We start from the raw sequence: 57,671 nt of genomic DNA, 5'->3' as shown, positions 1-57,671 counted from the left end.
TGAAACCGCTTCATGCTGACAAGCGATTGAATCTCCCTATATTTGACAAACTAGTTGAAGACGTGCCAAAGCGAGGACGGAAGAGTGCAGCAGAGCCAATCGGTGAGTGGCAAACTCAGGTGATTGCATTGCCAACCCATAATTTCGTTCCACTTTTATCGGCGTCCGAGCTTGCGTCTGCCGATATTACTCTGCATCCTTGGCGGGTTAAGGGGCTGTGCTTAACGCCAATAGAAGCGTTTCAATTTTTGAATTCGCTGCCGTTAGGATTGCCGAGCGGAGAGGATACGTTTTTGGGTGACGAGTTGCGCTATTGGTCACACATCGCGCGATGGGCATTGGATTTATTAGCGCGATCGAAGTTTTTGCCGGGATTAATGATTGAGGACGATCGTGCGATCGCGCGGTGGGAAGTGTTGCTCGACAGCTCGACCGATCAGGCGCGACTGAGACAATTTGTCCGGCAGATGCCGTCTGTCTGTCGCACCTATCAGCCGGAGCGGGAAGACCTGTCGATTCAGTTACCCCTTGAGCCGAAGTCGCTACTGCTTGATTTTCTCAACCACATGATCGATGAGCAGATCCGAGGAACTGCCACAGCCTCCCCCTTACCCACCGGGATAGGTTCGATTAAATCTTGGCTGCAAGGACTAAGAGGCCCAATCCCTGACGTTGATCGCTCTGCTGTTGATTCGTTAGCCCCCGTACTGGCGATTTGGAAAGCTCCGATCGCGGACTATCAAACCGATCAGTTTCGGGTGTGTTTTGCGCTCGTTCCACCTGCCCCGGGTCAACGAGATTGGATTCTAGAGTATTACTTGCAAGCAGTCGATGATGCTGACTTGATCATTCGTGCCCCTGTGATTTGGCAAAATCCGGTGGAGCGTTTTATTTATGCAGGTCGCGTGATCGAGCATCCTCAAGAGACGTTGTTGATGGGGCTGGGCTTAGCCTCACGGTTATATCCTTTAATCGAATCGAGCCTAGAAGATGTGCGTCCGCAGCGCTGCCTGCTTGAGCCAACGCAAGCCTATGACTTCATTATGAATGTAGCGTGGCGGCTGCAAGATAGCGGACTTGGCGTAATTTTGCCGCCGAGTTTGGCAGAGCGCGGCGGCTGGGCAAATCGGTTGGGGCTAAAGATTCGAGCTTCGACTTCGACTCGGCGCAAGCAAGACCGATTAGGATTGCAGAGTTTGCTCAATTTTGAGTGGGAGTTGTCGATTGGCGGACACAGTTTGTCAAAGGCGCAGTTCGATCGCTTGGTGGCGCAGAATATGCCATTGGTAGAGATTAACGGCGAATGGGTAGAACTGCGATCGCAAGACATTCGCGCTGCTCAATCCTTTTTTGCGGCTCGCAAAGATCAAACTACGCTATCGCTAGAAGATGCCTTGCGGATTAGTACGGGTGATACGCAAACCATGGAGAAGCTTCCCGTAGTGAGCTTTGAAGCCTCTGGAGGCTTGCAAGAGCTAGTCACTGCGTTGACGGGAAATCAAACCCTAGCTGAAATCGAGACACCGAAGGAGTTTCGAGGAGAATTGAGAGCCTATCAATCACGCGGGGTGGCGTGGTTAGCTTTTCTGGAGAAGTGGGGGCTGGGTGCTTGTCTTGCAGACGATATGGGACTCGGTAAAACGATTCAGTTCATTGCGTTCTTGCTGCACCTGAAGCAACAAAACCTCTTAGAGCGCCCGGTTCTGTTAGTCTGCCCAACCTCTGTTTTGGGCAACTGGGAACGGGAAGTGAAAAAGTTTGCACCAACCCTCAGCGCGATCGTGCATCACGGCGACAAGCGGCTTCAGGGACAAGCGTTTGCGAAAGCCGCACAGCAGCATGCACTAATTATCACAAGTTATGCCCTGCTGAATCGGGATCTCAAATCCTTGACCACTGTGGCATGGCAAGGCGTTGTGTTAGACGAAGCGCAAAATATTAAAAATCCAGAGGCAAAGCAGTCGCAAGCGGTGAGACAGCTTGAAGCAGATTTTCGGATCGCGTTGACTGGAACGCCGGTTGAGAATCGGCTGTCGGAATTGTGGTCGATCTTAGATTTTCTTAATCCAGGGTATTTGGGTCCAAGGAATTTCTTTCAGCGTCGATTTGCAATTCCGATTGAGCGCTACGGCGATTCGACCTCGTTGCAGACCCTACGATCGTTGGTTCAGCCCTTTATTTTGCGACGGCTCAAGAGCGATCGCACGATCATCCAAGATTTGCCCGAAAAGCAAGAAATGACCGTCTTTTGTGGATTATCTGCTGAGCAAGCAGCGTTGTATCAAGCCATTGTCGATCGATCACTAGAAGAAATTGAATCGGCTCAAGGAATTCAACGCAAAGGAATTATTTTGGCACTGCTAACGAAGTTAAAGCAAGTTTGTAATCATCCCGTGTTAGTCAATGCTGAAGGAAATGCTTCGACCCGACCGTTTCGGAGTCAATCTGCAAAGTTGCAGCGCTTAGACGAGATGTTAGACGAAGCGGTAGCCGAGGGCGATCGCGCAATTGTCTTCACACAATTTGCAGAATGGGGCAAACTGCTCAAATCGCATTTAGAAGGGCAGCTAGAGCGGGAAGTGCTGTTCTTATATGGCGGAACATCGAAGAAACAGCGAGAAGCGATGATCGATCGTTTTCAGCATGACCCGCAAGGCCCGCGCATTTTTCTGTTGTCGCTCAAAGCGGGCGGCGTCGGATTGAATTTAACTCGAGCCAATCATGTGTTTCATTTCGATCGGTGGTGGAATCCGGCGGTCGAAAATCAGGCCAGCGATCGCGTCTTTCGGATCGGACAAACTCGCAATGTGCAAATTCACAAATTTGTCTGTACTGGAACACTAGAGGAGCGGATTCACGAGATGATTGAGAGCAAAAAGGCGTTAGCTGAACAAGTGGTCGGAACAGGTGAGAATTGGCTAACCGAACTGAACACCGACCAACTGCGAAACTTACTATTACTCGATCGCAGCGCTGTCATCGAAGAATAAATTCAGAGTTTGCACTATCATCTACACCCTGATTCACAATTCAATTAATTCATGTTCTTTTAAAGTTAACCCTGCTGTTTGTTCCCAATTATTTTTCGCAAACCATTATTTTTCACAAGCTACATTCTCACTCCTTATCCCTCATCCTTGTCATCATGACTGACTCCTACTCTCAACCAAGCCGCGAATGGTGGGCACAGCGTTGGATCGATGTTCTCGAATCTTTCGGCTGGATTCGTCGCTTAGCCAGAGCGCGAACCTACGCTAGAGAAGGAAATGTGTTGAGTCTTGAGTTTGAAGGCGCAAAGGTAACCGCCGCCGTTCAAGGCACGGCTCCCGAACCTTACCAAGTCTCTCTATCGCTCGATCCGTTTAGCGATGAGCAGTGGAGTTATGTTGTTGAATCGATGGCAGAACGCGCGATCTTCTCCGCAAAACTTTTAGCGGGAGAAATGCCGCAAAATATTGAAGATGTCTTTACGGCAAACGGATTGAGCCTGTTTCCCTTCAATAAATTTGATATTCATAGTCGCTGTTCGTGTCCTGATCCAGCGAATCCGTGTAAACACATTGGCGCAGTCTATTACTTACTCGGTGATCGCTTTAGTGAAGATCCGTTTGTGTTATTTCAACTGAGAGGACGAACGAAAGAACAAATCATTGCCGACCTGCGCCAAATTCGGGGAGCGGGAGACGCGATTAGCGCAGAGCGCAACTCCGATGGAACCGCAGCACCGTCGTCAGATCAAAATGTGTCTGTCTCAAAGACGCCTCGACCTACGCCCTTGAACTGCGATCGCTTTTGGGAGTACCAAGAGCAACTCGAACCATCACTCATTGTCATCACGCCTCCACCAACCAGTGAGACAATTTTGGATGTGTTAGGTTCCATTCCGTTGAAAGCGGATGCAGCGGAAACTCAAGCGGTAATGGAATACTTTAAAGCCGTTTACCAAGTGGCGAGCATGAAAGCTGTACAAACTGCAATGTCAACCGAATCGTAAACACGGCTTGTTCGCTGCAACACATCCAAGACTTTTGTGCAGGTTTCTCATTGCCAACCGACAGAACTACGGGAAGGCAGGCCAATTGCTAATGAGCTTTGCCCGCTCCTAAATATAGTTCACCGACTTTTGGATTATTCAGTAAGTCCGAGCCTGCGCCTTCAAAGCGATCGCGCCCTGCTTCTAAAACATAGCCTCGATCTGCCATCTCTAACGCTTTACGGGCGTTTTGCTCAACCAGTACGATCGCTGTCCCATCCTGATTAATCTGCTTGATTTGCTCGAATACCGTGCTCACCAGAATGGGAGACAAAGCGGCAGATGGTTCATCGAGCAACAACAGACTTGGTTTAAGCATCAGCGCCTTGCCCAAAGCCAACATCTGGCGCTCTCCTCCTGAAAGCGTTCCAGCTCGCTGCTTGCGCCGCTCTGCCAGTCTCGGAAACCGAGCAAAAATATCATCCTTGAGCGGTTGGAGAGCAACATCTCGCACAAATGCGCCCATCTCTAAATTTTCTTCCACACTCAGCGACGGAAATACATTCGCCAGTTGCGGAACGTAGCACATACCTCGCCGCACAATCTGATCCGACTTCAGCCCCCCGATCGCTTGTCCCTTGAACTGAATGCTACCCGTGTTTGGAGTCAGTAGTCCGAAGATTGTTTTGGCAAGGGTTGATTTACCCGCTCCGTTAGGACCAATAATGGCAACTAACTCGCCAGGATACACCCGCATATTGATGCCTTGCAGAATGTTCAAATCTTTGATGTAGCCAGCGTGAACATTTTGAACGTCAAGCAGGGCAGTCGTGGTTGTCATAGCGGTTAGAGGTCATAGCGGTTTAGAGAAGTAAGGAGCAACCGATCAATGATTCCTACACTGAACGTCACTCCTGCATTAGTGTTTACGGATAAATTTACTGCGGTGTGCTTTGCAAATCGGGGCGTTCTTCGGGCACGATCGCGCCTTCAACCGGACAAACTTGCAAACAAATTCCACAATCGATACAGGTTGAGAAGTCAATCCAGTACCAGTCTGTTCCTTTGGTATTTTTGCTAGGGCCTGGATGGATGCACGCAACAGGACAGGCATCGACACAATCGGCGACGCCTTCGCAGATGTTAGTAACAATCGTATGAGACACAGGGGTTCGTTAGGGATGAAGGAGGAGGGAGGAGGTAGGGCGATGCCCCGCTTCGCGAGGAAAGAAGAGAATCTTCTAACAGCGGGTAGCCCAAAGATTTATTGTATCGTTCCTGTTCCTTAATTCACCCGCTCGATCGCGGCGGAACCATCAGACTCGATCCAGGCAATTTGAGGAATGCGACGACCCCGGGCATACTCTCGAATCTGATCGTGATCCTGGCCGCTTAGATCCATCTCGACCCGAACGAGATCGGATGAGTCTCGCAGCTTTTGAGCGTGAGTAAAGGCGATCGCATGAGTCTGTGGTGTCTCCGAAACGACAAGCCAATCACTCGTAGGCCCTTTGGTTGGCAGTTGTCCTGATGACAGCAAAATTTGATGCAGGGCTTCAAGCTGAAGCGAAAATCCGATTCCCGGTAGCGATTCGCCTTGGGGATGGTATAGCCCGAGAAGCTGATCGTAGCGTCCGCCCTGCCCGATTAAGGTTTGACCTGACGTTGACCCACCCACGACTTCAAACACGATTCCGGTGTAGTAGTCGAACGTGCGAATCAGGCTGAGATCTAGCACAATCGGCACTTCCGCTTGGCTGTCTTGCAACAGATTGATTAACGATTTTAGGTTGCGAACGGTCTCTTGTTGCGATGAATTGAGTGGCAGTTGACTCACTTTTTGCAAGACATTAGCAGGAGCGCCACGCAAATCGAGGAGTGTCAGGGCACGATCGCGCAAATCCTCAGGCATCGGCATTGTCTCTAAGGCGATCCGATCTAAATTGGCGATCGCATAGCGAACGGTGTCGCGTAGCGTGTCTGGAAAAATAGACAGCAGCGATCGCGTTAGCCCTGCTTCGCCTAACACCAAATGTCCCGATAAATTCAGATTCTTTAGGCAATCCATCAGCAGCATCAAGACTTCTGCATCTGCCAACAGCCCGCCCATACCCAGCAACTCGACACCTGCTTGATAGAACTCCTGCTGCCGTGTGTGATCGCCTTCTTGCGATCGACGGAACACATTAGCATTGTAGTAGAGCCGCTGTGGATAGGTGCTGCCTGCCATCCGCGTGATGGCCGCTCGTGCGATCGACGCGGTGAACTCTGGACGCAAACCCAAAGGTTCATCGTCAAGGTGCTGGAGTTGGATCACTGTTGAGCGTGCGATCGCGCCTCCGGCCATGAGAGTATCTAACCGTTCTAATGTGGAGGTGATAATGCGGTGATAGCCCCAGCGATGAAACACCTGCTGCAAGCGTTCTTCAAGCCAGTGTTTTTGGGCAACATCGAGGGGTAATAAATCGCGTGCGCCTGCTGGGGGCTGATAAACCATTATTTTTTCTTTCCACTAAATAGACTGCTAAACAGTCCGCTATTAGACTTGGGGTTACGATCGTTCTTACCAGGTTTTGCCGCACTTTGGGAAGTCGGTGGAGCAGGATCAACTTTTTGCTTTCCCTCGATCGCGATCGGATCGTCAGGATTGAGCGCTAAGGCTTTGTTGAAATGGATTTTTGCCATTGTCGCTTGATTTTGCCGCAAATACACCATTCCCATTAGACTATGGCACCGGCTATTGTTGGGTTCAAGTTTTAGGGCGTCGCGCAATTCTAGTGTGGCTTGAGCAAAATTTCCTTTAGCCATGAAATTTTCTGCCCGACGATAATATTGATCGGCAACCGACTCTGAAGGCTTTGCAGGCACTACTGTTGTAGACGTTCCTGTCGATGCTCCAGTGGGTGAAGACGTGGCAGACGCTCCGGTATAGGTTGTTTTGGTTCCACTCGTTGTCTCATCTAAACCCGTTCGGCGCATCAGATATGCCATGTTCAATTCACTCAATTGCGCCACCATTTCTGGGACTTGGTCGAGGTGCTGAAACTGACGTTCTGCTAAATCTTGCAAAGCAGACCGATAAAATTGGTCAGGATTGCCAGCTTTGAGCATTTGTTGTGCCACGCTGCTCATTAGCTCAATTTCATGACGCTTGCGAACCGCCGCCTGTCCTTTGAGCTTAAGCAATAACTCGTGTTCGGTGCGGTTCTTCTCTTGAGAAAGCTTTTCCCACGCCGGATTCACTAGCTTTGAAAGCAGTTGAGCAGCAAGCTGTTTGGCGTTTTCGGTGTCGGCAGTGCAGCTATCTGGATGGAGACGCCGGGCGATTTTTAAGTAGTTCTTCCGAATGTCTTTCACGTCGGACTCGACGGACACGCCCAAAATCGCGTGGTAGTCACTCATGTCCAGCGTGAATAAACCCCGATTAATTTGAAAGCTCATGTTCGTGTTGTCTACCTGTTCTGCTGTGGACTCTACTGTAGGTGGGGGAAAGAGGTGAGGGGAAAGACCCTTTCCCGCCGCTCCTCACTCTTTATAGTTCCTTAAAAATCAGTAGGGATAACGCATTTTAGGACAGTTGTTTGACGTGCATCAGTTCGCGGCTAAGGGCTTCGTGGATCTCTCCGTTGGTTGCTAAGATGCGACCAGAAGCGAGGTCAAAGGGAGTGCGATCGTACGCGGTGACTTCTCCCCCAGCTTCTCTCACTAACACTACCCCCGCCGCGCTATCCCAGGTCGAGAGCCCACGTTCCCAGTAGCCGTCTAACCGTCCACACGCGATATACGCCAAATCAAGCGCCGCCGCTCCGTCTCGTCGAACGCCCTGAGTTAAATGCGTGAGGTGACAGAACTCAGGGTAGTTTGTATCCGACGTTTGGCGGCGATCGTAGGCGAATCCTGTCACAAGCAAACTCCGCTCCAGATCTGCCGTTTGTGACACGCGGATCGGCTGACGGTTGCAAGTCGCCCCTAATCCTTTAGCCGCGCGAAATAGATCATTGTGAATTGGATCGAAGACGACGCCCACTTGAGGTACGCCGTTAATCAGCAGTCCAACTGATACTGCGAAGAAGGGATATTGATGAGCGTAGTTGGTGGTTCCGTCAAGCGGATCAATTGCCCATAGGTATTCACTTTGAGCATTATCAAATTGCCCAGACTCTTCCGCTAGGATGGAATGCTCTGGAACATGTCGACGCAGCACGTCTAAAATTGCTGTCTCTGCCGCTTTGTCGGCTTCGGTGACTAAATCTCCCGGACGCCCTTTCTCCCGAACGTGTTCTAGCTTGCCCCAGTGAGTTTGCAGAACGGCACCAGCGCACGACGCTGCCTCGGTCGCGATGTCGAGAAAGACTTGAAGTTGACCCGGAGAAGGTTGAACCATTGAATTTAGAGAACACAGGATCGAAAGCAAGTCTACCATTTTGGTAGTGGATTGCCTGTATCTCTAGGCTACAGAGATGACTTGCGATCTCTAGAGTTTTCCTTAATCCTCATCGAGCGGCAGCCCTCGCGTTACTTTTCCCTTGCCGAAAAATCGCCCAAACTGAAGCTCGTACACTTCATCTTCATCCTGAGTTTCTACCTCCAGGTCGGAACGGGCATAGCTGACGCACAATAGCGCATAGCCTTGACGTTGCAAGTCCGGAGACAGTCCTACTGCTTCGGGTTGATACAGGTCACCGGATAGAACTCTAACTGCACATGTGGTGCAGGCTCCGTTGCGACAAGAGAACGGTAGCTCGACGCCTTGCTGCTCACCAGAGTGCAAAATGTAGCGATCGCTGGGCACGCGAAAGCTAAAGTTGGTTCCGGTTTGATGATGAACGCGGACAGTATAAAACTCGGTCATAAGGATAGAATTTTTTCGTTCTTTATTCAGTATGAGGCAACTTCTGCTAATATTGATTCTTAATGACTGTAAATACAGTTCCATCTGGAGAGATGGCCGAGTGGTTGAAGGCGCAGCACTGGAAATGCTGTGATGGGGTAACTTATCCGAGGGTTCGAATCCCTCTCTCTCCGTTCTAAAAGGGAACAGTGACAAATTAGTTGTCATTCTTGCTTGTTGTCGTCGAATTACTAGTGACAAATTAGTGTCATTGTTGCTCGTTGTTGTTAACTCTAATCATCACTTGTTATTGAAACTCCATTTGGCGTTAAAGTTGCCCTTATTTTCAACCCTGCAAAATTGTACAAAGTTCGGCAAGTGAGAATCACTTAACTTCGGCAGTTCGCCAATCAGTTAGACAAAGTTTTTCCCTCCTACAATGAAACAGCTCTGCTGGCTTCTTCGGTTGATGGCCTACGGCCATCAACCGAAGAAGCCAGCAGAGCTGCAATTGGAGCCCGCTTTACCGCAATGGGCTTAACCGAAACTGACGTGATCTTAGAATTAGCGTTAGATTTAGGCTAATCAGAAGCACAAAAAACCGCCAAAAACCCTTCAGAATCAAGGTTCTAGCGGTTATCGATACAAAGGCTTAAAAGCCCGTGGCGAGGATTGAACTCGCGACCTCACCCTTACCAAGGGTGTGCTCTACCACTGAGCCACACGGGCAGTGAAGATTATGTTAGGCAGAAGAAAAATTGCTTTTTTGCTTTTGCTTAACATAATTTACTGTGGATGGGCCGAGCTGGATTTGAACCAGCGTAGGCGTAGCCAGCGGATTTACAGTCCGCCCCCATTAACCACTCGGGCATCGACCCTTGCTCTCCACAGATGCTAATAGTAGCACAACAGGTAAATGAAAGTAAAAGGGTAAACGGCAAAACTTTTATTTTTCCTCAACTTCCATCTGTTGTGCTAGAGCGGGGATGAGAAAGTCGGTCAGTGTATGGGCGTCAACGCCAAGTACTGTACGCGTTTGAGTGGCTAAGCGACCTGCTTGCGCGTGCCACCAAACCGCACTCTGAACGATGTCAAGCAAAGATGTAGAGGCGGAAGCCGCAACTTTTTGAGCGACCAACCCGCCCAGCAAGCCCGTTAGTACATCGCCGCTTCCACCTCGTGCTAAAGCAGGCGTACTCTCTGAATTAATGCAAACCCTACCCTGCGGATCTGAAATGTTCACTCGTGCCCCCTTCAACAGCACGATCGCGCTCGTCTGTTTTGCGGCTCGTCGAACAGCAGTGATGCGACAGATCATTCCTTCAGCAATGTCTGGAAAGAGCCTTTTAAATTCGCCTAAGTGAGGCGTCAGAATTGTCGGGGCTTGACGCTTTTGTAGCGTAGGGATAGTTTCTTGTTGCGCCAAAATATTCAATCCGTCTGCATCTAGAACGAGGAAAGATTCGCTGTCTAAAATTTGCTGGACAATGGAAGATGCTTCCGTTGTTAGACCAGGGCCACAGGCGATCGCATGAAATGAGGACAGCCCCAAGGATGCAGGAAGCTCTGCGATCGCGCCCGCTTCGGTTTCAGGACAGCCGATGATCAGTGCCTCTGGCAATTGAGCAGAAAGGGTAGATTTGAGCGATTCGGGAACTGCGATCGACAGCATACCGACGCCACTTGCTCGCGCCCCTAATCCGGTTAGCAATGCGCCACCCGCATAGCGACGAGATCCACAAACCACGAGCAAATGACCCATTTCGTATTTATGAGTCGAAGCGGGACGCACGAGTGGCAGCGATGCGATCGCCCATTGAGGCGTGACGCGCTGCACGTCTGGGATTTCTCCTAACACGGCAGAAACGTCTGCGATCGGCACATCAAAATCAATCAATTCTGCTTGTCCGACATAGTCTAATGCCTCATCTTGCAGCAATCCGAGCTTCCACAGTCCCAAACAGAGGGTATGGGTTGCCCGAATTGCCCTGCCTAACACTTCTCCGGTATCCGCGTGCAGTCCTGAAGGAAGATCGATGCTTAAGCGGGGAATGTCCCACGTATTCACGAGATCTATCAGTGTCGAAATGGGTTTTGTGAGCGCTCGATCTAAGCCAAAGCCAAACAGTCCATCGAGCAAAAGATCACACTCTTGCAAGGGTTCAGCAGACTGATGGCAAGAAATGCCTAGATTTTCGAGGTAGTGCAAGTGGGCTGCCGTCAAATCCTTGAGGCGCAAAACCGGACAGCATAGCCTGATTTCATATCCCTTGAAGTAGAGTTCACGAGCAACAACTAAGGCATCTCCGCCGTTGTGACCTGGTCCAATCAGAACTCCAATTTTGCGAACTGAGGATTGCGGATAAAGCACTTGAATTCTTTGTGCAATGCGTCCAGATACTTTCTCCATTAATGCGGCGACTGGCATTCCTGCATCAAAAATGCGTTGCTCTATCAATCGCATCTGTGTCGCTGTTACGACAATGCGTTGCAGTTGCTCTAGCCTATCTTGAGGAGATATGTTCATAATGGCAGTCTGCATTTAGTGTTTAGGCTAGAGTACACCTTTGTTTCTAGCATCTTTCCCCTAGTAGAGGCAGAAATTTGAGAGCTAGCACTTCGCCTAGCTGTCAAATGCTATTTCTCATAGCATTTTGCTTTGTATTTGCTTAAGCGCTATTTCTTCTATTCGTAGACAGTGATCTTATTTACCCGCAGAATTTTTATTCATAGCTCGATAGCGCCGCGAAGCAGTTCCCCCGGCGGGGTAATCGCGCATATTGAGCTTGGCGCGTAGCTCATCTTTAATCCGAATTAAAATAGAGTCTTCATCTAGCGAAGCTAAGATGTTTGTTACAACAGCTTTTGGTCCGTCCGGTCCCCAAGATGCACCGTTGGCTAGATATGCTTTGGTGACCTGTCCGATTCCGTAAGACGAGATGCCTGCCACGCCTGCTTGGGTCAGTGCCACCGAAAGATAGGGGCCCAACGATAGCCCACCCGTAGCCGGGGCTGATAAACCGAGTAAACCTTTAAGAGAACTGAGTCCGAGATTGGCGAGAAGTTCGCTGGCAGTGATGCCTCCCATCGCGATCGCAATCTTTTGTAGCAGCGCGATCGCGCCTTGCTGGGTCATTTGAATCCCGTAGAGCTTTGAGAGCGCCAAAATCATTGCCACATCGATTGCCGCACTGCTCAAAATGTCTAACACTGTTATAGGATTTACGGCAGTGGCAACAGCTTTGGTAATCACGGCATTCCACACAACCCGATCGGCATTTTGCTCACGGATTGTCATTTTTCGCTCAACGACGCGATCGTTAATGTCATCGGCATACAGCATTGTGTTGAGCGCAACGAGAGATTTGCCTTCCCGATGCAACACTTCTAGAATCTTGAGCTTCAGTTCATCAACTTGAGGAACCCCTAAAGTTCGCTGAATGGTGGTGCGACCATCAGGGCGTTTGACGGCTCTACCGATCAGGGGAGAAGCCGCCACCATGACAATCTCATCAGGAGATAATAAATCTTTGACGCGCTCATCACGGATCTTATGGTAGATACTCATGCGATCGGCGTCGGGGTATTGATCAATCTTGTTAAACACCAGAATGATCGGTTTGCCGACATTCCGCAGTTCTGACAAAGCTTGATATTCTACATTGGTCATGTCGCCGGAGACAATGAAGAGCAGCAAATCTGCTTGCTGAGCCACTTGGCGTGCCAAGGCTTCTCGCGCTTCTCCATCGACTTCATCAATGCCGGGAGTGTCAATTAGTTCAATTTGCGATTGAGACATTCCGGGCAGAGTGACTCGCTCGATCGTATGATCGCTGTCTGCCACTGCTTCGGTGGAAACACTCCAATTCGCCGTTTGACGCACTTGAGTAACTCCGTGAATCGGACCTGTCTCGAACACGGTTTGCCCCAACAGCGCGTTGAGAACAGACGATTTTCCTCGCCCCACCATGCCAAACGCTGCAATGTGAACCACAAGCCGATCAAGCTTTCCCAGCATCGTCTCTAGCCCGTGAATTTCAGAGTCAAGACCAGCACGTTCTGAAGCCGTGAGATCAAGATTCTCAACCAAGGTGCGTAGAGTAGTTTGGGCTTGACGGTAATTTAGCTCTGCCTGAATTTCGTCAAACCCAAGAATGGCTTCTTCAAGTTCTTGATCAAAGGTTTTTGCAGAATCGGCAATGGGATCAGATAGAGGTTCAGGCATAAGGTCGGACGTGGGCGATGAGGAGAAATTAGTTTACCCAAGATAGCTATTTCTTCTCAATCCTAACAATCTCTGTCTGAACCGTTCGGCACAATCCTTCTGAAGAATCGATTCTTCTGCAAGACATCGACCTCAGCAGAACATTAACGGTAGCGACGATTACGGCGAGCGAGCGTCTCTTTGCGCTTTCGCCTTTCGAGCGGTGTTTCAAAGTGACGGTGCGATCGCAAGTCCGCCAAAATGCCTGCCTTAGATACCTGACGCTTGAACCGGCGTAGCGCAGAATCAATACCTTCGTTTTCGCCTAAAACCACTTGGGTCATTCTTAAGAGTCTCCTGTTGAGTACAGTTGAGTACAAAAGATAGGTTGAAAGACCTGAAGCATTCTACGCTTTGGAGAAGTCTGTTAGGGGACTCAATCCAATTGCTGAACGTCAGCCGCTCCTGTCTACATTCCAAAAGTATGCATAGGTAGCCCAGCATTTATAACCTACCATTGGCAGATTAGCATAAAACACTGAAACTGTTTACAGAAGGTCATTTTTGAAGACCAGCGAGGCTGATATCAGCCTCGCTGGTCTTCAAAACCCTGCTTAAAACTTTCACCTTACACGTGGCTCCTCAATATCTTGGTACTTATGCCTTGGCACTCGTCGCGCATGCCTTAGCTGATTAATGACCGTTGGCAATGCACCTTACTTAACTATGTCTCTTGATGGAGTTTCCTTGTGCTTGGCAATCGTTTTGATTGAGTCTTAGTTCCTAACTACCAACTTCCATCCCTCTATTGATCAGTTGATCAATAGAGGGATGAGACAATAAGCCAATAATACTTGTCTGAAATCTAGTACTGAACTCTGTTAATGGGAAGCTGTGTTCTGCCCAACTCTGTAAAGGATGATATAGCCAGTCGTCTAGCTTCGCTTCGAGAAGGGTCGGCTGCTGACACCCGTGGAGTAGTCGTCTCGTTAGAAGGTTCACCCAGTTTGCTCGGCGACTTTAGCTTCATCGTCATATATCCCTCTTTCATCACTCTCGCTGAAGTGAACTCTGAAACCTAGCTCCAGTGCGAGTTTCCTATTTTGACGGCTCGAAGATGACAAAAGAGCAAAACGCAGGTGCAGCAAAGCTTTCAGCTTTTGCTCCTACCGAAGTGATGAAAGAGGGATATTGGGTTTAGCTTATTTTCCCCTAATTAAAGTCTGAATTTTTTCCTCAATGCCACTAAAAATTAGGACGCATTTGCCCTGTTCTTCATCCCTCATCCCTAGTTTCTCTTCCTCGTTTTCTGCTTCTGAATTTTTTCCTCAATGCCACTAAAAATTAGGACGCATTTGCCCTGTTCTTCATCCCTCATCCCTAGTTTCTCTTCCTCGTTTTCTGCTACTGTTAGCAGAACATTCACCGTCTACTAGTGAAGCGGCACATTTCCGTTTATTCTAGAGAACTTGTGAACCTAGAGTTCCATCAACGCTCAACGCTCATCTTCAGAAGCGGATAAGGTCAATGGCTCGGATCATCGTCATCACGTCTGGTAAGGGCGGAGTGGGTAAAACTACCACAACCGCAAATCTTGGTATGGCACTAGCCAAGCGACGTCGCAAAGTTGTTGTGGTGGATGCCGATTTTGGACTAAGAAATCTCGATCTGCTCTTGGGGTTAGAAAATCGAGTGGTCTACACCGCCGTTGAGGTGCTGGCGGGTCAGTGTCGCTTAGAGCAAGCGCTGGTTAAAGATAAACGGTTTAACAATTTGGCATTACTCCCGGCGGCGCAAAATCGCACCAAAGATGCCGTGTCGCCCGATCAGATGAAGCAATTGGTGAATGCTCTGGCGCGAGTTTATGAGTACATTCTGATCGATTGTCCGGCGGGAATTGAGATGGGGTTTCAAAACGCGATCGCGGCGGCGAAAGAAGCGATTATTGTCACCACGCCCGAAATTTCTGCGGTTAGAGATGCCGATCGCGTCATTGGATTGCTAGAAGCAAATAACATTAAGCGGATTAATTTGATCATCAATCGAATTAAACCTGCGATGGTACAAGCGAACGATATGATGTCCGTTGCCGATGTACAAGAGATCCTGGCCGTAGAATTGTTGGGTGTTATTCCTGACGATGAAAAAGTGATCGTTTCGACGAACAAAGGTGAGCCACTAGTTCTGTCAGAAACACCATCGCAAGCCGGAACCGGGTTTGATAATGTGGTTCGTCGTTTAGAAGGTGAGCACGTGCCGTTTATGGATCTTACGGTGCGGGATGAAGGGTTTTTCTCTCGTCTGCGCCGTATGCTCTCGAACCGAGCTTAAGACTTTTTCGGATGGATCATTCGGCGATATCGCCCGTCGCTCTCTACCCGCCTCTTCTCATCACCCATCATGCTCATTGAACTTCTAGAACGTCTTTTCCCGCGAGCGGCAGACAATAGCCGTAACGATGTCAAACGGCGTCTTCAGCTTGTGTTAGCCCACGATCGCACCGATCTACCGCCCAATCTGCTCGAAGACATGCGAAAGGAAATTCTAGAGGTCGTGTTGCGCTACGTTGAACTCGATGATACGGGCATGGAATTTTCGTTGGAAAATCATCATCGCACAACGGCCTTGATCGCGAATTTGCCGATTCGCCGGATTCGCTCACGCGCGGAAGCAGAACCTGAAAAGCCGGTCACTGCACCCGATCTGACGCTACCCGATGAACTTGAAAAGCCGGTCGTCGCGCCCGATCTCACGCTACCCGATGAACCCGCTACGCCCAAACCAACCGCCCCGTCCGAATAAATGAGAATTACGGGTAGAACGAAACTTCTGGGGGTGATTGGATATCCGATTGAGCATTCGTTGTCTCCAATCATGCACAACGCTGCCTTACTGGAGATGGGCTTAGAGTATGTTTACTTACCCTTTAGAATTGCACCCGAAACGTTAGAAGCCGCTGTCTCGGGATTTGCTGCGATCGCGCTTCAAGGGTTCAACATCACGATTCCCCACAAACAAGCGATCGTGCCCTTCTTAACCAGCGTGACCGATGTTGCTGCCGCGATCGGATCTGTAAATACCGTTTGGAGAACCGAAGTTGGTTGGAGTGGCACAAACACAGACGTAATTGGTTTTTTAGCACCCCTACAGGCATTACAGAAAGACTGGAGATCAACCCGTGCCGTGATTCTCGGCAACGGTGGAGCCGCAAGAGCCGTAGTCGCTGGATGTTCTCAGTTAGGATGTGCAGATATTCAAGTCGTCGGACGAAATCCAGAAAAGGTAAACGCTTTTCTGCAAAGCTGGAATGGTTCACCGTTTGCTGAAAATCTTCAGGTGCGGTCTTGGGATGCTCTACCCGATCTGCTAAGCGATGCAGATTTGATAGTCAATACTACGCCCATCGGCATGACGCCGCAGATCGATCAATCGCCTCTGACTTCCACTGATGTGCAGCAGCTAAAAAAAGGTGCGATCGCCTACGACCTGATTTATGTACCAAATCCAACTCTGTTTTTACAGCAGGCGCGATCGCAGGGCTGCATGACGATCGATGGTCTAGAAATGTTGATTGGGCAAGGAGCTGCCGCGCTGGAAATTTGGACGGAGCGCGCCGTTCCAGTTGAAACAATGCGCCAATCATTACGCCAGCACTTAGGTCTGTAGAGTGGGTTATAGAATGGAATGCCCGAGCTAAAGCTAAACTTGAGTTTGAAAGCGAGGGCAACCCTTGAGGTATAACTAGTAAATCTGGAGTTCCAGACAGTAGTTGGGTTAACAGTTGGGTTAACCTAATGCTCGATCTCTAGATTCCTGAAGAAGTGATTCCTGGATCAATCCAGTGATTGTCCTGTACAGTGTGAGCGACAGAATCGACCATGCAGCCAGCTATCTCCGTCGGAACCATCTTACAAAACCGCTACCGCATTCTCAACATCCTGGGGCATGGCGGCTTTGGTCGAACGTATTTAGCAGAAGATCAAGGGCGGTTTAATGAACTGTGTGCATTAAAAGAACTGACGCCACCGCAGGACAATCCTTACGCCCTGAATAAATCGAAAGAACTGTTTCAGCGAGAAGCACAGATTCTCTATCAGATTGAGCATCCTCAGATCCCTCAGTTTCGAGCCACCTTTGAGGAAGATCAGCGCTTATTTTTAGTGCAGGATTACGTTGAAGGCAAGACCTATCAGACGCTGCTCGACGAACGCAAACATCAAGGATTTGTGTTTTCTGAAAATGAAGTGTTGCAGCTTGTCAAGCAGGTCTTGCCCGTGTTGGCCTACATTCACGGTAAAGGGATCATTCACCGAGATATTGCGCCTGATAATGTGATATTGCGCGATCGCGACCAACTCCCTGTGTTAATTGATTTTGGGGTGGTGAAAGAGATTGCAACTCGGATGCAAGGCCCCGAAACCTTTAAGCAGCAAACGACGGTCGGTAAGCTTGGCTACGCTCCGAGTGAGCAGATGCAGACCGGACGCGCCTATCCCAACAGCGATCTTTATGCGTTAGCGGTCACAGCCCTCGTTCTGCTGACCGGACGAGACCCGCAAGAACTGTTCGACGAAAACACGATGACGTGGCAGTGGCAGCGCTACGTAAATGTGAATCCAACCTTTGCGCAAGTTTTGAATCGGATGTTGAGTTATCGCGTGGGCGATCGCTTTCAGTCTGCTAACGAAGTGATGCAGATGCTGCAAACACCTGGAACCCCTGCGCCTTATCCGCCTTCTATTGCTCCGCCCCCCGTCGCGCCGCCGCCTTCTGCGGTTCGTCCCGCTCAGCCTGATATGTCGCAAATGGCAACGCAAGCGATCGGACGACGCTCGACGCCAACCGCTACCCCCACCGAATTTGGGAATCGGGCACAACCGACGGTTCCAACGCGGAGTTCTATGTGGGATGATCCGTGGGCAGTCTTTGCGATCGGGACAGGACTCGTGCTGCTGGTTGGTCTCGGAGCCTGGGCAATTACGCGCGGCATTCTCACCGCTAATCAGCCGAGTCCCACTCCCACAACCACGATTTCGCCCTCGCCCCGTCCGAGTACGCCGAGTCCTCGTCCAAGTACGCCGAGTCCATCGCCTAGCGCTGAACCTGTAACGTACAGTCAAACGTTAGATCTCGCGCAAGGCAGCGCCTCGCGAGACGGCACGCTTCGAGCGAATCAGACGCTAAACTTGATCGTGCCAGCCCAAGAAGGGCAGGAACTCAGTGCCTCGGTGCAAGGGGAAGAGGTGTTGATGACCGTATTAGCCCCAGACGATCAGCCAGTTGACGCCCAAGCTAGTCGGACTCCGCGTTGGTCAGGAACGCTGCCCTACACCGGCAAATATGTGATTCAATTAAAGCCTGTGAAAGGTCTGCAAAAGGGTGCATATAAGCTCAACGTTGAGCTTGCATCGCCGCCTCCACCTCCTAGTCCTTCCCCAACCACTCCACCTCCAACGACCAATCCAACGGTGCAAACCGAGCGAATTAGCTTCCCTCCGGGACAAAAGGGCACTCAAGTCACTGGAAAAGCCAGTCCAACGCTGATTCAGCGCTATATTTTGAATGCCAGAGAAGGACAGTTGGCCACTGTACGCATTAGTCAGGGCGCTACGCTGGTGGTTCGCTATCCCGACGGACGAGTTGAAAATACAGGCGGTGCCGTGTGGCAGCAGAACCTAAGCGCATCGGGCGATTATGAGATTGATGTGATTGCGAATCAGGACACTAACTTTACCCTAGACGTGAATGTTCAGTAAACCAATTAATGCCCTTTTGATTGCTGGAACCGATACCAATGTGGGTAAGACGGTGTTGACCTCTGCGTTAGCCGCTTATTGGCAAACTTACTGCGCTCCGCACACGCTAGGGATGATGAAACCCTTTCAGACGGGAATGGGCGATCGCGAACACTATTTGCGATTGTTCAACTTAGACCAATCCCTAGAGGAACTAAATCCTGTTCATTTTGCAGCGCCGTTAGCGCCCCCGCTGGCTGCCGATCGCGAGGGAAAACGAGTCCAACCTGAACTGGCGTGGCAAGCGTTTGAAGCACTGCGATCGCGGCGAGACTTTGTTTTAGTAGAAGCTTTGGGCGGGCTGGGATCGCCGATTACTCACGAAACAACCGTCGCAGATTTAGCTTGGGATTGGCAGTTGCCTGTGGTGCTGGTTGTTCCGGTAAAATTAGGCGCGATCGGGCAAGCAGTAGCAAACGTAGCGCTGGCGCGTCAGTCTCGCCTGCATCTTAAAGGGATTGTACTCAGTTGCGTTCAGCCTTGCTCAGACGAGGAGGTAGAACAGTGGGCATCGGCAAGTTTGATTCAGTCGTTGACTGGCATTCCGGTGCTAGGATTGATTCCTCACTTGGCAGATGGGTGGGATTCAGTTGAGATTCCGCCCAGCGATGCTCGTACCAAATTGGCTCAGGTTGCATCTCATTTAGAATTAGAACGGCTGATGCCGCTTGTGTATGAATCGCTGTAGTAGAGCTTTGTTCTTGAGAGGTTGCCTTTATGAAGCCTGCGCTTAGCCAATTTGGAGTCGAAATGTCTCGCCTCTCTGGGGTGCGGGCAATCATGAAAGACATCATCGAAACGTTGAGAGCGGGCGCAGGACAAAATTTTATTAACCTTAGCGCGGGCAATCCTGTGATCCTTCCAGAGGTAGAGCAACTCTGGCGTGATTGCACCTTTGACCTGCTCGCTAGCCCTGACTATGGTGACGTAGTTTGTCGGTACGGCGCAAGTCAAGGATATCAACCGCTTGTTGATGCCGTAGTCCAAGATTTCAATCGACGCTATGGGCTAAGGTTGACCGATCGCAATGTTCTCATTACCCCAGGTAGCCAGAATCTTTATTTTCTGGCGGCAAATGCGTTTGGCGGTTATGCCGCGAATGGTGATCTGCGTAAGATTGTGTTGCCGCTTAGTCCAGACTACACCGGGTATGGTGGTGTCACTCTCACGCCCGAAGCGCTGATCGCCTACAAACCAGAATTAGACATTGATGAAGGTTCACATCGCTTTAAGTATCGCCCTGATTTCAGTAGGCTCACCATCAACGAACATACTGGATGCGTAATTTTCTCCCGTCCTTGCAACCCAACGGGCAATGTTCTGACTAACGATGAAGTGAATAAAATTACAACACTAGCAGCAGCGCATGACGTTCCGGTGCTAATTGATTCTGCTTATGCGCCGCCCTATCCAGCGCTTAATTTTACAGAAATGACTCCGACCTTTGGGGAGAATGTGCTGCACTGCATGAGTTTATCCAAAGCGGGATTGCCAGGAGAACGCATTGGCATTGCGATCGGGGATGCGGATATTATTGGCGTTCTCGAAGCATTTCAGACGAATTTGTGCATTCATTCGCCCCGATATGGACAAGCGATCGCGGCGCGTGCGATTCGGTCGGGAGCGCTGGGCGAGATTGCGGTCAACGTGATTCGACCGTTCTATCAGCAAAAGATCGCGGTTGTTGAAGAAGCGCTGAATCAAGCCATGCCGTCTGATTTGCCGTGGTTTTTGCATCGCGGCGAAGGGGCGATCTTCGCTTGGCTGTGGCTCAACAATCTGCCGGTCACAGACTGGGAGTTTTACCAGCAGCTTAAGTCCGTGGGCGTGATTGTGGTTCCGGGCAGTACTTTTTTCCCTGGGCTGCATGACGCGTGGGATCACAAGCAGCAATGCCTGCGCATTAGCCTGACCGGAACCGATGAAGAATTGCGAACGGCAATGCAACGATTGGCTGAGGTCTATGTGAAGACGATGAAAGCAACTCAGACACGTTAGGGTAGAAGAGGAATGATAGCTGATCTGTCCTCACCCCCAACCCCTCTCCTTAGGGAGAGGAAATTGATCCAATTATTTTTTCTTCTCAGGAGAGAAAGCTAGGGTGAGAGCGATTCAGACCCGAAGAATAATGTTCTAACTTTGACTTATGCAAGTTCAATTTCGAGAGTTTGATGCTTTTAACGTTTGGATGTGGATTGAGTTTGTCACCATTCCGTCTGAAATGGAGAAACAGTATGTTGAGGAGTTATTTAGCTCCTGGTTTTTCCTCGGTAAATTAGGCGGGTTTAATGCCGAAAATTTGCAGGTGCAAGATAGTGGACTCGATCTCAGCTACATGGTCTATGACGACGATACAGCTGAAGATTCGCTAATGTCGGTCATGCACAACATGGGCGACTTTGAGTACGACGCAAACTGGGGTCGCTGTTGGTTTGACTTGGGCACGAGCGATGCGATCGCACTAGATGTATTAATCAATTCGCTGAAGCAACTGAACAAAGATTACGTCACTATCGATCGCATCATCATTGGTGGTGAGAATGATGATTGGCGCGTTCCGGGCAGCAATAATCCAGATTTTGTTATGGATAACCAACTGAATTAGTTGCTGTGTTCGTAATCTTGAAACTTCCTTTTGAATTACGATCTACATCGCTGTAGATCAATTCGTGTGGGTAAGTTCATGAAATCAAACATTCGCGTGATTGTTCTGGGTTTGATTATCCACAACAATCGTCTGTTTGTATCAGAAGGGTTCGACTCGATCAAACAAGAAACCTTCTACCGCGCCTTGGGCGGCGGCGTGGAGTTTGGGGAGACAAGCCAAGCCGCCCTCCAACGAGAATTTCAGGAAGAGCTTCAGGCAGAATTAACCAACATTCGGTATTTGGGCTGTCTCGAAAGCTTCTTTACCTTTGAAGGCGAACCCGGACACGAATTAGTTCAGCTTTATCAATGCGATTTTGTGGACGCTCGTTTCTACCAAGAGCAGTCCTTCACGTTTATCGAAGGTGACGATCAAGGAGTTGCTCACTGGATTGATTTGGATCTGCTCAAGTCCAACTCGCTTCGCTTATGTCCTGACAATTGTTTGACCTATTTGCTTGTCTGACCTATTTACTTTGACGTGTCTGCTTTAGTGGCGTTGGTTCAGCAAAACTTGAATTGCGTTCATCATTTCGTTAGGAGGACAAGGCTTTGTGACGTAAGCATCTGCGCCTTGCTTGATGCCCCAATAGCGATCGAACTCTTCTGACTTAATCGAACACATCATGACCGGAATGCTATGAGTTCTGGGATCGCTTTTAATCCAGCGACACAGTTCATATCCATTCATGCGCGGCATGATGATGTCAGTGATCACAAGATCCGGCAGTGACGTTTGAAGTTGCGCGATCGCATCGACCCCATCGGCAGCGACCGCGACTTCAAACCCAATTTGGCGCAGTTGATCAGCAATCATCTCCCGCACGGTTACACTATCATCGACAATCAACACTGAGTTCATAGGCGCCTCATCATCGCAGGTTTAGACTGCTCTCTAGGTCATTTATTCATACAAAGAGTAATGGCTTCGTCCGGGTTTTGTGCAGAGAGCGTGAAGAGAACAGTCGGCTTTGTGAGGATGAGAGAGCAAGTCTAGTTCGCGGTTCCTCTGGAGTTTGCGCTTTGCGCTGATCGCGCACTTTGGGTAGCAGCGGATTGGATAGTGGATGTCACAGATGAATTGAAGTAGGGGCACGGTATGCTCTGCGGCAGAGGTTCTACCGTACCTTCAGCAGTTTCGTGATGAATTGCAATGTTTAGTCAGGACATCCTTGCGTTATTGTGATCACTAGTGACCTGAACAACCATCGCTGAGTATGACCCTGGCTCCTCACAAAAAGGCAAAAGCGCTTAAACCTTCCAGCCGCCGCCCTGCAAAAGAACTCTGTAGCGAATGTGGGCTGTGTGACACTCACTATATTCATTACGTGAAAGAGGCTTGCGCCTTTATCCATCAGCAAATTCCAGCACTCGAAGAACAAACTCATGGCAGGAGCCGTGACTTAGACAACTCCGATGATGTCTACTTTGGGGTCAATCAAGGCATGACGGCAGCCCGTAAGATCGAGCCGATTGCGGGCGCACAGTGGACAGGAATTGTCAGCTCGATTGCCATTCAAATGCTAGAAAGCGGCAAGGTTGAAGGCGTCGTGTGCGTTCAAAATACCGAAGAAGACCGATTTCAGCCAAAGCCAATTATTGCGCGATCGCGAGAAGAAATCTTAGCGGCAAGAGTGAATAAGCCAACTCTTTCGCCAAATCTATCGGTACTAGAGCAAATTGAGCAGTCTGGCATGAAGCGACTGCTCGTGATTGGAGTCGGGTGTCAAATTCAAGCTCTGCGAGCCGTAGAGAAGCAGTTGGGGCTAGAAAAGCTGTACGTGCTAGGGACGCCTTGTACCGATAATGTCACCCGCGCTGGATTGCAGACGTTTTTAGAAACAACGAGCCGCTCGCCGGAAACCGTGGTCTACTACGAATTCATGCAAGACTTTCAGGTTCATTTCAAGCACGAAGATGGCTCGACAGAGCTAGTCCCATTTTTCGGACTCAAAACCAACAAACTAAAAGATGTGTTTGCGCCCTCGTGTCTCAGTTGCTTTGACTACGTGAATTCGCTGGCAGATTTGGTCGTCGGCTATATGGGTGCACCTTTTGGCTGGCAGTGGATTGTAGTGAGAAACGATCGCGGTCAAGAAATGCTGGACTTGGTGGACGAGCAGATCGAAACGCAGCCTGTGATGTCGGCGGGCGATCGCAAAAATGCGGTGCAACAAAGCATCCCCGCCTACGATAAGGCTGTGACGCTGCCGATGTGGGCCGCTAAACTGATGGGCGTTGTGATCGAAAAGATTGGTCCAAAAGGCTTGGAGTATGCGCGGTTCTCAATTGATTCTCACTTTACCCGCAACTATTTGTACGTCAAACGTAACCATCCAGAAAAATTAGACCAACACGTTCCCCCCTACGCTCAACAGATTGTGTCGCAATACAAACTGCCGGACTAACAGGAAATGCGATTAGCGCAACGCGCAACTTCAAAGAACATGGCTTTGCCAAGCTCCGAAGGATTGTGCTTCCACAGCACTTCTTGAAACTGTGCCCTCACAGCACTTCTTGAAACGCGGTCTTCTCCGCGACCTGCTTTCCTTCATTCAATAAATAGTCGAAGAAGGCTTTTGCGATCGCGGAGAGTTGTTTTCCGGAGGGATGCACGACGTACCAATACCGCTCGATCGGGAACCCTTCCACATCCAGGACAACGAGTTGATTGTTTAACCCTTCTAACGCCAAGGTATGTTTTGAAAGAACTGATAATCCCATTCCACCTACGATCGCTTGCTTAATCGCTTCATTACTGCCCAAATCTAGTTTGACCTTCAACGGCATCCCATGCTCATCAAACAGTTTCTGTACGGCTTTGCGCGTCCCTGATCCGGGTTCTCGCATGATGAATGGCTCTTCTGCAATACGAGCGAGCGGGATATCTTTCTCGAACGCTAAAGGATGACTGCGAGGAGCCAGAACGACTAAGGGATTCTCCATAAAGGGATGCACTTCGGCATCGCTCTCATCCGGCAGTTGGCTCAGAATGTAGAGATCATCGCGATTGCCTGCCAAACTATCTAAGACGTACTGATGATTAGTGACGGTCAGAGAAATGTCGATACCAGGATAGCGTTGGCAAAACGGACCTAAAATGCGAGGAATCACATACTTTGCTGTCGTCACTACAGCTAGGCGTAATGTGCCTTGCTTGAGTCCTTTGAGATCGGCGATCGCAATTTCAAACTCGGTCATTCGTTGAAAAACATCTTGGCACGTTGCGTACAACTCTTTGCCAGCGGAGGTTAAGAACAGTTTTTTGCCAACTTGCTCAAACAATGGCAACCCGACGGTCTTCGATAGCTGCTTGACCTGCATTGACACGGTTGGTTGGGTCAAAAACAACTCTTCCGCCGCACGAGTGAAACTGCTGTGACGGGCGACAGCTTCAAAAACCTTTAGTTGATGGAGTGTTGCGTTTTGCACAATAACCTCTCCTTAAGGATTGATGATAACTTGGTGAACCAGCGATCGCAGAAAAACACCACCTATAGAGCAAAATCTATTTATTCTATTGATAGCAGTGATTTTGATTTATGGGTTTTGTAGTTATCATAATCCATAAGAGCATATGCTCCCTTCCAATCTAGCGTTGCACGGATCAAGATTTTGTTGGACAGGTTTTAGGCTGCGGTATTCACTTGTTTACAAGGGTTTTTGGCAGGTGATTTGCTTACAGTAGTCTCCTGGCTCCTTCGTATCAGACGTGCAACGCCTTTCTTAATCATTCATTCTTTGTGAAAGAAGCTTTGTAAAATTGGCGATCGCTAGATCAAACCATCTTTTGAGAATGTTCTAAATCACTTGAATAGGCTATTGAATGAAGGCTTTTCTTATGTTAGACGTCGTGTTCAAATAGCAAGTTGGTGAGTTTGTATGTCAAGTATTGTTGACATTTAGCGCGTTGGTGGCAGCCGTCTAAGCGGTTAATCTAGTCCATATGCTAAAGCAGCAAGTACCATTTACGGTATCTGATCGTAACGATCAGGCATCCTCAAAGCTGTCACCCGGAACGGTACAAACATCAGTTCAAATGCTCTTCAATCAACATGAATTCTGACGCTTCATGTCGTTCTTGGGAAATATATAAAATCTAATATAGAAGCTGATTTAGAGAAGTTAAACAGCATTACTTCTCTAAATCAGCTTCGCTAATTAAGCTCAACTTCACTGGAGTAGTTAAAGTAAAAAAAGCAACAGTTGTAGCGGCACAAATATGATTATTTTAATGAATTAACGATTAGGTTAGTAATAATGATAGGTTATTATTAACTAGATTAAATGATCTGGTTAAGTTTTAGATTTATCTTTCAAAGCTATTTCTATCTTCGAAGGTGCGATCGCACCTCTAGACTAGATGCGATTACTTACTATAGATGCGATCGCAGACCTGCTTAATTACTGTGCAGCTTCTGACTTTGTACTTGCCGTCTTGGAATTAAATCCCCCCGTGGAATCAAATCCCATCGGAGAGACAAAATCTCTAAACAAAGCAATTTGATCCTCGAATGAAAGTTGCTTAATCTGCTCTAGTACATCCTGAGAGTCAGAGGGAAGCTCGTATCCGGCAGGCATGGGAATGATGGTTCCATTGTTCATGCCTTGTGCCAGTAAATACCAAAACAGAAGCTTGGTTGTATCGCTGAGTGCAGCATACTCGCGAGAAATTTGCGTATCTTTCTGAGTAATGAGTGCTCGCTGTAGTTCTAACTGTTCGTCCTGAGATAGTTCTTTGACTTGAGCAAATAAGCCTTCTGCAATTTCTGGAGCCGCCGTACTTGCTCCTGGAGCCGCAGGCGTAATCGACTCTCCCATTTCCGTATAGACAAACCAAAATACAGCTAGTTGTTGGTCAACCTCTAGAGCTCGAAGCGCCTGAAGAATATCATCAGCGACATGAGAAGTTGTCATAAAACTTTTACCAAATTCAACTCCTGCACCTTACCAATGGTAAATTTTCTTTTCCCCTAGCATTGGGCAGACATTGCTTACCTGACTCTAGACAGAGGTGACGATCTCACAAGTGCATGACCCTTGAGGGTGAATTAGGTAAGGGTAAATATGCAACGACTGGAAGGGAAAGTCGCGATCGTTACGGGCGGGGGCGCAGGAATTGGGGAAGCAATTTGTCACAAATTTGCGAAAGAAGGCGCAAAAGTTGTCGTGAGCGGTTTGCCGAGTGATCCGATCGACGCGGTTGCAACAGCAATCACCCACTATGGCGGCACTGCGATCGCGTATCCGGGCGATGTATCTGAAGAAGCGTTTGCGAAAGGTTGCGTTGAAGCCGCGATCGCGGCGTATGGCAAGCTCGACATTCTAATCAACAACGCAGGTGTATTTCTAGCAACAGCAGAGATTGATCAATACCCAATCGAAGACTTTGACGCGACCATTCGCAACAATCTAAGGTCGGCATTCTTGATGACAAAATATGCCATTCCTTACCTCCAAAAAACCAACGGTAATATTGTCAGCGCTGGATCTGAAGCAGGGTTCAACGGCTTAGCGATGAACGCTCCTTACGGCGGTACAAAAGGCTGGATGCACTCCTTTATGATGGGCGTGGCGGTGGAACAGGCAAAGTATGGCATTCGAGCAAACTGTGTGTGCCCAGGCGCGACCGACACCGCTTGGACACACAAAGAAACGGGACCAATGACCCAGAAAATGGAGAAGATGCTGGTTGAAGCGACTCCGATGGCACGGCGTGGAACGCCCGAAGAGATGGCGAATATCTATGCCTTTCTTGCCTCGGATGAAGCGAGCTATGTCACGGGTGCGCTGTGGTTAGCCGATGGCGGCGTCACACCTGCGAAAGGATCAGTCGGAAAAGATACGCCGTTTTGGAAGCGCAGTACACCCGATGGAGAGCTGCGCCTTGAGCATGAGCGGGATGGTTTGCAGAACAAAGATACTCATCAAATCCAATAGCGAACCCAGGAATGAGAGGTTCTTGCTCGTTCCTTATTTGTGTGGAGGATTTGTGTGGAGGTTTACTATGCAGTTATTGGGCAAAGTTGCTGTCATTACAGGCGCAGGGTCAGGCATTGGGCAAGCGGCAGCGTCTTTGCTTGCCCAACAAGGCGCGATCGTGGCCAGCATTGATCGCTCCGCAGAAGAGGGAGAGGACACCGCGAAGCAGATTCAGCAGATGGGAGGGCAGGCGATGAGTGCGATCGCGGATGTCTCTCAGCCTGAGCAAGTGAAAGCGGCAATTGATGCGATCGCTCAACAATACGGTCGAATCGATATTGTTTTTGCAAACGCTGGAATCAACGGAGTTTGGGCACCGATTGATGAACTTTCTTCAGAAGATTGGAACCAAACAATTAACATTAACCTCAATGGAACGTTCTACACTGTGAAGTATGCTGTTCCCTATCTAAAACAACAAGGCGGTTCTATTATTGTGACTGCTTCGATTAACGGGACTCGCGTCTTCAGCAATACTGGAGCAACAGCTTATGCCTCTACTAAAGCGGCCCAGGTTGCCTTCACTAAAATGATTGCATTGGAATTAGCAAAACATCGGATTCGTGCCAATGTGATTTGTCCAGGTGCAATTGAAACTAATATAAAAGATAATACCGAGAGCAGACATCTCGATGCGATCAAAGAACCGGTCGAATTTCCTGAAGGCGATATTCCTCTGACCGATGGGGGTCTTGGTGCTGCCGAACAAGTGGCTCAACTCGTGCTTTTTCTTGCCTCTGATACGTCTAGCCACATCACCGGAACAGAGGTCTGGATTGATGGCGGTCAATCTCTACTATTGGGCTAGTCTTTTCTAGACCTAAATTCGTTCTCTCTCCGTTTTATACTTTTTATACTGTTGCCACTATGCCTCAAGTTTTTGGAAAACTGCCCACCAGCCAGCAGCCTTGGTCTAGTCTTGAATCGGTTCAAACTATTGCGATCGAAGGACAAGACATTCACCTCGACTGTGGCACTCCTCAAGTAAAGCTCAGCATTCTGGCGGCAAATTTGATTCGAGTTCGATTAGCGCCCAAAGGTGAGTTTTTGCCACGACGATCGTGGGCCGTGACCAAACCCGATGAAGACTGGGAAGCCGTTTCCTTTCAAACTGAGGAAGAAGAAGGCGTACTGTCGATCCGCACCGAACAACTCCAGATCAAAATCGAGCGCAACCCGTGTCGAATCCAATGTTTTGACTCCAAGGGACAGCCATTTGCTCGTGATACAGAATTGGGTATGGGCTGGCGACTAGGCCAAATCGCAGCTTGGAAACAGATTGAGCCGGACGAACACTTCTATGGATTTGGTGAACGATCAGGACTGCTGGATAAGCGATCGGAGATTAAAACGAACTGGACAGTAGACGCTTTAGACTACTCATCGATTAGTGATGAGATGTACCAAGCGATTCCATTTTTCATCACTTTACGTCCGGGTCTTGTCTACGGAATTTTTCTCAACAGCACGCACTGGAGCCGATTTGATCTTGGAGCCACAACTCCGGGCGTTCTACAAATGCAAGCACATGGTACTGAACTCGACTACTACATCATTCACGGTTCAACCCCGGCAGATATTCTCAACACCTATACCGAACTCACCGGACGAATGCCCTTACCGCCGAAGTGGGCGCTCGGCTATCATCAATGCCGTTGGAGTTATGAATCAGAAGACGTGGTGCGGCAGCTTGCTCACGAGTTCCGATCGCGGCAGATTCCCTGCGATGTGATTCATCTCGATATTGACTACATGCGCGGCTACCGCGTGTTCACCTGGAGCCCAAAACGGTTTCCTGATCCGGCAAAACTGATTGGAGATCTCAAGCAAGATGGCTTTCAAACAGTAACGATCGTCGATCCGGGCGTGAAGTATGAACCCGATGGTGAGTATGAGGTGTATCACGAAGGCTTAGAAAAGGACTGCTTTGTTCGTAATGCAGACGGCAGTTTAGTTTACGGTTACGTGTGGCCTGATAAATCGGTGTTTCCAGATTTTCTCCGTCCAGAGGTGCGCCAGTGGTGGGGGGACTGGCAGCGCACTCTCACTGATGTAGGCGTTGCCGGAATCTGGAACGACATGAACGAGCCGACGCTAGACGAGCGTCCGTTTGGAGACAATGGCGATAAAGTTCCGTTTCCCCTCGATGCACCTCAAGGACCGATGGACGAAGGCGGAACCCATGCCGAAACTCACAATCTCTACGGTTACAACATGGCGCGATCGGCGGCGGAAGGACTAGAACGCCTCAGACCAAATCAGCGATCGTTTGTCCTAACGCGCTCTGGTTTCGCCGGAATTCAGCGCTGGTCGTCGGTGTGGATGGGCGACAATCAATCGCTGTGGGAACACCTGGAAATATCGATTCCGATGTTATGCAACATGGGGCTTTCAGGCGTCGGATTTGTCGGCGCAGATATTGGTGGATTTGCAGGCAATGCTACGGCAGAGCTATTCGCCCGATGGATGCAAGTCGGACTGCTCTATCCATTTATGCGTGGGCATTCCGCACTCCTAAGCGCTCAACACGAACCTTGGGTGTTTGGAGAACGCACGGAACAAATTTGCCGCGAATACATTGAGCTACGCTATAAGCTGCTGCCATATCTCTACTCGTTTTTCTGGCAAGCTAGCACCACAGGCGCACCAATTTTACGCCCCTTGCTTTACGACTATCCCAACGATCCTAAAACCTATGAACTCCACGATCAGGTCTTGCTAGGCTCAGATATTATGGCGGCTCCAGTGTACCGTCCGGGTGTAGAATATCGAGCTGTTTATCTGCCAGAGGGCACATGGTATGACTGGTGGACGGGAGAGCGCTACAACGGCAATTCACACATTCTCGCTCACGCACCGTTAGAACGAATGCCAATGTATATCCGATCAGGTGCGATCGTACCAATGCAACCTGTGATGCAATATGTTGACCAACATCCTGTCGATCAGTTAAGAGTACGCATTTGGCAAGGTGACGGAGAATTTACGCTCTACGAAGACGATGGCACGTCCTACGAGTATCAATCCGGTGCATGGGCAACTACAACCTTTCGCGTTCAACAGCAGAACGACGCAACGCTGGTTGAGGTCGAGGCACGTCAAGGAAATTGGCAGCCAACAGAGCGCACCATCATTATCGAACTTGTGGGAGTGGATGAACAGACCTTCACAGACGATGGAGAAGTACATCAACTCCGCTTTTCATGAAAACTCTCTTACCTGAGCCAACTGCTAAATCGCACCCAGACGTGATATAAAGGTCAAGGATTTGTTACATAAACTCATGTGACAGAATCATTGAGCTTTTTGCCGATCGGTGCGGCTTCCTGGAGGTGCGCGATCGCTAAACCAGCTCGACGATGGCTTGGCAAGTTTTAGCACGCCGTTTAACCGGGTTGAACAGTCTGCTAGTTGCCTAGAGAGGCTTTCGCGTGCATTTTCATCCATACCTGAAGAGAAAAATATTCATGACGGCATCCCTCACGCCCGAAAATTTAGCCCTTCCTTCACCTAGTGACCTTCAAATCAAAGATATTTTGGCAACCCTGCCCCGCGAGTGCTTTCAAAAAGACAGGCGAAAAGCTTGGTCGATGGTCGTTGCCAGCATTGCGATGGTAGGTTTGGGCTATTGGGCGATCGCGGCTTCTCCGTGGTTTTTATTACCCATCGCTTGGATTTTTACCGGAACCGCACTGACGGGCTTTTTCGTCATCGGTCACGACTGCGGACACCGCTCGTTTGCCAAGCGCAAATGGGTAAATGATTGGGTCGGGCATCTGTTCATGGCTCCGTTGATCTACCCATTTCACTGCTGGCGGTTGCTGCACGATAAGCACCACAATCACACCAACAAAATGGATGTCGATAATGCTTGGCAACCCTTTCGCACCGAGTTTTATGAAAGCATGAATGCGGGTCAACAGGTGGGATATCGCCTCATGCGCGGTTACTTCTGGTGGATCGGCTCGATTCTGCATTGGGCGCTGATTCACTTCAAGCTAGAGAACTACAACCCTAGAGATCACCAAAAAGTGAAAGTGTCGATCGGGGTGGTGGTAGCATTTGCCGCGATCGCATTTCCAACGTTGATTCTTACTACTGGAGTGTGGGGCTTTGTGAAATTCTGGCTCATGCCGTGGCTGGTGTATCACTTCTGGATGAGCACCTTCACGATCGTGCATCACACCTTACCCGACATTCAATTCCGCGAACCGGAAGACTGGAATGCGGCAGAGGCTCAGCTATTTGGAACGGTACACTGTGAATATCCGGGCTGGGTCGAGTTTCTCTGCCACCACATCAATGTCCATATTCCGCACCACCTCTCAACGGCAATCCCGTCCTACAATCTGCGCTTGGCGCACGAAAGCTTGCAAAAGACGTGGGGAAGTCAGCTACAAGAGCATCGTTTCTCCTGGAAGTTAATGCGACAGATTGCTGAGCTTTGTCACTTGTATCACCCAGAGTATGCGTATCAATCGTTCAAAGATTACGATCAAAGCAAAGTGATGCGTTAATCGTTCGACTAAATAGTTTCTAAGCAAGGAATAAAGGTTTCGTTTCCCAAAGGGGAAGAACACTTAAAATTCCTTGCTTTTTTGTTGAGCAATGATCGACCAATGATGAAAACCACTTACTTGGGAAGCTGGGGAGGTGGTAAAGGCGTCTGCGATCGCAAGATCTCCGGTGATTGGGCAGGAGTTACCACTGGCAGAGAAGGTGCTGATTTTCTAGCCGTAGATTTGGGTGGAGCTACGTTCGGAACAGAGAGAGGTAATGGAGGACTAGCTGCCGGACTCGACATCCCCCCGCCCACTGTTCCACCGACTGTGCCGAGATTAAGCGTGCCAAAATCAAGCAGTAGTTTTGCCGACTTGTAGTAAGTGGCCCATCGACGCGAATCAGGCTGAGTGCGCCACTGCTCACGACTGACGTTGATCGACAGAATTGGGGCTTCTAAGCCACTGGCTTGACCTGTGACAATTACTGAAGTATTACTCGTCAAAATGTCTTTATCGAAACTTCGCTGCACAGCAGCCCGTGCCGCTAGTTCTGCCCGTCGCGCTAGAGACTCAAAGCTCTCGCTAGGCAAGCGAACGAGCGCTAGATCAACCCGTGCTACAGAGGCTTGAGCCGCTCTTGGCGAAACGATCGTAGTATCGATTCCCCACAGTAGTCCAGACAGACCGAACGCTAGCGTAACCCTGAACGCAAATTTTGAGTGTGAAGCCATGAATTTAGAAGTAACAAAAGAATCAAACTCAGAATGGACAGCAAATCGTCTGATTGATCAGAGTTTGATGTTTCAAAAAAGCCTTTTTTTTCTATCATGTGTTTGTTTGCACGTTATTTTTGAAGCGTGGATCACAAATGTACTTCCGAGGTGTCTGCGATGGCCAACTATTGGGCAATTACAGTAGGTATTAATCACTATCGTTCTCTTCAGCCGCTTAATTTTGCCCAACAAGATGCACAGTCCCTCTGTGAAGCCTTGGTTAGTGAAGCCGGTTTTTTACCCGATCACTGTATTCTCATGACTGACACTTCTCCAGAAGTAGTAGGTCGCTCAACGTATCCCAGTCGAGACAACTTGCAGCACTGGATTAGCTTTTTTAAGCAAGAATTGGCCCGTCCCGAAGATTGGGTATGGGTGTTTTTCAGTGGCTATGGCGTCTGCCTCGACGGACAAGATTATTTATTAGGCATTGAAGGCAATCCTGCCGACGTCGCTTCAACAGGCGTCACGATGCGATCGCTGTTTGAGCAACTCAGCACTCTGCCGACCGAGCGCTTGCTGCTGCTGCTCGACATCAACCATAGTCAAGGCATCTTAGCCGGAGAGAATCTTGGCGCTCAAACTGCGGCGTTAGCCAAAGAATTTGGCGTTCCCACACTGCTGTCGTGTCGCCCGGACGAGTTTTCTCACGAAGTCATGGCGCTCAATCAGGGATTATTTACAACCGCGCTGGTAGAAGGACTGCGATCGCATCAATGCTCGACGCTCTCTGGGCTAGAAGAGTTTATGACCGCCCGTCTTCCTGAACTATGCAATCACCACGATCGCCCAGTGCAGCATCCAGTTCTCGTGGTCTCGAATCCAGAACAGGTCTATCAGGTCATCACTCCGGTCAATTGGGCAGAAACCGAGCCGTGGAAACCAGCTATTCCCAATCCGTTTACGGTTGAAGACGACTTTTTTGACACCTCCATTATGGATGCCGCTCCTGTCGCTATAGAAGCACCTCCTGCATCTTATATTCAGGAAACCCCGAATGTCATGGAACTAGATTCCCAACCCGATCCGGTATTTCTACCTCTAAAACCCGTTGCTCCTCCAAAGTTAGAGCCTAAGCCCGCAAAGGTAGCAGTCAGCAATGCCCCGGACGAATCTCTGTGGGAGAAAGTTTTGTTTGGGGGTAGCGCCCTGCTGCTAGTCTTGCTGCTCGGTGTGCTGTGGCGACAGCGTGATAATTTCTTTGGGCAACAAACCGCAACCCCGCCCGCTGTCAATAGTTCCAATGGCGCTCAATCTGCTTCAGCCCCAGTTGATGGCGTTTCGTCTCAAGGTTCAAAACCTGCCGCGCAACAGAACTCATCTGGCGCAACTCCAAAAGCAGTTGCTCCGCCAGCAACCGCTAGTCAGCAAGTTTTAGAGAATGCGCGATCGCTGATCAAGCCAGTTAACGCTTCCGATGCCAACAAAGCGATCTTACTTGCGCTGAAAATTCCTCCATCTGATCCTCTTTATAATCAAGCTCAGCAAGATATTAAGCGCTGGAGCAGCGATATTTTAGAGATATCGCAGAAACGCGCTCAGCAAAAGAACTATAAGCAAGCGATCGCTGCCGCGCAACTAGTTCCAAGAGAGAGCCCTCAAATTTACGCTGAAGCCCAAAAGTCGATCAAACAGTGGCAGAAGGCACGCTAATGTCCGACTTTAAAGCGACACGGATTAAGCAGAACTGGCACAGGCTTAGCGCTCCAATTTTGGAGCGCTAAGCCTGTGCGAATCGAGATGGCAAAAGCGTTGATCGAGTTTGGGTTTCGGGAGATGGGGTTAAGAGAGATTCGAGGCATTTCTGTCAGTGCAAATTTGCGCGTTGCCTGATTAGCACAGCGATATGGATTTGTGGTCATTGGCACACCTCCTAGCTCAGACTGGATGCGATCGCGAGGATGGAACCAAGTTGAATGGCAGCTTACCCGGAAGTCGTGGGAGAGGTTGTTAGCCGCTGCTGATTTAGGTTGAACTCAATTCAACGTTTTCTTTTTCATTCTGATCCGCGCTCAAACAAGCTAAGCGATGTTCTGCTGTTATGATTGGCTGCGTATCCTGTAAACGTTGCGCTTTCGCGAATAGTGTGTAAGTCATTATGCCTGGTCAGCCATTTTTGAAACCTCTAAGCTTGCTCATGGTGAGCGGGCTGCTTTCCCTCAGTCCTCTAGTGTTACCCCCTCAATTGCCCTTTGTAGTGGCCCAAACGCCAGAAAAATCGGCTGAAGCGATCGTCAATCAGGGCTTGCAGTTTGTACAACAAAGACGACTGAATGACGCGATCGCATCATTTCGCGAAGCCGCTCGCCTCAATCCAAGATTAACCGCAGCACACTACAACTTAGGACTCGCGCTCCGGCAACAAGGACAACTCCAGGGCGCTGCCGACGCGTTTTATCTCGCGACGCAATCGAGTCCCAATTTCGCCTTGGCCTACGCCAACTTGGGAGCCGCACTGCTAGAAGGCAGTAATCTACCGCAAGCAAAACAGTATTTACAGCGGTCGCTCGATCTTGACCCAAAATTAGGATTGTCCCACTACAATCTTGGACTGCTTTTGGCACAATCCGGCGACCAGCAGGGCGCAATCAAGGCGTTTCAGCAAGCGGCAAAACTAAGCGAGAATGCCTCAGAACCGCTCTACCATTTGGGATTAGTCTATCAGCGTCAAGGTAAATCAGCTGATGCGATCGCCGCATTTAAACAAGCAATTAGGCGCAATCCAAGTTATGCAGTCGCCCACTATAGTTTGGGATCAATTCTCTATACCCAAAACGATTTAGAGGGCGCACTATCTGCCTTTCGGCAAGCCACTAAAGCCAATCCAAAATTTGCTAATGCTTACTACGCGGCGGGTCTAGCGTTTGTGCGAAAAGGAAATTTGCAAGAAGCCAAACGAATACTTGCCTATGCCAAAGATCTTTATTCTGCTCAAGGCAATTCGCCGTGGGCAACGAAAACGCAACAGCAGCTTCAACGGTTGAGCAATCGCTAAGGGAAATTGGAACTGATGCCAACTTCCCCCGACCTGTTAGCGGAAAGAATCTAAATCTAGGGCGGCAGATCCGCCTTCTTCGATTTGAGCTAAGATCTTGCCCAGTTGCGACCACACCAGCCAACTGGTAAAAATCGTCATCGGAACCGCGATCGCATAGGCAAGTTTCGTCGGAAATCCAAAAATCTCAACGCCCGCCGCAAGAAAGAAGCACGCGCCGCCTGCCATGCCTAAAAACGGCAGGAAAAGATTGAATCCACGCATATTCGCGAGGCTACGAGTCGAGCGATTTTGAGACCAGTCTCGAACCGATTGTGTCAGCACGGCCTGAAACGCTAATCCCGAGGCAAGACTAGCAAGCAGACCTGCACACAACAGAAGATAGGGAGGCTGAGGAAAAAAGTAATTCACGGTGTGTTGGGAGGGGTTATAGATCAGACCAGGAATCGTTACCTTTCGTCATCTGTAATCCTATAACGATTCGTCCTCAGGTTAGGGTCTCGAATTTGTGAGAGGCATCATTGACGGAATCAGAGCGGCAGCGCGAGTAGTCGAGAAGCTTGCTAACGCGCCCCATGCTGCACCCAAGATGCGAGCGGGTTGAATGTCATCTTTGATCAGGTTCCACAACTGTTGAACTTCTTCGGTATGGAGGCGATCATCTTCGGTAAGGGCTAAGAGTAGCTGCTGACGAAGATATCGTCCTTCATCTGAAAGCAGATAGCTTAAGCCGAGCTGAGCGGTTGGTAAAAGGTCAAAGCTACTGTCTGACCGCGCGATCGCAATCATGTTTTCCAAGCGCTGCCACTGGAATTTTCCATCCTTGAACAGAACTTCGATCAGGCGACGACGCAATCGCGGCGATTCTCCGGTGAGCAATCGACGGGCGACATAGGGGTAGGCCACCTCGACGATTTTGAAATTAGGATTGAGAGTCAGCGCCAAGCCTTCTTGAGTGACGAGTGATCGGATAATCAGCGCAAATTTCGCAGGTACTCGGAAGGGATAGTCGTACATCAACTCGCTAAAACGATCGGTAATCGTTTTGAAGTTGAAATCTCGGACGCTCTCGCCCATGATGTCACCGAGAACCGATTCGAGCGCAGGTACGATCGGGTAGATGTCGGTTCCGGGAGCCAAAAACCCAAGCTTGACGAAATCGTGGGCTAAGTCTGTGTAATCTTTATTAATTAGGTGTACAACGGCATCAACGAGCGTTTCTTTCGCTTCTTCTTCAAGCTGATCCATCATGCCAAAGTCGATAAACGCCATTTGAGCGCCGCGATCTCCAGCAACAGCAAACAGGTTGCCAGGATGCGGATCGGCATGAAAGAAGCCATACTCCAATAGTTGACGCAGCCCTGCTGTGACGCCGATGCGGATCAGCGCATCGGAATTCATGCCAGCTTGCTGAATTGACACCGTATCGGTCAACTTGAAGCCGTGAATCCACTCCAGAACTAAAACTCGCTGCGTGCAGTGCCGCCAGTAGATTTTGGGCACTTTCACGGTTGGATCGTTGCGGAAGTTGTTCGCGAATTTCTCAGCATTGCGTCCTTCGTTGAGATAGTCAATCTCCTCAAACAGCTTGGTTCCAAATTCATCCACAATCAACGTCAGATCGTGTCCCAAATTCAACGGCAACCAAGGAGACAGCCATCCCGCCGCCCACCGCATAAGATACAAATCAAGCGTCAATGTGGGTAGCAGATTTGGACGCTGAACCTTGATTGCAACCTCTTCTCCAGTTTTGAGGCGTGCTTTATAAACCTGTGCCAGACTCGCTGCCGCGATCGGGTCTGGAGAGAAGTCATCAAAAACCTCATCGATTTCTGCGTCTAGATCTAGACGCAGAATGCGAAACGCAATGTCGTTAGGAAACGGCGGTAGCCGATCTTGCAGTTTAATTAGTTCATCTAGAAAATCTCGCCGAATCAGATCAGGACGTGTAGAGAGTGCCTGTCCGACTTTAATGAATGCTGGGCCTAACGCCGTCAGAAGGTGCCGCAATTGCGCGGCGCGATGAGGTTTTTCCCGCTCTGATTGGTCAAACCACTGATCAAACTTGAGTCCAAGAATGAAACCAGCGAAGTACCAAATGATTCGCAGCGATCGCCAAATGGCTCGCCACGGGCGGAGACTGTAGTATCGTGCGATCGCGGCAGCGTCATACTGTCTTAGGTGAGAAAGGGAAATTCGACCCACGGGTTTTTAATACCTCTTGAAACGAAGGATGCGGACAACCATCACCAGCAGTTGAGCCTTGCAACCGTATTTTCCACTTCTACTAACTCCTTTCATCACAAGTTTAATGATCAAAGGCTCAGCGAATCTCTTGATGCCCGACTGCCGCTTGAAGGATTACCATTTGTTGCTTTACATATCATTCTAGTATATAAAACTACAACTTCTGAAACGGAAAAGAGCCAAACCAAAATGCGGCTCAAATTGAGACCAGGCAAGAATGGCAAGCTTTTTGCCAACGAAAATTAGGCTCGCTTCAAGCTAACGAATCTTTCAAACTGTAAACAACTTGGTCTTGTTGCAGTTCAGACAGTTCGGGAAACATTGGCAAGGACAGCACTTCGCGGGCAGCGCGATCGGCTTCTGGCAATTGACCGAGTTGATAGCCCAACGACTGGTAAATCGGCTGTTGATGCAGCGGATAGGGGTAGTAAATCATCGATGTGACCCCTCTTTCTTGCAAGGCACGTTTGACCGCATCGCGGCGTTCGGCTTCGGTTTCAGTCACTCGAATTGTGTACTGATTCCAAACGCAGCGCCCGCCTGCAATTTCATGAGGCAGAACAAGGTCAGAAAGCGGTGATAAAAGCTGATGGTAGCGATCAGCAACGCGGCGACGCTGCTCGTTCCAAGTGTCTAGATAGCGAAGCTTGATTTGCAGAATAGCCGCTTGAATCGCATCGAGTCGGCTGTTGACGCCATGTTCTTCGTGATAGTAGCCACTGCGCCGCCCGTGGTCGCGTAGCATTTTGACCGTAGCGGCAAGTTCAGGATCGTTCGTGATGATCGCGCCGCCGTCACCACATGCGCCGAGATTTTTGGTTGGATAAAAGCTAAAACAGCCAACATGTCCGATGCTGCCCACCTTTTGACCTGCCCATTCAGCTCCCGTAGCTTGAGCGCAGTCTTCGATCACGGCTAAATTGTGAGCGGTCGCGATCGCCATCAACCGCGTCATATCGACGGGTTGCCCGAACAGATGGATGGGAACGATCGCTTTCGTTTGGGGGGTAATGGCAGCTTCAACTTGATCTAAATTGAAGTTAAACGTGCGCGGATCGATGTCAACAAACACAGGCGTTGCCCCGACCGCGCTAATCGTTTCTGCGGTGGCAATGAAGGTAAAGGGCGAGGTGATGACGTGATCTCCTGCCCCGATCTTGAGCGATCGCAAGGCAAGGTAGAGAGCGTCTGTTCCCGAATTGCAGGTTACGCATTCGGAGGCTCCAATGTAGGTGGCAAACTGGTTTTCAAAATTTTCAATCGTTGCGCCGCCGATATAACGACCGGAGGCAAGCACCTCTAAAACGGCTTGATTGATATCGGAACCAATGAGCTTGAACTGTTCTGAAAGGTCAAAAGGGGGAATGGTAGTCACTCAGTTTCACCACGTACCTTGAAGGGGATCTAATAAAGCTTTAGACCGTGAAGTGACTACATTGTTTCAATAAACTTACAATCTGGCAAGATGAGGGACGGAGTAGTAGAGAAGGGACAGAGTATTGAACGCTGAAGCCGTAGATTCGTTCGGTCAGATTTTTTGGGCGTTGGGATTAGTCGTTGCTGCGATCGCTCTCTCTCTCTGGCAGCGCCTCGGACTCGAAGGCAATCTTCTCATCGCGACCGGACGAGCGATTCTTCAACTCGTCGTCGTGGGCTACGTCCTCACGGTTGTATTCGCTCCGCCGCAGAGTCCATTCTTAATTCTGTTTGTCGCCATCATTCTGCTGCTGGTCGCCGCGATCGTCACTCGCAATCGCATCAGTCAAAAGCTGCCGCGCTTAATGCCTTGGGTCATTGGGTCGTTGGGCGTCAGTACAGCCCTGACGGTTGGCTATGCTCAACTGCTCATTGTGCAGGCGCAGCCCTGGTATAACCCACAGTTTCTGATTCCGTTGGTTGCGATCGTCCTCAGTAATGCGATGAATGGAGCCGCGATCGCCGGAGAGCGATTGGTCAGTACCCTCACGTCAAATCGGGCGGAAATCGAGACGCATCTGAGTTTAGGTGCAACCCCGACTCAAGCGATCGCGACCTATCGCCGAGATGCCATTCGGGCGGGAGTGCTGCCAACGCTGAACACGATGACGATTGTTGGATTAGCAACTCTTCCTAGTATTTTGAGCGGTCAGTTGCTCGGCGGCGCAAATCCGATTCAAGCGATCGCGCTGCAAATTGTGGTGTTGATCCTGCTGGCGGTTGCGTCATTGATTTGCGCGATCGCCTTGACGACGGGAATTTGTCGGCAATTTTTTAACTCAGCGTCACAACTCGTTCAGCTATGACCTGATCATGACCTGATTAGAGTGACGAACGGTGCCCATCACAAATTACGAATAATCGATTACAAACTACTGTCTTGTTGTATAAGAGAGGTACATTCCAGCATATTTTTTCCTGGCGGTGTCTTAATTCTGTCCTTGAACACTATTCTTAAACGATCGGTTCCCTCGTTTTTCAAGGGCATTGCGCTTTTTACACCAGGCGGCGATTTAGTCTATTGCATCGATCCTAGTAAGCGGGGGCGATGGCATCTCAATTTGTGTACTGCGCTGCAAGATATTTTAGAACTGCCGGAACCGCCTCATTTTCTCGTGCCGTGCTATACAGCCACCCTCGATCGCTGGTTTGACACCAAGGTGCAGCAGACGCGAATTTTTGCTGAGGCGTACCCTCCCGTTTTTCGCTATCGATCGCTGCTCAACGCCGTTTTTGAAACCGATGTCCATTGGCAGATGGCTCCATTGCCTGAAGGCTTATGCGATCCAGTAGTGATTGATCAGTATCGCCATCAGTTTCCTCAGCTTTGGGAAAATCACGATTTAGTCTTTCGTCTAGAATCGCACCCCAGTCCACCACCGACGTTTGCTCAAACGAGTCCGCCGCAAATTTCGGCCTCTCCCTATCCCCAAGGCTATGTGCTGCGACTGTTTGTGTCGGGCTACAGCGCGGCGACTCAACGCATTTTGCAGAATTTGCACGAACTGTTAGAGCAATCTCTCGAATCTCCTTATACCCTGAAGATAATTGACATTTTTAAGCATCCAGAACAAGCAGAATTAGATCAGATCACCGCAACGCCGACCTTGGTTAAGGTTTACCCGAAGCCAGTACGTCGGATTGCCGGAAATTTAGAAGATGGCGATCGCATTCTACACATGCTCGGTGCGCTAGAAGAAAGGGAATGAATCATGGTGGATGAGATTTTAGAACGGGCATTGGCTGGAGAAGATATTGCACCAGAGGATGGCGTTGCGCTGCTGCACCAAACGGATGTCAAAGCCATTGAACGGATTCGCGAGACTGCCGATCACTTGCGGCAACGACAAGCGGGCGAAACCGTGACTTATGTGATCAATCGCAATATCAATTTCACAAATATTTGTGAGCAGCACTGTAGCTTCTGTGCCTTTCGTCGAGATAGTGGTGACGAAGGAGCCTACTGGCTAAATGAAGTACAGATTTTAGAAAAAACGACGGATGCGGTTAAGCGAAACGCAACTGAAATCTGTATGCAAGGCGGATTGAATCTAGACGCAAAGCTCAAGGGTTCATCGCTGTCTTTTTATGTGCAACTGATTCAAACCATCAAGTCAGCATTTCCGCAGTTACATCTTCATGCGTTCTCTCCGCAAGAAGTCCAATTTATCGCGCGAGAAGATAACCTCTCGTTTGCCGAGGTGATTGCAGCCCTGCGAGAGGCAGGCGTTGATTCGATGCCTGGAACGGCTGCCGAAGTGCTGGATGATGGGGTGCGAAAAATTCTTTGCCCAGAAAAGTTAAACAGCACAACCTGGTTGGAGGTTGTTCAGACGGCGCATCAGCAAGGCATTCCAACCACCAGCACCATGCTATCCGGGCACATTGAAACACCAGAGCAGCAGATGCAGCATTTAGACTTACTGCGATCACTGCAACAATCTGCTAAACGGCATGGATACACCGGCATCACAGAATTCATTCTGCTGCCCTTTGTCGGACAAGACGCCCCAAAACCTCTGCGGCGGCGTGTCGGGCGCGATCAGCCTGTCCTGTCTGACTCGCTCTTACTGATGGCAGTCGCCCGAATTTTCCTTGGCAATTGGATTCCGAACCATCAGCCCAGTTGGGTAAAGCTCGGACTGCCAGGCGCGATCGAAGCGCTGCGGTGGGGTTGCAACGACATCGGCGGAACCCTGATGGAAGAACACATCACCACGATGGCAGGCGCGATCGGCGGAACCTGTATGGAAGTCGAAACCTTGCAGAGCGCAATTGCTAAAATTGGCAGACCGTTTGCGCAACGCGACACCCTTTATCGAGCGATCCCTCGGAGATTGGCAGAGCCAATCGTGCAACCCGTCCTGCTCTAGACTGTTCTATACCCAAAATTCTCGCCCCAGATCCGTTAGACTTTGCTACAGTGGCATGGCATTATCTTGCACAGTCCCCGCTCATGAACGCCAAACCTAAATCTCGCCCTCAAAAGCCTCAACTATTACTGACTGCGGGAGCCGCCGCTCTGTTGGTGGGAGGAGGCGCGATCGCGTATTTGTTACTCTCTCGCCAAGGGCAACTTAGCGTTATGCCCGTCGGTTCGGGTGTCATTCCTCAAGATGCGCTGATGGTGCTGTCGGTAACGACCGAAGAGAATCAATGGCGGCAGGTTCGAGAGTTTGGCACGCCACGTAGTCAAGCCGCCTTTGAACAGAATTTAAGCCAGTGGCGCGATCGCATTCTCACCAGTCGGGGGCTGGACTATGGGCGAGACGTGCAGCCGTGGGTGGGCAAAGAAGTAACGATGGCATTTTTGCCGCCGCAAGCTGGAATTGACAACTCTAACCCTGCTCAACCCGCCGTGAACTCGCAGCCGATGATCATGGTGCTGCCGATCGCCGATCCGATCAAGGCAAAACAGACGTTAGAACAGTCTGCGGCATCGAAAGGGAAATGGGCTGAGCGGCAGTATAAAGGCGTTCAGGTTCGCGAAAATCAAGGTGATCCAGCCCAGAGCCTTTCGGTTGCGGTGCTAGATGCTCAGGAAATCGTCTTAGCCAATAGTCCAAAAGCCATCGAACGTGCGATCGACACCTACAAAGGAGGGGCAGCCCTAACCGGAACGCCGGGGTACGGAGATGCCTTGACGCAGATTAAAGCAGAGCGACCGTTAGCTCGGTTTTATGTCAATATTCCCGCCGCCGCTAATACCTCGGCAGCAAACTCAAACCGTCCGTTACCCCCACAAAGCTTGAGCCAAGTTCAGCAAAATCAGGGATTAGCAGGAACGGCAATCTTGGCGGCAGACGGCATCCAATTTAAGAGCTTGTCTTGGTTGAAACCGGATAGCCAACGGCGGTTTGACACGAGAAATAACGCCAAGATTATGCCAAATCGATTGCCAGCCGACACGCTGATGATGGCATCTGGCGGAAACTTTAAGCAATTCTGGAAAGATTATACCCAAGGAGCGGCGGCAAACCCGATTCGATTGGTCAATCCAGAAGGACTCAAGCAAGGCATTAAAACCACTGTTGGTTTGGATCTAGACAAAGATTTCCTAAACTGGATGGACGGAGAATTTACCTTAGCGTTAGTTCCGGCTCAGCAGAGTGCGCCTGCCAGTTTACCCGCTGGATTGGTGGTTATGGTACAGACCAACGATCGCCGCGCAGCAGAAGCGACTTTTAAGCGGCTCGATGAAACAATGGCAGCAAAGTATACCTTTAAGGTCGAAGAATCTAAGGTTGCTGGGCAGCCTGTGGTCAATTGGTCGTTGCCTACTGCCAATATCAATATCACTCGGGGATGGATGGATGGCGATGTCGCGTTTCTCTCGTTGGGCGCACCTGTGGCTCAGACTTTCTTACCCAAACCCGCGAGTGCTCTGGCAGAGAACGAGATGTTCCGCAAGACTACGGCTTCGGAGATCACTCAAAACAACGGACATTTCTTCGTCAACATCGATCGCTTGCTCGAACTGAAGAATTTTCCCTTGTTGCAGTTGCCGATCACCAATCGTACGGCTCTCGAAGCGATGGATTCCATCGGCGTAACGGCGGCGATCACGAGCGATCGCACTGCCCGTTACGATGTCTTCGTCATGCTCAAGAAAAACAAGTAAAACACTCAGTGTTGCTGAATTTGAGTATGAATCGTTAAGCTTGTCTTCACTCCTAGTCCTAAGAACTCGTTAAGAGTGAAGGAAACCCGCTTCTAAATCAGGATGTGACTCAACATCTATGTGACTAACGTTTGGGTAAGTCAGGACACACAAACTCTTGCTGCACAGCGCTCAAAGTGATGGCTCGTTTTTCGTTGCTGCGAACTAGGGTCTGCTGCAATTGGAGTGTAGTGTCACTCAACTGGGAAATCGTCGCTGTAAACGCCAGTTGTCCATCTTCAACCACGCGCAAGACGCGAGGCGCATTCTTGTCAATTGTCCATGTCGAAATTCGGTAAGGTTCGACACAAGAAGTTTGCAGCAGCGTCCCGTTCGGTAGAAAGGTATAAATGCTGCCCGATGCAGGCGTTGAAGGTGCTTTCGTCACTCGCCAAACTCGACTAAACAATTGAGTCAAATCTCCGTTGGAACTTGCTTTAGAGGACGCAGCAGGAGAGGCTGGTACTGAAGAGGCTGGCTTTGAACTTCCTGCAATGGGAGATGCGGCAACTGAGGTGGAGGGTTGTGAACTTTCAGCACTTGGCGACTGAGAGCAAGCGATCAGCCCCATCAACAGGACGCTAAGAGCAGAAAATCGTAGATGACGTTTCATAGTATTTCCCGAGTTAAATATGGATAGATCGCATCAAAAATCAAATTTCAACAACCGCGATCGCCTTTACCACGCTCCGCAAGCTCACATCATCAATCATCCCATAGCACTCCAAAAATTTCTTTGAGTACGGCATAAAACCTTCCTTCTCTCGCTGAGAAGCAGCCTTAGAAACTTGAAGTAATGTTCACGGAGTTTTTCAATCCCCTCTCGTTCTCCTCTGTCAGTAGATGGAGCGCCGAACACGAAATGGTTGAATTTGTTACATGATAAAAGATGCAAGCCAACTCGACTTATGTGATCAAACGGAGCAAATGACCATCAACTATGGCTGGCGCGGCGAAATTGACACCTTTCTCTCAACCACGCCCACCAACTGGATAGAGACGCTCAGCGCAAACTATCAATTTCTCTACCAACAGCGATCGACTGCTACTCAACAGCAAGCGTGGATCGAGTGCGGGGAGATTTTGCGATCGCAACTCTCCAATCTCCTGCAAACCCGTCCTGATGCAGCAACGTGGACGATCATCTTTGAATATGAACTGCCTAGCGAAGGGGGCCGCCGTCCTGATGTTGTCATCCTTGGCGCAGGTCATATTCTTGTTTTCGAGTTCAAGCAAAAATCAACCCCATCCACAGCAGACATCGATCAAGTAGCCGCCTACGCCCGTGATTTGGCAGAGTATCACAGCGAGTCGTCTCGAAATCCGGTCACAGCAATACTAGTTCTCACTCGAACGACAAAAGAAAATCGTTTACACAACAAAGTAGAAATTATTAATCCATCCAACATAGCAACATATTTAGATTCGTTAGAAACAACACAGCCTAAAATCAGCTCGCAAGCTTGGATTAATGCGAATTATTCACCACTGCCAACGGTTGTTCAAGCGGCACAGCAAATCTTTCAAAACGAATCGCTTCCAAACATTAAAAGCGCTCAAAGTGCAGGTATTCCAGAGTTACTAGCCTATTTAAATGAATTAGCAGAAACAGCAGAGCAGAAAAAAGAGCGTCATCTTGTTTTAATTACGGGCGTCCCTGGAGCCGGAAAAACCTTAGTTGGTTTGCAGTTTGTTTACCAAAATCCTTTGCAGATCGATGGAAAGCGATCTGCTATTTTTCTCACTGGGAACGCACCCTTACTGACCGTTTTGCAGTATGCACTCAAGAGCAAAGCGTTTGTGCAAGCCGTTCGCAACTTTTATATTCAATATCAAATGCGCCGCCAAACCGCTCCAAAAGAACACATGATCGTTTTTGATGAGGCGCAACGAGCCTGGGATCGCGATCGCATGGCTGAAAAATACGGCATCGGTTTAGCGGCAGCGGGTGCAGTCATTGGCATTTGCGATCGCATTCCGGATTGGTGCGTTTTGGTCGGTTTAATTGGTGAAGGTCAGCAGATCCATGTGGGCGAAGAAGACGGCATTGAACAGTGGAATTTAGGATTTGAACCTATTGCTTCTAAGTGGCATGTTCATTGCGCCGCTGAACCCTCAAAAGTATTCAGTGCAATTCCGGCAGAACGCCTTCATACTAAAGATTTATTTAACCTTACAACCTCACTCAGAACGCATGTGGCCCAACATGTGCAGGATTGGATTGCTTACGTTCTTTCAGGTGAATTTGATCAAGCAGCAAAAGTCATTCCTTCTTTGATTGACGAAGGATTTGATACCTATCTGGCCCGCGATTTAGAATCTGCTAAATCTTATTGCCGCGATCGCTATCATGAGCAATCTGATAAACGTTATGGTTTTGTTGCCTCTTCCCGCGCTCGCAACCTTACTCAATACAACATCAAAAACGATTATATTTCGACTCAGAAGCTGAATGTTGGAGCGTGGTACATCGATTCACCAAATTCATCGCTTTCCTGTTGTGCTTTGAATGGAGTCGTCACAGAATTTAGCTGCCAAGGACTGGAGTTGGACTTTCCAATCGTCTGTTGGGGTAACGATCTGATTTGGCGCGATGGAGCATGGGCCAGTACAACTCGACAGAAAAATGTCCGCGACCCGCTACGACTTAGATTAAATAGCTATCGAGTCCTTCTGAGTCGTGGGCGCGACGGGTTCATCATCTTCGTGCCTCCAGATCCAAAAATGGATGGAACATTTGAAGCGCTACAAGCAACAGGATTGCGATTGTCTTCTACAAGCTCTGGAGAATTGCTCCAACGGAATGCCGTTTGAAAATTTGCTACTGTTTAGTCGCGATCGCACCGCGTTACCGGAGACTTCCGATAGAAATTGGGTAATTACTTTGTTCAGGGGAACATTTTGAGGGTTAATGCATTCAGCATCAATCAAAGCCTCTCCTCTGATCAGACTTATCCTTTAACTGTTAATCTCATTACATGAAGTCTCATTCCATTTCTCCTAACCATTGTTCTTCTGGTCAAATACCTATGCTGCTAAAAGGATGTTCGATGCGTCGAGTGGCGTCTTCTTTGGTGCGCTCGACCACTAGCTTTGCGATCGCAGGCTCTTTACTGGCGAGTCTTCCTCTGGTGGTACGCGCTCAAACTACGCCAGGATTCACAATTTTTAGCGGTGTCGAACCCAAGAATCAACTCAATTATCACCTTGACTTCGGTGGCAACTCAGGCAGTTGGGATCGCTACCGACTGAGAGTCAAGAAGGACAAAATGAAAGTTGCGGTCGCGCAGTTCTCGATCGACTACCCCAGCTATTACAAAGGTGTATTTGATCCCAAAGATGTCGAACTGCGAGTAAATGACAAGAAAGTTCCCATTCAGGAAGTCAAGTGGGAGAAAGAAAACTACGTGATCGAAGTGTTTCCTCAAGAACCTGTTCCAGCAGCGTCCAACGTAGAACTTATTTTCTCAAACGTCAAAAATCCAAGTAGCGGCGGCATGTTCTACTTCAACTGCAATGTGCTTTCGCCAGGCGATGCGCCCCTACTGCGAACTCTTGGAACCTGGATTATCGGCATTCAATAACTATCGGCATTCAATAACTCGGTAAAGATGATACTCTAGTAGACTGTGGCGATTTTCCGCAGTCTACTTATTTTTTGATTGATTTAAGCTGGAGCAACGGCAATGACGAAGCGTACTTTAGAAGGAACCTCTCGTAAGAGAAGAAGAGTGTCTGGATTTCGCGCCCGGATGCGAACCAAGAACGGACAGAACGTGATTAAAGCACGGCGTAATAAAGGGCGGATTCGTCTATCTGTTTCTCAGGGATAGCGAGATTGCTGCGACGTTGCGCTGATCGAGTGAACCGCTGATTGAGTAAACCACAGTGGCATTGCCAAAGCATCACCGACTAAAACACCGACGAGACTTTGATGCTGTCTATCAACGTGGGCTTCGTCGCGGCTCTACATGTTTTACATTACGAGCGCTGCGATTAGCGCTGCCAAGCTCTAAAGAATTAGCAAGCGAGCCTGCTCCTACGCGGATTGGTATCTCAATTAGCAAAAAAGTGAGTAAGCGTGCCGTTGTTCGAAACCGAATTAAACGGCAGATTCGGGCAGCACTTCGTCAGCTACTGCCTCGGCTCTCTCCAGGATGGGATATTGTGATCGGAGTGCGATTGGCTTCGCCAAGCTCTAAAGGATCGTCGAAAGCGGATTCCGAAGAAGCACCCGCGATTCAGTGTGATTATTTTCAATTTCTGCAAGAATTAGAGCAGTTGTTGACAAAAGCCGAGGTGCTATATGGCGATTAAAGAAGAGGTCTACTACGAAGGCGGGCCTCATATTGGTGACTTGATCATCAACATTCTGCTCGGATTTACGATTATTTGTATTCCGCTCACGATTGGCTCCATCGTACGGGCACTCTGGTTGCGCTATCGCATTACGGATCGCCGGATCAGCGTGACGGGGGGGTGGATGGGTCGCGATCGCTCCGATATCATTTACTCTGAAATTGCAAAGGTTGTCACGGTTCCCCGTGGCCTTGGTGCTTGGGGTGATATGGTATTGACGCTAAAAGACGGTAGCCGTTTAGAGATGCGCTCTGTTCCAAACTTCCGCCAGGTTTACGACTATATCAATCAACATTTATCCGAGCGAGCTAAAAAAGTGAGTGGTGGATTAGGGTCTCAAAAATAGAAATCTCGATCGATCAAGCGTCGATAGACGCGGTGAACGCTAAACTAGAATCTGGTCATCTCGATTCATCTCAATCGATCGAGAGGCTTAGGTTGAAACAGCAATTTTTAAGGTAGACGTAAAGCGAATGGACTTTGGTATCGGCTTTCTTTCCAACAAAATCATGCTCCCGATCCTGGATTTCTTCTACGGGATCGTACCCAGCTATGGTTTGGCAATTATTGCCCTGACTTTAGTAATTCGCTTCGCGCTCTACCCGTTGAGCGCTGGCTCAATTCGCAGTATGCGGCGGATGAAAGTGTCTCAGCCTGTGATGCAGAAGCGCATGAAGGAGCTTCAGGAGAAGTACAAGAGCGATCCAGCGAAGCAGCAAGAAGAAATTAGTGCTCTCTACAAAGAGTTTGGCAATCCTTTAGCAGGCTGTCTACCAGTCGTACTTCAGATGCCGATTCTATTTGCGCTATTTGCAACCTTGCGGGGATCACCCTTCTCAGACGTGCCTTACAACGTGAACCTGCAAATTTTGCCGAAAGAGCAGATTGAGCAAGTGACGCCTCAAGCGTTTGTGACCCCGCCTCAGAACATTTATTTGTCTGACGGTGTGCATTCTCGCATCTCGGCGATCGCGCCGAGTGGAACCAAGCTAGCCGTCGGTGAAAAGACGAAGTTTGAATTTCAAACGCCTGAAGGAAAGCCACTGAGCCAATTAACGGCAGAATACCCTGACACCAATCTGGTTCCGAAGTACAAAGTGACTGCCGGAGCAGAGCGGATTCGGATCAACGAAGACGGAACGATCGAAGCGCTGCAACCCGGAGATGTCACGCTCCAAGCGATTATTCCAGGTTTAGCGGCTGATAAAGGGTTCCTCTTTATTAACGCGCTCGGTCACGTTGGTGCGGTTGATCCGGACGGAACGCTGCACTGGGATATCATCGGCATGATTCTGTTCTTTGGAATCAGCCTTTACATCAATCAACTTCTTTCGGGACAGGGATCAACTGGTAATCCTCAGCAAGATACAGTCAACAAAATCACTCCGGTGATCTTTTCTGGCATGTTCTTCTTCTTCCCGTTGCCGGCTGGAGTATTGATGTACATGGTCATCGCGAACATTTTTCAGACCGCTCAAACCTTCATCCTCTCCCGTGAACCGCTTCCAGAGAATCTTCAGAAGATTGTTGACGAAGAAGCAAAAAATGGCGGCGGAGCAGCAGCGACAGTGACAGATGGAGCGCTACCCTTTGAACCCGGCCGTAAGAAGAAGGCATAACCTGAGATGGGCGATCAGTTACAGCAACGGGGTCAGCAGTGGCTAGAGAATTTTTTGAAGCTGGCGGGGCTATCGACAACGGTTTCAGCCGAAGTTCGAGAAAATCCATTCGGGAAAAGCTGCTGGCTGACGATTGACCATGCGACTTTACAGCCCCATCAAATTGACATTTTAGTTGGCGATCGCGGAGCAGGATTGGATGCAATTCAGTATTTGGCCAATTCTGCGCTGAACCTCGGTTTAAGCCAGGAAGAGCAAGGAGCGGTGACGATCGAGCTAAATGGCTACCGTGAACGGCGTCAGCAAGAGTTAGCAGCGATCGCTCAAACCGCGAGCGATCGCGTCCGCGAGACAGGCGAGGAATACGAGATCAAGTCCCTCTCCTCGGCCGAACGTCGCCAAATTCATTCCCTGCTACAAGATCAACCCGATCTAGAAACCTTCAGCCGCGGGCAAGAACCTCATCGGAATTTGGTTGTGCGATTTGCCCACCCCTCAGATCAAAGCTAAGATCAAACCTAGAGAGTCAGATCAAAACCAAAGAAAAAATTGGCGTTTTCGAGTTACTAAAGAGTAACTGTTTTTAATGAAAGCGATTCATATTCCTCGATTAACCCATGCCCCTGAGCGAACCGAGACCCTTGAATTTAAAGAGCCAATCAAAGGTCTAGAAACGTTAACTCCAGTTCAAGGCACCATCACTATTACTCACCAAGGCAACTATCTAGAGGTGTCAGCGCAAGCAGAAGCGATCGTAACCCTCACCTGTCATCGGTGCTTACAGCAATTCAACTATCGTCTTTCTGTTTCTCCATCAGAGATGATTTGGCTTAACGATGCCGCCGACCCAACCGAAGAACTTCCCCTCGATCACGATTTAACCCTAGACGATCTGATGGAATCGTTGCCACCAAACGGATATTTCAACCCTGAGAAGTGGCTCTATGAGCAGCTGTGTCTAGAAATTCCCCAACGTCAGTTGTGTAGCCAGTCTTGTCAAGGGATTGAAGTTGAGAATAAAAATGCTCACATCACTGACCGACGATGGGCATCGCTCAACGCCTTGAAGGGACACCTCCCCTCGTAAGGATGTGTTGCCTAGGAAGGGCGGTGTTGTACGGTATAGAGGTGAGATCCCTATTGACCTGCACCTGCTATGAGTTTCAGCGACGAGTTTAATCTGCTGCTACGAGCGCGATACCCGATTATCTACATCCCAACTCGCGAAGAGGAACGGGTGGAAGCTGCGATCGCGCTATCAGCAAAACAACAGGGCGATCGAGCGGTTTACACCTGGGATTTTGTCGATGGCTATCAGGGGAATCCTAACGATCTCGGATTTGGCAAACGCAATCCGCTTCAAGCCCTGGAATTCGTCGAAAAGCTCCCTGCTAGTGCCGCCGCAATTTTTGTGCTGCGAGACTTTCATCGCTTCTTAGAAGATATCTCCATCTCGCGCAAATTGCGTAATCTTCTTCGGTTGCTGAAATCTCAACCGAAGAACTTGGTGTTGCTCTCCTCACAAGTTGCCATTCCAGAAGATTTGAGCGAAGTTCTAACGGTACTAGAGTTTCCCTTACCCAACGCCGCTGAGATTACAACCGAGATTGAGCGCCTTTTGAGCGCCACCGGACAGCGCGTAGAAGGCAAGGTATTAGATGAATTAGTGCGATCGTGCCAAGGGCTATCAATTGAGCGAATTCGACGGGTTTTGGCGCGGGCATTAGCTCTGCATGGTGAACTGCGACCCGAAGATGTCGATCTGATTTTAGAAGAAAAGCGCCAAACCATCAGGCAGACTCAGATTCTAGATTTCTATCCGGCTACGGAAAATATTTCAGATATCGGCGGATTGGATAACCTCAAAGACTGGCTGATCCGACGCGGCGGCTCTTTCTCAGAACGGGCGCGGCAATACGGATTGCCCTTTCCTAGAGGGCTACTGCTAGTTGGCATTCAGGGCACTGGAAAATCACTTACGGCGAAAGCGATCGCGCACCACTGGCATCTGCCGCTCCTGCGACTAGATGTGGGTCGCCTCTTTGGGGGCTTGGTCGGCGAGTCAGAGTCTCGAACTCGTCAAATGATTCAACTCTCGGAAGCCCTTGCGCCTTGCATTCTATGGATTGATGAAATTGATAAAGCCTTTTCAGGGGTCGATGGTCGCGGTGATGCGGGCACAACAAGCCGTGTTTTCGGAACCTTTATTACCTGGATGGCAGAGAAAAAATCTCCTGTTTTTGTCGTCGCTACTGCCAATAATATTCAATCGCTTCCAGCGGAGATGTTGCGAAAAGGTCGATTTGACGAAATTTTCTTTGTCGGTTTGCCCAGCCAAGAAGAACGACGCGCCATTTTTGAGGTGCATTTATCGAGACTACGATCGCACAATCTGGGTCAGTACGACCTCGATCGCCTCGCTTATGAAACGCCTGATTTTTCTGGAGCCGAAATTGAGCAAACGCTGATTGAAGCGATGCATCTAGGCTTTAGTCAAAACCGCGATTTTACTACCGACGATATCCTACAAGCGGCGAGTCAAACCGTCCCCCTTGCCCGCACTGCCAAAGAGCAAATCGAATTTCTCCAGGACTGGGCCTCGGCTGGAAAAGCAAGACTCGCCTCAAAACACAGCAGTTTGAGCGATCGAATTCAGCGCCAATTGCAGCAACCAGAAGGATGAGTGGTAGAATTTGGCTTGCTTCACTCATTGCATCAGGTGACTCATGAGTTGGTCTGGCTTTTCTAAAGTGCTCCTTGGGCTGCTAGTCGCGATTGGTCTCATCGCTGGAGGCGGTTTTATCGCCGCTCGTATTGTGATTGCAAAATACAATGCTGCGCCTGCAAAACCGATTTACCCCAACGACGCGCCAGCAGCGAAGTCATCAAATGCCACAACTACAGCCGCTAAAGCCAATAAGACGGCTGAATCGTCTTCAACCGAACCATCTGCTAAACCGTTACCGCCGGGTGCAACGGAAGCGCGAGTCACCCAACCAATTGGTCTCATTTTGAGAGACGGTCCTAATGGGAGTCAGATTGGTGGCATTGAGTATAACAACCGGGTAATTGTTCTAGAAACTAGCCCAGATGGTGGTTGGCAAAAGGTAAGACTTCCAGTGAGCGAAAAAGAAGGTTGGGTTAAAGCTGGAAACATTGAGTAGAGCGGGAAATTCTTGATGTGAATTTCTGATTAGTACAAATATCCAAAATTCTGTCGAAAGACATAGCGATTTCGTCCTGAAACTGCTAGGCGCTAGCGTTGAACTTAGATAATATTTCTTTAAGAAAAGTAAAAGCTTCTCTTCCTAACCTAGTCGAAGCTTATAAAACCATGAGCAAATTAAATCGACGGCAGTTTTCTAAACCCGCTTATCTAAACCTTTTGAGCTTACTCATCAGTTCCCTTATTTTAGGGGTTGCTCAATCGGCAATGGCACAGTTTGAAGGCGATCGTATCCCTGACAACCGTGATCAATTTGCCCCAATCTACACCTCTGATGGTGTCCTTCAGGAGGGCGATCATGGAGCCGCCGTAACTAGCCTTCAACAACAATTGGCAGCGCTGGGCTATTACAGAGGCTCCATTGATGGGGTATTCGGGCAAGATACGACCGAGGCTGTCCTGAGGTTTCAACGCGATCGCAATTTGGTCGCTGATGGAATTGCCGGGACTCAAGTCTATCAAGCCTTGGGAAGTAGCCCCTCACCTGGATATCAACCCTCCGGTCGGCAGCTTGGTGTTGGCGATAGCGGTGCTGATGTGGAAGAATTACAGCGTCGCTTAGCCAACCTAGGCTACTTCAATACTTCCGTGACAGGCTATTACGGTTCTGTCACTCAAGACGCAGTCACTCGATTTCAGCAAGATAGACAGTTTGCCGTAACTGGAAGTGCTAATGCTCAAACCCTGAGTGCCTTGGGAATCTCATCCGCTGTGGGTGGAGATACTAGTGAGCGCTATGTAGTCATCGTGCCGAAGAACGACAACACGACCCTTGCCAGGGTACGTCAGATTTCGCCATCTGCCTTCCTGTCAACCTCGCGCCTAGGAGAGTATGTTCAGGCGGGTACATTCCCTACCCAGGAAGCGGCAGATAGACAAACAAGACTGCTGCGATCGCAGGGATTAGATGCGCGAGTTACGTATCCGTGACTTATACCAGCAGCGATCGCTGGCAGGTCGGGCAGACCGCATGGATCGATAGCTGACAATCTAGCAGGTGATAACCTTCTTTCTGAGCAGCTTTCGTGCCAATTTTTAGAATTGGATCACTCTTGAACTCAATCGTTTTACTGCACCGCACGCAAATCAGATGATGATGGTGATGCGGGTGAGGCTGATTGATTTCGTAGTGCTTATGACCTTCTGCTAGTTCCAGTTCCCGCAGAATGCCCATGCGCGACATGAGCTTCAGAGTGCGGTAAATTGTCGATAGACTAATACCTTCTCCTTGTTCTTCCAGTAAAGCGTAGAGATCTTCAGCACTCAAGTGCCGTCCTTCTGGCAAATTTTGAAACACAGTGAGAATTACTTCGCGCTGTGGAGTCAAGCGCCAACCTTTCTCATTCAGTTCAGCCTTGAGTGAGGCTGAAGTATAAACAGGAGCGTTTAACATTCTCAACAAAGCCTCCTTTCTTGAGAATATAGCATAACTAAAAATAAGGCGACTTGCAAGAAGTACGCCTTATTGACAGTAATATTCAGTTGAGGAAGGCAGCTGACTGGATTCTAGAACCGCAAGCCTTTAACTTAACGATTCTAGGTAGTCTCGCACACGATTGCGTCGTTTAGGCTGACGAAGTTTTTGCAACGCTTTCGCTTCAATTTGCCGGACTCGTTCTCTAGAGAGGTCGAGCGCTCGACCGATTTCTGCCAAGGAATAGGGCTGTCCGTCGCTGCCTAAGCCAAACCGCATTTGAATCACATCTCGTTCGCGATCGGTGAGGTCTGCCATAAGTTGCAGCAAATCCCGCCGCAGGGACTCGCGCATCAACGTTTCCTCTGGCGTAATTTCTTCCGTTTCGAGCAGATCGCCTAACTCTGTATCTTTCTCCTTGCCCACTTTGGTTTCTAGAGAAACCGATCGCGGCACTCGCAGCAAAACTTCCCGAACTTGAGGAGCCGTCATCTCTAGTTCTACGGCGATATCTTCGATTGTTGCAGTGCGACCTTTTTCTTGAGAGATTTTGCGTTGAGCTTTTTTAATTTTGTTTAATTTTTCGGTGATGTGAACCGGGAGGCGAATCGTGCGGCTCTGAGTGGCGATCGCACGGGTAATACCCTGCCGAATCCACCAATAGGCATAAGTGCTAAAGCGATATCCTTTGGTTGGATCAAATTTTTCAACAGCACGCTCTAGCCCTAATGTGCCTTCTTGAATCAGATCTAAAAGTTCTAAACCACGATTTTGATATTTCTTAGCAACGGACACGACTAGGCGCAGGTTTGCCTTAATCATGTGTTCTTTAGCATTGATTCCTGAATTTTGAATCTGATCTAATTCTTCAGTGCTGAGATTGACTAACTTTGCCCACGCCTGTTTGCCTTGAGCCAAAATCGGCTTCAGGTCAGAGACTTCAACGCCTGCTTCAGTGGCCCACCGCTCTAGAGACGGTCGATGTCCCAGAATGGAGGCTAGGCGATCGCGGGCATCAATCAAGTGTACATAGCGCTGGACGGGTGTGTTTCCGGTTTCTCCCGCTTCGTTGCGTTGCTCTAAAAGCCGCATGTGGCGCTGCACTTTTTGGGCTTCCGAGACTTCTTCATCTCGACCCAACAACTGGACGCGACCAATTTCTTGTAAATACAGCCGAACTAAATCAGTTGTCCGACGCCCTAAGTTTTGCGTGCCTTGCGGGACATAGCCCAAGTCAAGATCCACCAGATCTTCGGGCGAGGGTTCGAGATCGTCGCGATCATTAAACCGTGCCACGAAGGGAGATGGCTGCTCCACAGCTGAGGAGTCGTAGTCTGCATCAGCGTAGAAAGAGGTTGCTGGCATCATGTTTCGTTTCGGTTGCTCTGGGTACGAATAAGAAGCGGTTGGTTGTGTAGCTAGTGTTCCCCGCCTTTTAGGACTTGAGAACACAGACATAGGTTCCAGAAGTGGAGATTGACCAACCTAAGCGTTGCTCGAGCGATGAGATCGAAATCTCTTTAGAGACTACACGTCGTTATGCATCCATTCCGAAAAAGGACAGAAATGCTTTGATTTAGTGGATATCAATTCGTGCTTAGTATTAAAGACGACTGAATTACTGAAAAGTAATTTAGAGCGAGCAGTAATCTAACCTACACTAGCTGCACGTTGTTCTCAGGACAAAGGTTTCGAGCTTCGGTCATCTTCATCAAAGCTTCTAAGATTTAGCAAAACTAGTTATGTAGTAATGAAGTTATCGCAGAAGTGGAAAAAGTATGCTGGGATTTTGAGCAATAAAATGAAGAGTGATCAAGAGCATACAATCTGGTGATCGTAATCACTAATCACTCAGCGTTGTTTTTAATTTTGAACTCAATCATTCCTTGCCAGGAAATGGTTTAGCGTTTTCGTTGATCATTTTGCTTACGGGAGCAATAAATTTGCTGTTGCTGAAATTGATAAAGGAGCGTTTTTCAATGACCAAGAGGCATACACAGAAGATTACGATTTGCTTGACCACAGTGATCATTCAGACATGCTCACCGTCGCTCTGCAAAAAGCCCCTTCGCGAGCGATGACGAAGATCAAATTTCAACTTGCACCCAAACCTACCCAAGCCGAAAAAGCAGTACAAGGCAAAGCTAGAAAGGTTTTGACGACTATCTAAAGCTCATAACTGCTGGATTATAGACTTCCTTAAATGGCAGCCTGAACAAGTATCCCAGATCAGGCTGGTCAGAATCTCATCTGAACTCTAATTGATTTCCCAGCAACTCCATTACTCTAATTCTTTTTTGCTGTAACTTTCTCCCCTAGTTCTCCCCGATCATCCTCTACATTGCTAAACAAGTCAGGGAAACGCACGACTCAAGAGGCGACTTCCCTGAGAGGACAGCCTCACATAACAGTAAATTAACGATTTCAACAAAGGAGAATGCACTCATGCTTCAGAACATCAAAGACCTCCTGCAAAATGCTCAACTGCAACAGCAGCTCCAAGCCGCAGCAAACCAGGCCGAAGCAATCAAACTGTTGATCCTCGCGGGTGCAGAAAAGGGCTACAACTTTACGGTTGAAGGTGTATCTCAAGTGCTAGCAGAATTGATGGTCGTTGAATCTGGCGAATTGAGCGAGCAAGAATTGCTCAGCGTTAGCGGCGGCATGATGGCAGATAGCGCACCGAAGCTTTGCCACACTGAAGGTTGTGGTGGTACTCACTGCCCCTAAAGATAAAGCATTTCTTTCTCGTTCAGCTTAGTCTCAGTTAATGAGATTGTCACTCCAAACCCGCTTCTAGCAGGCAATTGGCCGAGATCTCCCTGTTTAGGCAGTTTTGGTAGGTGGCATCAAGACTCAACGCTGCAAGAGTTGCTTCATCACCCATCCCCCCACTCCCCTGGGTCAACGGAAATGGGGCAGGGCTGATTTATTGCAAAAAGGAAAAGAGGCGACAAATATCGTGAGCA

Annotated in this window: 54 protein-coding genes and 3 tRNA genes (1 of these 57 running past the window's edge); 34 read left to right on the top strand and 23 right to left on the bottom strand. The window is 49.2% G+C overall.

The window, feature by feature from the left end:
- Positions 1 to 2,990, top strand: the 3' portion of a protein-coding gene (locus tag AC5I6P_RS02195; protein ID WP_495692125.1) for a sll1366 family intein-prone helicase. 175 nt of this gene lie to the left of the window's left edge; 2,990 of the gene's 3,165 nt are visible here — the last part of the coding sequence; the start codon falls outside the window, past its left edge; its stop codon occupies positions 2,988 to 2,990.
- Positions 2,991 to 3,145: 155 nt separating this feature from the next.
- Positions 3,146 to 3,994 carry an SWIM zinc finger family protein gene (locus AC5I6P_RS02190; protein WP_495692124.1) on the top strand — a complete coding sequence of 283 codons (849 nt, stop codon included), beginning with the start codon at positions 3,146 to 3,148 and terminating at the stop codon, positions 3,992 to 3,994.
- An 88-nt stretch (positions 3,995 to 4,082) separates the two neighbouring features.
- On the opposite strand, the gene AC5I6P_RS02185 is transcribed toward AC5I6P_RS02190, so the two are convergent.
- From AC5I6P_RS02185 to AC5I6P_RS02160, 6 genes are all read right to left on the bottom strand, one after another.
- Positions 4,083 to 4,814, bottom strand: coding sequence for an ABC transporter ATP-binding protein (locus tag AC5I6P_RS02185; RefSeq protein WP_495692123.1), 732 nt, complete (start codon positions 4,812 to 4,814; stop codon positions 4,083 to 4,085).
- A 97-nt stretch (positions 4,815 to 4,911) separates the two neighbouring features.
- Positions 4,912 to 5,139: a ferredoxin family protein gene (locus tag AC5I6P_RS02180; RefSeq protein ID WP_495692122.1), complete on the bottom strand. Its 228-nt coding sequence runs from the start codon at positions 5,137 to 5,139 to the stop codon at positions 4,912 to 4,914.
- 119 nt (positions 5,140 to 5,258) lie between these two features.
- On the bottom strand, positions 5,259 to 6,470 hold the full coding sequence (locus tag AC5I6P_RS02175; RefSeq protein ID WP_495692121.1) for an ATP phosphoribosyltransferase regulatory subunit: 1,212 nt from the start codon (positions 6,468 to 6,470) through the stop codon (positions 5,259 to 5,261).
- Positions 6,470 to 7,414: a J domain-containing protein gene (locus AC5I6P_RS02170; RefSeq protein ID WP_495692120.1), complete on the bottom strand. Its 945-nt coding sequence runs from the start codon at positions 7,412 to 7,414 to the stop codon at positions 6,470 to 6,472. Before AC5I6P_RS02170 ends, AC5I6P_RS02175 begins: the two co-directional genes overlap by 1 nt.
- Positions 7,415 to 7,541: 127 nt before the next feature.
- Complete coding sequence (locus AC5I6P_RS02165; protein ID WP_495692119.1) at positions 7,542 to 8,357, bottom strand: inositol monophosphatase family protein; 816 nt, start codon at positions 8,355 to 8,357, stop codon at positions 7,542 to 7,544.
- A 102-nt stretch (positions 8,358 to 8,459) separates the two neighbouring features.
- The gene (locus AC5I6P_RS02160; protein ID WP_495692118.1) at positions 8,460 to 8,825 is read right to left on the bottom strand and encodes a 2Fe-2S iron-sulfur cluster-binding protein; all 366 of its coding nucleotides are present in this window, start codon (positions 8,823 to 8,825) and stop codon (positions 8,460 to 8,462) included.
- An 86-nt stretch (positions 8,826 to 8,911) separates the two neighbouring features.
- Between AC5I6P_RS02160 and AC5I6P_RS02155 the strand changes: the two genes are divergently transcribed.
- A tRNA-Ser gene (locus tag AC5I6P_RS02155) sits at positions 8,912 to 8,998 on the top strand.
- Between the two features lie 463 nt (positions 8,999 to 9,461).
- Here the strand turns inward: AC5I6P_RS02155 and AC5I6P_RS02150 are convergent.
- The 5 genes from AC5I6P_RS02150 to rpsU form a co-directional block, all read right to left on the bottom strand.
- Positions 9,462 to 9,533: transfer RNA gene (locus AC5I6P_RS02150), tRNA-Thr, on the bottom strand.
- Positions 9,534 to 9,600: 67 nt separating this feature from the next.
- Positions 9,601 to 9,682, bottom strand: a tRNA-Tyr gene (locus AC5I6P_RS02145).
- 68 nt (positions 9,683 to 9,750) lie between these two features.
- Positions 9,751 to 11,331 (bottom strand): NAD(P)H-hydrate dehydratase, encoded by a 1,581-nt coding sequence (locus AC5I6P_RS02140; RefSeq protein ID WP_495692117.1) that lies wholly within the window; start codon positions 11,329 to 11,331, stop codon positions 9,751 to 9,753.
- A gap of 177 nt (positions 11,332 to 11,508) precedes the next feature.
- On the bottom strand, positions 11,509 to 13,029 hold the full coding sequence (locus AC5I6P_RS02135; RefSeq protein WP_495692116.1) for a GTP-binding protein: 1,521 nt from the start codon (positions 13,027 to 13,029) through the stop codon (positions 11,509 to 11,511).
- Positions 13,030 to 13,172: 143 nt separating this feature from the next.
- Positions 13,173 to 13,352 (bottom strand): 30S ribosomal protein S21, encoded by a 180-nt coding sequence (rpsU, locus tag AC5I6P_RS02130; RefSeq protein WP_495692115.1) that lies wholly within the window; start codon positions 13,350 to 13,352, stop codon positions 13,173 to 13,175.
- A gap of 1,183 nt (positions 13,353 to 14,535) precedes the next feature.
- Between rpsU and minD the strand changes: the two genes are divergently transcribed.
- From minD to AC5I6P_RS02090, 8 genes are all read left to right on the top strand, one after another.
- A complete protein-coding gene (gene minD / locus AC5I6P_RS02125; protein WP_495692114.1) occupies positions 14,536 to 15,339 on the top strand; it encodes a septum site-determining protein MinD in 804 nt (267 codons plus the stop codon).
- Positions 15,340 to 15,408: 69 nt separating this feature from the next.
- A complete protein-coding gene (gene minE, locus AC5I6P_RS02120) occupies positions 15,409 to 15,810 on the top strand; it encodes a cell division topological specificity factor MinE (protein ID WP_495692113.1) in 402 nt (133 codons plus the stop codon).
- The gene (locus AC5I6P_RS02115) at positions 15,811 to 16,674 is read left to right on the top strand and encodes a shikimate dehydrogenase (RefSeq protein ID WP_495692112.1); all 864 of its coding nucleotides are present in this window, start codon (positions 15,811 to 15,813) and stop codon (positions 16,672 to 16,674) included.
- 212 nt (positions 16,675 to 16,886) lie between these two features.
- Positions 16,887 to 18,764, top strand: coding sequence for a protein kinase domain-containing protein (locus AC5I6P_RS02110; protein WP_495692111.1), 1,878 nt, complete (start codon positions 16,887 to 16,889; stop codon positions 18,762 to 18,764).
- Positions 18,754 to 19,491 carry a dethiobiotin synthase gene (bioD, locus tag AC5I6P_RS02105; protein WP_495692110.1) on the top strand — a complete coding sequence of 246 codons (738 nt, stop codon included), beginning with the start codon at positions 18,754 to 18,756 and terminating at the stop codon, positions 19,489 to 19,491. Before AC5I6P_RS02110 ends, bioD begins: the two co-directional genes overlap by 11 nt.
- Positions 19,492 to 19,520: 29 nt before the next feature.
- Positions 19,521 to 20,801 (top strand): valine--pyruvate transaminase, encoded by a 1,281-nt coding sequence (locus AC5I6P_RS02100; protein WP_495692109.1) that lies wholly within the window; start codon positions 19,521 to 19,523, stop codon positions 20,799 to 20,801.
- Positions 20,802 to 20,949: 148 nt separating this feature from the next.
- Entirely contained in the window at positions 20,950 to 21,408 is a 459-nt protein-coding gene (locus AC5I6P_RS02095) for a DUF3531 family protein (RefSeq protein WP_495692108.1), read from the top strand.
- Positions 21,409 to 21,486: 78 nt separating this feature from the next.
- A complete protein-coding gene (locus AC5I6P_RS02090; RefSeq protein ID WP_495692107.1) occupies positions 21,487 to 21,915 on the top strand; it encodes an NUDIX hydrolase in 429 nt (142 codons plus the stop codon).
- Between the two features lie 24 nt (positions 21,916 to 21,939).
- On the opposite strand, the gene AC5I6P_RS02085 is transcribed toward AC5I6P_RS02090, so the two are convergent.
- Entirely contained in the window at positions 21,940 to 22,311 is a 372-nt protein-coding gene (locus tag AC5I6P_RS02085; RefSeq protein ID WP_495692106.1) for a response regulator, read from the bottom strand.
- 355 nt (positions 22,312 to 22,666) lie between these two features.
- Between AC5I6P_RS02085 and AC5I6P_RS02080 the strand changes: the two genes are divergently transcribed.
- A complete protein-coding gene (locus tag AC5I6P_RS02080; protein ID WP_495692105.1) occupies positions 22,667 to 23,857 on the top strand; it encodes a Coenzyme F420 hydrogenase/dehydrogenase, beta subunit C-terminal domain in 1,191 nt (396 codons plus the stop codon).
- A gap of 97 nt (positions 23,858 to 23,954) precedes the next feature.
- Here the strand turns inward: AC5I6P_RS02080 and AC5I6P_RS02075 are convergent, their stop codons facing one another.
- Together AC5I6P_RS02075 and AC5I6P_RS02070 are read right to left on the bottom strand one after the other, a co-directional pair.
- On the bottom strand, positions 23,955 to 24,881 hold the full coding sequence (locus tag AC5I6P_RS02075) for a LysR family transcriptional regulator (protein WP_495692104.1): 927 nt from the start codon (positions 24,879 to 24,881) through the stop codon (positions 23,955 to 23,957).
- Positions 24,882 to 25,853: 972 nt separating this feature from the next.
- On the bottom strand, positions 25,854 to 26,366 hold the full coding sequence (locus tag AC5I6P_RS02070; RefSeq protein WP_495692103.1) for an orange carotenoid protein N-terminal domain-containing protein: 513 nt from the start codon (positions 26,364 to 26,366) through the stop codon (positions 25,854 to 25,856).
- Between the two features lie 150 nt (positions 26,367 to 26,516).
- Between AC5I6P_RS02070 and AC5I6P_RS02065 the strand changes: the two genes are divergently transcribed.
- From AC5I6P_RS02065 to AC5I6P_RS02055, 3 genes are all read left to right on the top strand, one after another.
- Positions 26,517 to 27,389, top strand: coding sequence for an SDR family NAD(P)-dependent oxidoreductase (locus AC5I6P_RS02065; protein ID WP_495692102.1), 873 nt, complete (start codon positions 26,517 to 26,519; stop codon positions 27,387 to 27,389).
- 67 nt (positions 27,390 to 27,456) lie between these two features.
- Positions 27,457 to 28,239 carry an SDR family oxidoreductase gene (locus AC5I6P_RS02060; RefSeq protein ID WP_495692101.1) on the top strand — a complete coding sequence of 261 codons (783 nt, stop codon included), beginning with the start codon at positions 27,457 to 27,459 and terminating at the stop codon, positions 28,237 to 28,239.
- 59 nt (positions 28,240 to 28,298) lie between these two features.
- Complete coding sequence (locus AC5I6P_RS02055) at positions 28,299 to 30,638, top strand: glycoside hydrolase family 31 protein (RefSeq protein WP_495692100.1); 2,340 nt, start codon at positions 28,299 to 28,301, stop codon at positions 30,636 to 30,638.
- An 87-nt stretch (positions 30,639 to 30,725) separates the two neighbouring features.
- On the opposite strand, the gene AC5I6P_RS02050 is transcribed toward AC5I6P_RS02055, so the two are convergent.
- Positions 30,726 to 30,878, bottom strand: a complete 153-nt coding sequence (locus AC5I6P_RS02050) for a hypothetical protein (RefSeq protein ID WP_495692099.1) — start codon at positions 30,876 to 30,878, stop codon at positions 30,726 to 30,728.
- 20 nt (positions 30,879 to 30,898) lie between these two features.
- Here AC5I6P_RS02050 and AC5I6P_RS02045 point away from each other — a divergent pair, with 20 nt between their 5' ends.
- Positions 30,899 to 31,948: a fatty acid desaturase gene (locus AC5I6P_RS02045; protein ID WP_495692098.1), complete on the top strand. Its 1,050-nt coding sequence runs from the start codon at positions 30,899 to 30,901 to the stop codon at positions 31,946 to 31,948.
- A 116-nt stretch (positions 31,949 to 32,064) separates the two neighbouring features.
- On the opposite strand, the gene AC5I6P_RS02040 is transcribed toward AC5I6P_RS02045, so the two are convergent.
- On the bottom strand, positions 32,065 to 32,664 hold the full coding sequence (locus AC5I6P_RS02040) for a hypothetical protein (protein ID WP_495692097.1): 600 nt from the start codon (positions 32,662 to 32,664) through the stop codon (positions 32,065 to 32,067).
- 159 nt (positions 32,665 to 32,823) lie between these two features.
- On the opposite strand from AC5I6P_RS02040, the gene AC5I6P_RS02035 reads away from it, so the two are divergent.
- Entirely contained in the window at positions 32,824 to 34,359 is a 1,536-nt protein-coding gene (locus AC5I6P_RS02035; RefSeq protein WP_495692096.1) for a caspase family protein, read from the top strand.
- Here AC5I6P_RS02035 and AC5I6P_RS02030 read toward each other — a convergent pair.
- A complete protein-coding gene (locus AC5I6P_RS02030; protein WP_495692095.1) occupies positions 34,356 to 34,568 on the bottom strand; it encodes a hypothetical protein in 213 nt (70 codons plus the stop codon). The genes AC5I6P_RS02035 and AC5I6P_RS02030 overlap by 4 nt on opposite strands.
- Positions 34,569 to 34,804: 236 nt before the next feature.
- On the opposite strand from AC5I6P_RS02030, the gene AC5I6P_RS02025 reads away from it, so the two are divergent.
- Positions 34,805 to 35,701 (top strand): tetratricopeptide repeat protein, encoded by an 897-nt coding sequence (locus AC5I6P_RS02025; RefSeq protein ID WP_495692094.1) that lies wholly within the window; start codon positions 34,805 to 34,807, stop codon positions 35,699 to 35,701.
- A gap of 36 nt (positions 35,702 to 35,737) precedes the next feature.
- Here AC5I6P_RS02025 and AC5I6P_RS02020 read toward each other — a convergent pair whose 3' ends face one another.
- From AC5I6P_RS02020 to AC5I6P_RS02010, 3 genes are all read right to left on the bottom strand, one after another.
- Positions 35,738 to 36,112, bottom strand: coding sequence for a hypothetical protein (locus AC5I6P_RS02020; RefSeq protein ID WP_495692093.1), 375 nt, complete (start codon positions 36,110 to 36,112; stop codon positions 35,738 to 35,740).
- Positions 36,113 to 36,193: 81 nt separating this feature from the next.
- Positions 36,194 to 37,906, bottom strand: coding sequence for an ABC1 kinase family protein (locus tag AC5I6P_RS02015; protein ID WP_495692092.1), 1,713 nt, complete (start codon positions 37,904 to 37,906; stop codon positions 36,194 to 36,196).
- 295 nt (positions 37,907 to 38,201) lie between these two features.
- A complete protein-coding gene (locus AC5I6P_RS02010; RefSeq protein ID WP_495692091.1) occupies positions 38,202 to 39,323 on the bottom strand; it encodes a DegT/DnrJ/EryC1/StrS family aminotransferase in 1,122 nt (373 codons plus the stop codon).
- A 124-nt stretch (positions 39,324 to 39,447) separates the two neighbouring features.
- Between AC5I6P_RS02010 and AC5I6P_RS02005 the strand changes: the two genes are divergently transcribed.
- The 4 genes from AC5I6P_RS02005 (at position 39,448) to AC5I6P_RS01990 (ending at position 44,045) form a co-directional block, all read left to right on the top strand.
- Positions 39,448 to 40,230: an ABC transporter permease gene (locus AC5I6P_RS02005; protein WP_495692090.1), complete on the top strand. Its 783-nt coding sequence runs from the start codon at positions 39,448 to 39,450 to the stop codon at positions 40,228 to 40,230.
- 135 nt (positions 40,231 to 40,365) lie between these two features.
- On the top strand, positions 40,366 to 41,133 hold the full coding sequence (locus AC5I6P_RS02000) for a circadian clock KaiB family protein (RefSeq protein ID WP_495692089.1): 768 nt from the start codon (positions 40,366 to 40,368) through the stop codon (positions 41,131 to 41,133).
- A gap of 3 nt (positions 41,134 to 41,136) precedes the next feature.
- Complete coding sequence (gene cofH / locus AC5I6P_RS01995) at positions 41,137 to 42,297, top strand: 7,8-didemethyl-8-hydroxy-5-deazariboflavin synthase subunit CofH (RefSeq protein WP_495692088.1); 1,161 nt, start codon at positions 41,137 to 41,139, stop codon at positions 42,295 to 42,297.
- A gap of 83 nt (positions 42,298 to 42,380) precedes the next feature.
- Positions 42,381 to 44,045, top strand: coding sequence for a DUF3352 domain-containing protein (locus AC5I6P_RS01990; protein WP_495692087.1), 1,665 nt, complete (start codon positions 42,381 to 42,383; stop codon positions 44,043 to 44,045).
- A 124-nt stretch (positions 44,046 to 44,169) separates the two neighbouring features.
- Here the strand turns inward: AC5I6P_RS01990 and AC5I6P_RS01985 are convergent, their stop codons facing one another.
- Positions 44,170 to 44,697, bottom strand: a complete 528-nt coding sequence (locus AC5I6P_RS01985) for a hypothetical protein (protein WP_495692086.1) — start codon at positions 44,695 to 44,697, stop codon at positions 44,170 to 44,172.
- A 266-nt stretch (positions 44,698 to 44,963) separates the two neighbouring features.
- Between AC5I6P_RS01985 and AC5I6P_RS01980 the strand changes: the two genes are divergently transcribed.
- The 11 genes from AC5I6P_RS01980 to AC5I6P_RS01930 all read left to right on the top strand — a co-directional run bounded on the left by AC5I6P_RS01980 (position 44,964) and on the right by AC5I6P_RS01930 (position 54,218).
- Positions 44,964 to 46,898, top strand: a complete 1,935-nt coding sequence (locus AC5I6P_RS01980) for a DNA/RNA helicase domain-containing protein (RefSeq protein ID WP_495692085.1) — start codon at positions 44,964 to 44,966, stop codon at positions 46,896 to 46,898.
- 215 nt (positions 46,899 to 47,113) lie between these two features.
- Entirely contained in the window at positions 47,114 to 47,668 is a 555-nt protein-coding gene (locus tag AC5I6P_RS01975) for a DUF2808 domain-containing protein (RefSeq protein ID WP_495692084.1), read from the top strand.
- Positions 47,669 to 47,770: 102 nt separating this feature from the next.
- Positions 47,771 to 47,917 carry a 50S ribosomal protein L34 gene (gene rpmH / locus AC5I6P_RS01970; RefSeq protein WP_495692083.1) on the top strand — a complete coding sequence of 49 codons (147 nt, stop codon included), beginning with the start codon at positions 47,771 to 47,773 and terminating at the stop codon, positions 47,915 to 47,917.
- 55 nt (positions 47,918 to 47,972) lie between these two features.
- Positions 47,973 to 48,401 (top strand): ribonuclease P protein component, encoded by a 429-nt coding sequence (gene rnpA / locus AC5I6P_RS01965; RefSeq protein ID WP_495692082.1) that lies wholly within the window; start codon positions 47,973 to 47,975, stop codon positions 48,399 to 48,401.
- Complete coding sequence (locus AC5I6P_RS01960; RefSeq protein WP_495692081.1) at positions 48,391 to 48,789, top strand: PH domain-containing protein; 399 nt, start codon at positions 48,391 to 48,393, stop codon at positions 48,787 to 48,789. The genes rnpA and AC5I6P_RS01960 overlap by 11 nt, the downstream gene beginning before the upstream one ends.
- A 127-nt stretch (positions 48,790 to 48,916) precedes the next feature.
- Entirely contained in the window at positions 48,917 to 50,062 is a 1,146-nt protein-coding gene (gene yidC / locus AC5I6P_RS01955; protein ID WP_495692080.1) for a membrane protein insertase YidC, read from the top strand.
- A 6-nt stretch (positions 50,063 to 50,068) separates the two neighbouring features.
- Entirely contained in the window at positions 50,069 to 50,572 is a 504-nt protein-coding gene (locus AC5I6P_RS01950; RefSeq protein WP_495692079.1) for a Jag family protein, read from the top strand.
- 76 nt (positions 50,573 to 50,648) lie between these two features.
- Positions 50,649 to 51,149, top strand: coding sequence for a YceD family protein (locus AC5I6P_RS01945; RefSeq protein ID WP_495692078.1), 501 nt, complete (start codon positions 50,649 to 50,651; stop codon positions 51,147 to 51,149).
- Between the two features lie 69 nt (positions 51,150 to 51,218).
- Positions 51,219 to 52,745: an AAA family ATPase gene (locus AC5I6P_RS01940; protein ID WP_495692077.1), complete on the top strand. Its 1,527-nt coding sequence runs from the start codon at positions 51,219 to 51,221 to the stop codon at positions 52,743 to 52,745.
- Positions 52,746 to 52,788: 43 nt separating this feature from the next.
- A complete protein-coding gene (locus AC5I6P_RS01935) occupies positions 52,789 to 53,226 on the top strand; it encodes an SH3 domain-containing protein (protein ID WP_495692076.1) in 438 nt (145 codons plus the stop codon).
- Positions 53,227 to 53,396: 170 nt separating this feature from the next.
- Positions 53,397 to 54,218: a peptidoglycan-binding domain-containing protein gene (locus AC5I6P_RS01930; protein ID WP_495692075.1), complete on the top strand. Its 822-nt coding sequence runs from the start codon at positions 53,397 to 53,399 to the stop codon at positions 54,216 to 54,218.
- A gap of 1 nt (position 54,219) precedes the next feature.
- Here AC5I6P_RS01930 and AC5I6P_RS01925 read toward each other — a convergent pair whose 3' ends face one another.
- Positions 54,220 to 54,681: a ferric uptake regulation protein gene (locus AC5I6P_RS01925; protein ID WP_495692074.1), complete on the bottom strand. Its 462-nt coding sequence runs from the start codon at positions 54,679 to 54,681 to the stop codon at positions 54,220 to 54,222.
- A gap of 129 nt (positions 54,682 to 54,810) precedes the next feature.
- A complete protein-coding gene (gene sigC / locus AC5I6P_RS01920) occupies positions 54,811 to 56,067 on the bottom strand; it encodes an RNA polymerase sigma factor SigC (protein WP_495692127.1) in 1,257 nt (418 codons plus the stop codon).
- A gap of 1,080 nt (positions 56,068 to 57,147) precedes the next feature.
- On the opposite strand from sigC, the gene AC5I6P_RS01915 reads away from it, so the two are divergent.
- On the top strand, positions 57,148 to 57,432 hold the full coding sequence (locus AC5I6P_RS01915) for a hypothetical protein (protein ID WP_495692073.1): 285 nt from the start codon (positions 57,148 to 57,150) through the stop codon (positions 57,430 to 57,432).
- The last annotated feature ends 239 nt before the right edge of the window (positions 57,433 to 57,671 follow it).

It is taken from the genome of Myxacorys sp. (assembly GCF_059501405.1).
The sequence above is the reverse complement of the archived record's forward strand: the minus strand, read 5'-3'. Positions and strand labels throughout refer to the sequence as shown.

Coding starts and splice junctions, on each gene's coding strand:
- AC5I6P_RS02190 (WP_495692124.1), top strand. CDS start 3,146: ATGACTGACTCCTACTCTCAACCAAGCCGCGAATGGTGGGCACAGCGT.
- AC5I6P_RS02185 (WP_495692123.1), bottom strand. CDS start 4,814: ATGACAACCACGACTGCCCTGCTTGACGTTCAAAATGTTCACGCTGGC.
- AC5I6P_RS02175 (WP_495692121.1), bottom strand. CDS start 6,470: ATGGTTTATCAGCCCCCAGCAGGCGCACGCGATTTATTACCCCTCGAT.
- AC5I6P_RS02170 (WP_495692120.1), bottom strand. CDS start 7,414: ATGAGCTTTCAAATTAATCGGGGTTTATTCACGCTGGACATGAGTGAC.
- AC5I6P_RS02165 (WP_495692119.1), bottom strand. CDS start 8,357: ATGGTTCAACCTTCTCCGGGTCAACTTCAAGTCTTTCTCGACATCGCG.
- AC5I6P_RS02160 (WP_495692118.1), bottom strand. CDS start 8,825: ATGACCGAGTTTTATACTGTCCGCGTTCATCATCAAACCGGAACCAAC.
- AC5I6P_RS02140 (WP_495692117.1), bottom strand. CDS start 11,331: ATGAACATATCTCCTCAAGATAGGCTAGAGCAACTGCAACGCATTGTC.
- AC5I6P_RS02135 (WP_495692116.1), bottom strand. CDS start 13,029: ATGCCTGAACCTCTATCTGATCCCATTGCCGATTCTGCAAAAACCTTT.
- rpsU (WP_495692115.1), bottom strand. CDS start 13,352: ATGACCCAAGTGGTTTTAGGCGAAAACGAAGGTATTGATTCTGCGCTA.
- minD (WP_495692114.1), top strand. CDS start 14,536: ATGGCTCGGATCATCGTCATCACGTCTGGTAAGGGCGGAGTGGGTAAA.
- minE (WP_495692113.1), top strand. CDS start 15,409: ATGCTCATTGAACTTCTAGAACGTCTTTTCCCGCGAGCGGCAGACAAT.
- AC5I6P_RS02115 (WP_495692112.1), top strand. CDS start 15,811: ATGAGAATTACGGGTAGAACGAAACTTCTGGGGGTGATTGGATATCCG.
- AC5I6P_RS02110 (WP_495692111.1), top strand. CDS start 16,887: ATGCAGCCAGCTATCTCCGTCGGAACCATCTTACAAAACCGCTACCGC.
- bioD (WP_495692110.1), top strand. CDS start 18,754: ATGTTCAGTAAACCAATTAATGCCCTTTTGATTGCTGGAACCGATACC.
- AC5I6P_RS02100 (WP_495692109.1), top strand. CDS start 19,521: ATGAAGCCTGCGCTTAGCCAATTTGGAGTCGAAATGTCTCGCCTCTCT.
- AC5I6P_RS02095 (WP_495692108.1), top strand. CDS start 20,950: ATGCAAGTTCAATTTCGAGAGTTTGATGCTTTTAACGTTTGGATGTGG.
- AC5I6P_RS02090 (WP_495692107.1), top strand. CDS start 21,487: ATGAAATCAAACATTCGCGTGATTGTTCTGGGTTTGATTATCCACAAC.
- AC5I6P_RS02085 (WP_495692106.1), bottom strand. CDS start 22,311: ATGAACTCAGTGTTGATTGTCGATGATAGTGTAACCGTGCGGGAGATG.
- AC5I6P_RS02080 (WP_495692105.1), top strand. CDS start 22,667: ATGACCCTGGCTCCTCACAAAAAGGCAAAAGCGCTTAAACCTTCCAGC.
- AC5I6P_RS02070 (WP_495692103.1), bottom strand. CDS start 26,366: ATGACAACTTCTCATGTCGCTGATGATATTCTTCAGGCGCTTCGAGCT.
- AC5I6P_RS02065 (WP_495692102.1), top strand. CDS start 26,517: ATGCAACGACTGGAAGGGAAAGTCGCGATCGTTACGGGCGGGGGCGCA.
- AC5I6P_RS02060 (WP_495692101.1), top strand. CDS start 27,457: ATGCAGTTATTGGGCAAAGTTGCTGTCATTACAGGCGCAGGGTCAGGC.
- AC5I6P_RS02055 (WP_495692100.1), top strand. CDS start 28,299: ATGCCTCAAGTTTTTGGAAAACTGCCCACCAGCCAGCAGCCTTGGTCT.
- AC5I6P_RS02050 (WP_495692099.1), bottom strand. CDS start 30,878: ATGGATGAAAATGCACGCGAAAGCCTCTCTAGGCAACTAGCAGACTGT.
- AC5I6P_RS02045 (WP_495692098.1), top strand. CDS start 30,899: ATGACGGCATCCCTCACGCCCGAAAATTTAGCCCTTCCTTCACCTAGT.
- AC5I6P_RS02040 (WP_495692097.1), bottom strand. CDS start 32,664: ATGGCTTCACACTCAAAATTTGCGTTCAGGGTTACGCTAGCGTTCGGT.
- AC5I6P_RS02035 (WP_495692096.1), top strand. CDS start 32,824: ATGGCCAACTATTGGGCAATTACAGTAGGTATTAATCACTATCGTTCT.
- AC5I6P_RS02030 (WP_495692095.1), bottom strand. CDS start 34,568: ATGACCACAAATCCATATCGCTGTGCTAATCAGGCAACGCGCAAATTT.
- AC5I6P_RS02025 (WP_495692094.1), top strand. CDS start 34,805: ATGCCTGGTCAGCCATTTTTGAAACCTCTAAGCTTGCTCATGGTGAGC.
- cofH (WP_495692088.1), top strand. CDS start 41,137: ATGGTGGATGAGATTTTAGAACGGGCATTGGCTGGAGAAGATATTGCA.
- AC5I6P_RS01990 (WP_495692087.1), top strand. CDS start 42,381: ATGAACGCCAAACCTAAATCTCGCCCTCAAAAGCCTCAACTATTACTG.
- AC5I6P_RS01985 (WP_495692086.1), bottom strand. CDS start 44,697: ATGAAACGTCATCTACGATTTTCTGCTCTTAGCGTCCTGTTGATGGGG.
- AC5I6P_RS01980 (WP_495692085.1), top strand. CDS start 44,964: ATGATAAAAGATGCAAGCCAACTCGACTTATGTGATCAAACGGAGCAA.
- AC5I6P_RS01975 (WP_495692084.1), top strand. CDS start 47,114: ATGCTGCTAAAAGGATGTTCGATGCGTCGAGTGGCGTCTTCTTTGGTG.
- rpmH (WP_495692083.1), top strand. CDS start 47,771: ATGACGAAGCGTACTTTAGAAGGAACCTCTCGTAAGAGAAGAAGAGTG.
- AC5I6P_RS01960 (WP_495692081.1), top strand. CDS start 48,391: ATGGCGATTAAAGAAGAGGTCTACTACGAAGGCGGGCCTCATATTGGT.
- yidC (WP_495692080.1), top strand. CDS start 48,917: ATGGACTTTGGTATCGGCTTTCTTTCCAACAAAATCATGCTCCCGATC.
- AC5I6P_RS01950 (WP_495692079.1), top strand. CDS start 50,069: ATGGGCGATCAGTTACAGCAACGGGGTCAGCAGTGGCTAGAGAATTTT.
- AC5I6P_RS01945 (WP_495692078.1), top strand. CDS start 50,649: ATGAAAGCGATTCATATTCCTCGATTAACCCATGCCCCTGAGCGAACC.
- AC5I6P_RS01940 (WP_495692077.1), top strand. CDS start 51,219: ATGAGTTTCAGCGACGAGTTTAATCTGCTGCTACGAGCGCGATACCCG.
- AC5I6P_RS01935 (WP_495692076.1), top strand. CDS start 52,789: ATGAGTTGGTCTGGCTTTTCTAAAGTGCTCCTTGGGCTGCTAGTCGCG.
- AC5I6P_RS01930 (WP_495692075.1), top strand. CDS start 53,397: ATGAGCAAATTAAATCGACGGCAGTTTTCTAAACCCGCTTATCTAAAC.
- AC5I6P_RS01925 (WP_495692074.1), bottom strand. CDS start 54,681: ATGTTAAACGCTCCTGTTTATACTTCAGCCTCACTCAAGGCTGAACTG.
- sigC (WP_495692127.1), bottom strand. CDS start 56,067: ATGCCAGCAACCTCTTTCTACGCTGATGCAGACTACGACTCCTCAGCT.
- AC5I6P_RS01915 (WP_495692073.1), top strand. CDS start 57,148: ATGCTTCAGAACATCAAAGACCTCCTGCAAAATGCTCAACTGCAACAG.